Annotated in this window: 41 protein-coding genes and 1 tRNA gene (2 of these 42 only partly in view); 18 read left to right on the top strand and 24 right to left on the bottom strand. The window is 68.5% G+C overall.

Annotated elements, in window-relative coordinates; genetic code table 11:
- The 9 genes from M0G41_RS11070 to M0G41_RS11030 form a co-directional block, all read right to left on the bottom strand.
- Window positions 1–669, bottom strand: the beginning of a protein-coding gene (locus M0G41_RS11070; protein ID WP_248209256.1) for a DUF4175 domain-containing protein. Its footprint begins 1,458 nt before the window's first position; only the first 669 of its 2,127 coding nucleotides appear in the window; the start codon lies at window positions 667–669; the stop codon falls past the left edge of the window.
- The gene (locus M0G41_RS11065) at window positions 666–1,778 is read right to left on the bottom strand and encodes a BatA domain-containing protein (RefSeq protein ID WP_248209255.1); all 1,113 of its coding nucleotides are present in this window, start codon (window positions 1,776–1,778) and stop codon (window positions 666–668) included. The genes M0G41_RS11070 and M0G41_RS11065 overlap by 4 nt, the downstream gene beginning before the upstream one ends.
- A complete protein-coding gene (locus tag M0G41_RS11060) occupies window positions 1,775–2,659 on the bottom strand; it encodes a DUF58 domain-containing protein (RefSeq protein WP_248209254.1) in 885 nt (294 codons plus the stop codon). Before M0G41_RS11060 ends, M0G41_RS11065 begins: the two co-directional genes overlap by 4 nt.
- 6 nt (window positions 2,660–2,665) lie before the next feature.
- A complete protein-coding gene (locus M0G41_RS11055; RefSeq protein ID WP_248209253.1) occupies window positions 2,666–3,667 on the bottom strand; it encodes an AAA family ATPase in 1,002 nt (333 codons plus the stop codon).
- Between the two features lie 25 nt (window positions 3,668–3,692).
- The gene (locus tag M0G41_RS11050) at window positions 3,693–4,436 is read right to left on the bottom strand and encodes a DUF4159 domain-containing protein (RefSeq protein WP_425511248.1); all 744 of its coding nucleotides are present in this window, start codon (window positions 4,434–4,436) and stop codon (window positions 3,693–3,695) included.
- 20 nt (window positions 4,437–4,456) lie between these two features.
- On the bottom strand, window positions 4,457–5,791 hold the full coding sequence (locus tag M0G41_RS11045) for a TldD/PmbA family protein (RefSeq protein WP_248209252.1): 1,335 nt from the start codon (window positions 5,789–5,791) through the stop codon (window positions 4,457–4,459).
- A gap of 13 nt (window positions 5,792–5,804) precedes the next feature.
- The gene (locus M0G41_RS11040) at window positions 5,805–7,439 is read right to left on the bottom strand and encodes a TldD/PmbA family protein (RefSeq protein WP_248209251.1); all 1,635 of its coding nucleotides are present in this window, start codon (window positions 7,437–7,439) and stop codon (window positions 5,805–5,807) included.
- 216 nt (window positions 7,440–7,655) lie between these two features.
- Complete coding sequence (dinB, locus tag M0G41_RS11035; protein ID WP_248209279.1) at window positions 7,656–8,723, bottom strand: DNA polymerase IV; 1,068 nt, start codon at window positions 8,721–8,723, stop codon at window positions 7,656–7,658.
- Window positions 8,724–9,162: 439 nt separating this feature from the next.
- The gene (locus M0G41_RS11030; protein WP_248209250.1) at window positions 9,163–9,924 is read right to left on the bottom strand and encodes a DUF2884 family protein; all 762 of its coding nucleotides are present in this window, start codon (window positions 9,922–9,924) and stop codon (window positions 9,163–9,165) included.
- A 231-nt stretch (window positions 9,925–10,155) separates the two neighbouring features.
- Here M0G41_RS11030 and M0G41_RS11025 point away from each other — a divergent pair, with 231 nt between their 5' ends.
- From M0G41_RS11025 to M0G41_RS11005, 5 genes are all read left to right on the top strand, one after another.
- Window positions 10,156–10,812, top strand: a complete 657-nt coding sequence (locus M0G41_RS11025) for a protein-L-isoaspartate O-methyltransferase family protein (RefSeq protein WP_248209249.1) — start codon at window positions 10,156–10,158, stop codon at window positions 10,810–10,812.
- Between the two features lie 120 nt (window positions 10,813–10,932).
- Window positions 10,933–12,369: a TolC family outer membrane protein gene (locus tag M0G41_RS11020; protein ID WP_248209248.1), complete on the top strand. Its 1,437-nt coding sequence runs from the start codon at window positions 10,933–10,935 to the stop codon at window positions 12,367–12,369.
- A gap of 151 nt (window positions 12,370–12,520) precedes the next feature.
- Window positions 12,521–13,021 carry a hypothetical protein gene (locus M0G41_RS11015; RefSeq protein WP_248209247.1) on the top strand — a complete coding sequence of 167 codons (501 nt, stop codon included), beginning with the start codon at window positions 12,521–12,523 and terminating at the stop codon, window positions 13,019–13,021.
- A 20-nt stretch (window positions 13,022–13,041) separates the two neighbouring features.
- A complete protein-coding gene (locus tag M0G41_RS11010; RefSeq protein WP_248209246.1) occupies window positions 13,042–14,049 on the top strand; it encodes an amidoligase family protein in 1,008 nt (335 codons plus the stop codon).
- Window positions 14,042–14,863 carry a gamma-glutamyl-gamma-aminobutyrate hydrolase family protein gene (locus M0G41_RS11005; RefSeq protein ID WP_248209245.1) on the top strand — a complete coding sequence of 274 codons (822 nt, stop codon included), beginning with the start codon at window positions 14,042–14,044 and terminating at the stop codon, window positions 14,861–14,863. Before M0G41_RS11010 ends, M0G41_RS11005 begins: the two co-directional genes overlap by 8 nt.
- Here M0G41_RS11005 and M0G41_RS11000 read toward each other — a convergent pair.
- Window positions 14,851–15,612 carry a glucose 1-dehydrogenase gene (locus M0G41_RS11000; protein ID WP_248209244.1) on the bottom strand — a complete coding sequence of 254 codons (762 nt, stop codon included), beginning with the start codon at window positions 15,610–15,612 and terminating at the stop codon, window positions 14,851–14,853. The genes M0G41_RS11005 and M0G41_RS11000 overlap by 13 nt on opposite strands.
- 61 nt (window positions 15,613–15,673) lie before the next feature.
- On the opposite strand from M0G41_RS11000, the gene M0G41_RS10995 reads away from it, so the two are divergent.
- The 3 genes from M0G41_RS10995 (at window position 15,674) to M0G41_RS10985 (ending at window position 19,923) form a co-directional block, all read left to right on the top strand.
- Complete coding sequence (locus tag M0G41_RS10995) at window positions 15,674–16,474, top strand: SDR family NAD(P)-dependent oxidoreductase (protein ID WP_248209243.1); 801 nt, start codon at window positions 15,674–15,676, stop codon at window positions 16,472–16,474.
- 68 nt (window positions 16,475–16,542) lie between these two features.
- Window positions 16,543–18,741 carry a S9 family peptidase gene (locus tag M0G41_RS10990; RefSeq protein WP_248209278.1) on the top strand — a complete coding sequence of 733 codons (2,199 nt, stop codon included), beginning with the start codon at window positions 16,543–16,545 and terminating at the stop codon, window positions 18,739–18,741.
- A gap of 18 nt (window positions 18,742–18,759) precedes the next feature.
- The gene (locus tag M0G41_RS10985; protein WP_248209242.1) at window positions 18,760–19,923 is read left to right on the top strand and encodes a GGDEF domain-containing protein; all 1,164 of its coding nucleotides are present in this window, start codon (window positions 18,760–18,762) and stop codon (window positions 19,921–19,923) included.
- A 502-nt stretch (window positions 19,924–20,425) separates the two neighbouring features.
- Here the strand turns inward: M0G41_RS10985 and M0G41_RS10980 are convergent.
- Together M0G41_RS10980 and M0G41_RS10975 are read right to left on the bottom strand one after the other, a co-directional pair.
- Window positions 20,426–20,839, bottom strand: coding sequence for an NUDIX hydrolase (locus tag M0G41_RS10980; RefSeq protein WP_282452866.1), 414 nt, complete (start codon window positions 20,837–20,839; stop codon window positions 20,426–20,428).
- Between the two features lie 6 nt (window positions 20,840–20,845).
- Window positions 20,846–22,603 (bottom strand): acyl-CoA dehydrogenase family protein, encoded by a 1,758-nt coding sequence (locus M0G41_RS10975; protein ID WP_248209240.1) that lies wholly within the window; start codon window positions 22,601–22,603, stop codon window positions 20,846–20,848.
- A 154-nt stretch (window positions 22,604–22,757) separates the two neighbouring features.
- Here M0G41_RS10975 and M0G41_RS10970 point away from each other — a divergent pair.
- Window positions 22,758–22,833, top strand: a tRNA-Phe gene (locus tag M0G41_RS10970).
- A gap of 604 nt (window positions 22,834–23,437) precedes the next feature.
- Here the strand turns inward: M0G41_RS10970 and M0G41_RS10965 are convergent.
- Window positions 23,438–24,481 carry an ornithine cyclodeaminase gene (locus M0G41_RS10965; protein WP_248209239.1) on the bottom strand — a complete coding sequence of 348 codons (1,044 nt, stop codon included), beginning with the start codon at window positions 24,479–24,481 and terminating at the stop codon, window positions 23,438–23,440.
- Between the two features lie 141 nt (window positions 24,482–24,622).
- On the opposite strand from M0G41_RS10965, the gene M0G41_RS10960 reads away from it, so the two are divergent.
- Window positions 24,623–25,042 (top strand): Lrp/AsnC family transcriptional regulator, encoded by a 420-nt coding sequence (locus M0G41_RS10960; protein WP_248209238.1) that lies wholly within the window; start codon window positions 24,623–24,625, stop codon window positions 25,040–25,042.
- Between the two features lie 614 nt (window positions 25,043–25,656).
- On the opposite strand, the gene pbpC is transcribed toward M0G41_RS10960, so the two are convergent.
- The gene (gene pbpC, locus M0G41_RS10955) at window positions 25,657–27,996 is read right to left on the bottom strand and encodes a penicillin-binding protein 1C (RefSeq protein ID WP_248209237.1); all 2,340 of its coding nucleotides are present in this window, start codon (window positions 27,994–27,996) and stop codon (window positions 25,657–25,659) included.
- Window positions 27,997–28,106: 110 nt separating this feature from the next.
- Window positions 28,107–28,916, bottom strand: coding sequence for a 3-hydroxybutyrate dehydrogenase (locus M0G41_RS10950; RefSeq protein ID WP_248209236.1), 810 nt, complete (start codon window positions 28,914–28,916; stop codon window positions 28,107–28,109).
- A 100-nt stretch (window positions 28,917–29,016) separates the two neighbouring features.
- Between M0G41_RS10950 and M0G41_RS10945 the strand changes: the two genes are divergently transcribed.
- Both M0G41_RS10945 and M0G41_RS10940 read left to right on the top strand, forming a co-directional pair.
- Window positions 29,017–30,639: a 3-hydroxybutyrate oligomer hydrolase family protein gene (locus tag M0G41_RS10945; protein WP_248209235.1), complete on the top strand. Its 1,623-nt coding sequence runs from the start codon at window positions 29,017–29,019 to the stop codon at window positions 30,637–30,639.
- A gap of 135 nt (window positions 30,640–30,774) precedes the next feature.
- On the top strand, window positions 30,775–34,296 hold the full coding sequence (locus tag M0G41_RS10940) for a methylmalonyl-CoA mutase family protein (protein ID WP_248209234.1): 3,522 nt from the start codon (window positions 30,775–30,777) through the stop codon (window positions 34,294–34,296).
- Window positions 34,297–34,432: 136 nt separating this feature from the next.
- Here the strand turns inward: M0G41_RS10940 and M0G41_RS10935 are convergent, their stop codons facing one another.
- Entirely contained in the window at window positions 34,433–35,635 is a 1,203-nt protein-coding gene (locus tag M0G41_RS10935) for a hypothetical protein (protein WP_248209233.1), read from the bottom strand.
- Between the two features lie 215 nt (window positions 35,636–35,850).
- Here M0G41_RS10935 and M0G41_RS10930 point away from each other — a divergent pair, with 215 nt between their 5' ends.
- Window positions 35,851–36,576: an RNA pseudouridine synthase gene (locus M0G41_RS10930; RefSeq protein ID WP_248209232.1), complete on the top strand. Its 726-nt coding sequence runs from the start codon at window positions 35,851–35,853 to the stop codon at window positions 36,574–36,576.
- Between the two features lie 249 nt (window positions 36,577–36,825).
- Here M0G41_RS10930 and M0G41_RS10925 read toward each other — a convergent pair whose 3' ends face one another.
- The 5 genes from M0G41_RS10925 to M0G41_RS18900 form a co-directional block, all read right to left on the bottom strand.
- A complete protein-coding gene (locus tag M0G41_RS10925) occupies window positions 36,826–36,978 on the bottom strand; it encodes a hypothetical protein (protein WP_248209231.1) in 153 nt (50 codons plus the stop codon).
- Between the two features lie 105 nt (window positions 36,979–37,083).
- A complete protein-coding gene (locus M0G41_RS10920; RefSeq protein ID WP_248209230.1) occupies window positions 37,084–37,668 on the bottom strand; it encodes an NnrU family protein in 585 nt (194 codons plus the stop codon).
- 443 nt (window positions 37,669–38,111) lie between these two features.
- Window positions 38,112–41,096: a hypothetical protein gene (locus M0G41_RS10915; RefSeq protein ID WP_248209229.1), complete on the bottom strand. Its 2,985-nt coding sequence runs from the start codon at window positions 41,094–41,096 to the stop codon at window positions 38,112–38,114.
- 1,071 nt (window positions 41,097–42,167) lie between these two features.
- On the bottom strand, window positions 42,168–42,764 hold the full coding sequence (trmY, locus tag M0G41_RS10910) for a tRNA (pseudouridine(54)-N(1))-methyltransferase TrmY (protein WP_248209228.1): 597 nt from the start codon (window positions 42,762–42,764) through the stop codon (window positions 42,168–42,170).
- 101 nt (window positions 42,765–42,865) lie between these two features.
- A complete protein-coding gene (locus tag M0G41_RS18900; RefSeq protein ID WP_248209227.1) occupies window positions 42,866–46,897 on the bottom strand; it encodes a LamG-like jellyroll fold domain-containing protein in 4,032 nt (1,343 codons plus the stop codon).
- Between the two features lie 360 nt (window positions 46,898–47,257).
- Between M0G41_RS18900 and M0G41_RS10900 the strand changes: the two genes are divergently transcribed.
- From M0G41_RS10900 to M0G41_RS10880, 5 genes are all read left to right on the top strand, one after another.
- Window positions 47,258–48,901, top strand: a complete 1,644-nt coding sequence (locus M0G41_RS10900) for a sensor histidine kinase (protein WP_248209226.1) — start codon at window positions 47,258–47,260, stop codon at window positions 48,899–48,901.
- Between the two features lie 234 nt (window positions 48,902–49,135).
- Window positions 49,136–49,705: a hypothetical protein gene (locus tag M0G41_RS10895; RefSeq protein WP_248209225.1), complete on the top strand. Its 570-nt coding sequence runs from the start codon at window positions 49,136–49,138 to the stop codon at window positions 49,703–49,705.
- 424 nt (window positions 49,706–50,129) lie between these two features.
- Window positions 50,130–50,678, top strand: coding sequence for a DUF2058 domain-containing protein (locus M0G41_RS10890; protein WP_248209224.1), 549 nt, complete (start codon window positions 50,130–50,132; stop codon window positions 50,676–50,678).
- An 82-nt stretch (window positions 50,679–50,760) separates the two neighbouring features.
- Window positions 50,761–51,213 carry a C40 family peptidase gene (locus tag M0G41_RS10885; protein ID WP_248209223.1) on the top strand — a complete coding sequence of 151 codons (453 nt, stop codon included), beginning with the start codon at window positions 50,761–50,763 and terminating at the stop codon, window positions 51,211–51,213.
- Between the two features lie 573 nt (window positions 51,214–51,786).
- Window positions 51,787–52,863, top strand: a complete 1,077-nt coding sequence (locus M0G41_RS10880; protein WP_248209222.1) for a 3-deoxy-7-phosphoheptulonate synthase — start codon at window positions 51,787–51,789, stop codon at window positions 52,861–52,863.
- A 421-nt stretch (window positions 52,864–53,284) separates the two neighbouring features.
- On the opposite strand, the gene M0G41_RS10875 is transcribed toward M0G41_RS10880, so the two are convergent.
- The 3 genes in view from M0G41_RS10875 to M0G41_RS10865 are tightly spaced (each overlapping or abutting the next) and all read right to left on the bottom strand, a layout consistent with a single transcriptional unit that may run on beyond the window.
- The gene (locus M0G41_RS10875) at window positions 53,285–55,393 is read right to left on the bottom strand and encodes an alpha/beta hydrolase family protein (protein WP_248209221.1); all 2,109 of its coding nucleotides are present in this window, start codon (window positions 55,391–55,393) and stop codon (window positions 53,285–53,287) included.
- Window positions 55,390–57,222, bottom strand: a complete 1,833-nt coding sequence (locus tag M0G41_RS10870; protein WP_248209220.1) for a hypothetical protein — start codon at window positions 57,220–57,222, stop codon at window positions 55,390–55,392. Before M0G41_RS10870 ends, M0G41_RS10875 begins: the two co-directional genes overlap by 4 nt.
- Window positions 57,219–57,671, bottom strand: the end of a protein-coding gene (locus M0G41_RS10865; RefSeq protein WP_248209219.1) for an ABC transporter ATP-binding protein. 516 nt of this gene lie beyond the right edge of the window; 453 of the gene's 969 nt are visible here — the last part of the coding sequence; its start codon lies beyond the right edge, outside the window; it ends in the stop codon at window positions 57,219–57,221. The genes M0G41_RS10870 and M0G41_RS10865 overlap by 4 nt, the downstream gene beginning before the upstream one ends.

Here is a 57,671-nt window from a genome sequence, read left to right as displayed (position 1 = left end):
ATCGACGAAGCGCAGCCGGACCTGCCCGGGCGGCGGGGCAATGCCCAGCGACCAGCGCACCTCGGCGTCCTGCTCCACCTGCAGGTCGAGGCGCTCGCCCTCGCGATCGGGCAGGCCGGTGTAGGCGGGGGGGCGCACGGTCACGCGCACCGTCATCGCCTGGGCAACGACGGGGGTGGCTGGGTCGGCCACCACGGCGGGCGGCCGCTCCGGCGGAGCGGAGGAGATCGGCCGCGGGGCGTATCCGGCGAGCAGCGCCAGCGCGGCCGAGACGAGCAGTGCGCGCCATGGCCAGCGCTGGCCAATGCCCGGGGCAGCCAGGGTCTCGACGCGCTGTTGCACGCGGCGCCGCTGCAGACGCTGCAGCGGCGACAGGTCGGACTCGTTGGCCGCCAGCAGGGCGGCACTGTCTTCGAGCTCCGGACGCAGATCGTCGAGGCGGGCCAACAGCCAGGCGGGGCGCAGGCGGCGCAGCTGCCTGTTCAGACGAAGCGCACAGAGCGCCGCGAGCAGCAGGAACCCGATCCAGAACGCAGGATGCGGCTCGCCGATCGCAGGCGCGGCCGCTGCAATCATGGCCACCATCAGCCAGGGCGCAAGCGGCAGCAGCCCGGCGATGAGCGCGCGCCGGCGCAGGCCGGCCAGCCAGCGCTGGGGTGCCGGCGTCATCCGGTGCTCCGCGCAAGACGCCGGCCACTGGACAGCCAGCGCTCGGCAATGAAGAGCAGCCCGGCAAGCAGGGCCAGCAGCTCCTGCAGGTCGAGTGGCGCGGGGTCACGGCGCGCGGGGTCGGCCTGCGGCGCAGCGGCGGAGGCCGGGGCGCGTCCGGGCCCGGTTTCGCGCTGGAAGATCAGGCCGTGCAGGCGCCGCGGAAAGTCGGCATCGAGCACCGCCGGCGTCGCCTGCGGCGACAGCGGCGATGCCAGCCGTGCGCCGCGCTGGGCAAGCGGGTACCAGTGCAGACCAAACAGCTCGCTTGGCTGGCCGGTGGGCGCCGCGTCCGGACCGTGCGGTATCTGCAGCCAGGGTCCAGGCGCTCCCGCCCATCGTGGCGCCGCCGCGTCACCGATCCACAGCAGCGACTCGGCCTCCGCTGGAACAGGCTGTTCGGGGCCGCCGCGGTCGAGCCGGACGGCGAGCCGGGCATCGGCCTGCCAGGCGTCCAGCGCCGCCGCCAGCCAGGGGCCCGGGGCCGCTCCCCGGATGGCCAGCAGCGGCATCTGCCGCTGCGCGTTCGGGACCTCCGCAGCCACCACGACCCAGTCCACCTCGCGGGCCAGGCGGAGCACTTCGTCATCAAGACCCTCGAGCACCTCGGGCACGACCACGCTGATCCGGTCGGCGGGCGGCAGGCGGGTGGCCAGTTCGCGCAGCAGGCTGGCCGACTGCCTGGCGTCGGTGATCGCAGCGGCACGGGGCTCGGCGGGCAGGCCCGGGACCAGCCACAGGCTGCGGTCGGCGCTGGGTAGCGTGGCAAGGCTCGATGTCGACACGCCGGGCCAGATCAGCCGCCAGTGCAGACCGAGCCCCGGCCAGTCGAGCCAGCGCGGTGCCGCCAGCCAGAGGGTCAGGACCGCAAGCAGCAGCAGGCGCAGACAGAGTAGCGGCCACTCGGCAAGACGTGGGCGCTGACGTGGCGCGGCATGCTGGCCGATGTAGCGCAGGGCGGCAAAGCGGCGCAGCGTGCTCTGCCGGCGCGGCAGGCGGTGGAGGAGGATCGGCAGCAGCAGGGCGAGACTGGCCAGCAGCCCTGCCGGCCAGAGCAGGGAAAGGCTCACCGGCTGCCTCCGCCGAGCAGGGCGCGCAAGGCGACGATGGCTGGCTGGTCGATGCGGTGCTCGACGTGCATGGCGCCCGCGGCCGCCAGCCTGGCCGCCTGGGCCTGCCGTGCCTCGCGGAAACGTCGGGTGAAGTCGGCGCGGGCGCTGTCGGCATCGAGAGCGATCTCGGCGCCGGTCTCGGGATCCTGCAGGCGCAGGCTGCCGCGCAGGCCGAAGCCGCATTCGATGCCGGTACTGAGCGCAACATGGCGCAGGTCGCGGTCGGCGGCGGACAGGCGGCAGGCGAGGCGCTCGGCGATCGGCTCGAAGCCATCGCCGATCTGTACCACCACCGACTCCCTCGGGATCAGTCCGAACAGCGATTCGAGCGCGCCCTCGTCGGGCCAGAGTCCCGCGGGCTGCGCCTCGAGCAGGCGGCCAAGGCAGCGGTCGCGGTGGCGCGGGCCGCTGCCCAGCGGGCCCGGCTGGAGCCGGCCGTCGCCGGCCAGGACCAGGCCGAAACGGTCGTTCTGGCGGGTGGCCAGCTCGATGATCGCCGCCGCCAGCTCGCGGGCGCGTTGCCACTTGCTGCCGCCGTCGGCGTCCTCCTCGCCCAGCGAGGCGCTGGCGTCGAGCAGCACGAACACGGCGAGTGCCGCCTCGGATTCGGATTCGCGGACGAAGTAGCGGTCGCTGCGCGCGAACAGCTTCCAGTCGATCCGGCGTGGCTCGTCACCCGGCTCGTAGCCGCGGTGCTGCGAGAACTCGAGGCCCGCACCGCGTCGCCGGGAGGCATTGAGCCCCAGCGGTCCGGCGCTGGGCGGCCGCCGCCCGCGCAAGGCGAGACCGCGCAACTGGGCCCGCAGCTCGGCGGGCAGCAAGGCCGGATCCGTGGCCAAGCAGGGTCACTCCGCTTCGCAGGGCACGGCCTGCAGCAGGGCGGCCACCACGTCGGCCACCCGCTTGCCTTCGGCTTCGGCGTGATAGTTGAGCAGCAGGCGGTGGCGCAGAACGGGCAGGGCCAGCGCCTGCACGTCTTCGCGGGTGGCGGCAAGGCGCCCGTGGAGGAGGGCGCGGGCCTTGGCGCAGAGCACCAGGGCCTGGCCGGCGCGCGGACCTGCGCCCCATTGGACGAACTCACGCACGGCGTCGGGTGAATCGGGGCCCGGTCGGGTGGCGCGCACCAGGCGTGTGATCCAGCGCAGCAGGTGCTCGCCGATGTGCAGCTCGCGCACCCGCAGCTGCAGGGACAGCACGCCGTCCGCATCGAGCACCCGGGGTACCGTGGCGCGCGCCGCGCCGGTGGTCTCGGCGATGATCCGCTGTTCCTCGTCCGCGCTTGGATAGTCGACCAGGATGTTCAGCAGGAAGCGGTCGAGCTGGGCCTCGGGTAGCGGATAGGTGCCGGCCTGCTCGATCGGATTCTGCGTCGCCAGCACGAAGAACGGCCGCGGCAGCTCGTAGGTCGTCCCGGCATAGCTCACGGTGCCTTCCTGCATGGCCTCGAGCAGCGCGCTCTGGGTCTTGGGCGGCGTGCGATTGAGTTCGTCGGCCAGCAGCAGGTGGGTGAACACCGGGCCTTTCTGGAACTGGAACACGCGCTTGCCGGTGCCGTGGTCCTCCTCGAGGATCTCGGTGCCGATGAGGTCGGAGGGCATCAGGTCCGGGGTGAACTGCACACGGCGGAAGGTCAGGTGCAGGGCCTGGCCCAGGGCGCGCACCAGCAGGGTCTTGCCGAGGCCCGGCACGCCCTCCAGCAGGCAGTGGCCGCCGGCCAGCAGGCCCACCAGCAGCTGATCGACCACGCCGGCCTGTCCGACCACCGCATGGCCGATGGCATCGCGCAGGGCGGCGATCTGCGATTGCTCGCGGTCGAGTTCGGCGTGGAGGGCAGCGTCGGCGTTCATGGCATTCCCTTGCGGATCGTCGGAATCATGCGTTCAGTGCGTACATCACGATATTGACGGCGAACTTGGTGTTGTCCTCGGCCAGCCAACGCTTGTTGCGCCAGTCGTAGTCCCACTCGCAGCCGTAGTCCTTGTTGCTGTAGAGCAGGCCCAGCCGGCCGTCGAACTCGATCCCCTTGAGATAGTCGTGGACCAGGTCGTCGCCCCAGCCGTTGAGCTCGAAGCTGGTGGTCGGCGGATCCTCGAAGCGGAAGAAGCTGGAGTAGATCGGGTGCCGCCCGGGAAGCTTGCGCAGCGCGCCGTCGCCGAATATCCGCGCCATCTCCGACTCGAAGCTGCGCGCGAACAGGCCGTCGATGTCATGGTTGCAGTCGTCCACGAACAGGAAACCGCCGCCGCGCAGGTAGGTTTCGAGGTTGCGCCGCTCATCCGGATTGAACTCGACCAGCTTGTGCCCGGACAGGTAGCAGAAGGGCGCGCTTAGCATGCGCGGATCTGACAGGGCCAGCACATGCTCCTCGGGGTCGACGCGCAGGTGGGTGTACTGCACCAGGGCATCGAGCAGGTTGCTGGGCATGCGCTGGTCGACGTCCCAGTTGCCGGATTCATACATCAGCCGGGTGAACCAGAAGTCGTAGCGGGTGGGTGTGGCCAGTGCGCGCCTTGAGGGCACCGCTGCGCATGCCAGCGCGGAAAGAGCGGCCGCCATCAGTCGGCGGCGCGGCGCGGAGACGGACTCCGCGCCGGCCGTTGGGGTGTTCCTTGCCATCTCAGAACACCCCGCCTGCCCTAGACCGCGTCGCTGAGCGAGGTGAAGGTGAAGTCGCGCAGCTTCATCGGCGGAATCTTCATGATGAAGGGCGACTCGTCCGGCGACAGCCGCTGCGCGGCACCCAGCTCCTCGATGTTGTTGAGCATGATCACCGGCGACTCGTTGAAGCGGAAGTTCTTGATCGGGTACTTGATCTCGCCGTCCTCGATGTAGAACGTGCCATCGCGGGTCAGGCCGGTCAGCAGCATGGTCTGCGGATCGACCAGGCGGATGTACCAGGTGCGGGTCACCAGGATGCCGCGCTTGGTCGACTTCACCATCTCATCGGTGCTGGCAGTACCGCCGGCCATGATCAGGTTGCCAGGCTGGCCGACGGCGCGCTTCTCCTTCTCCTTGGCCCAGAAGCGCGAATACTGCATGTACTCGACCACGCCGTCCTTGATCACCTGGGTGCGCTCGCGGGCCAGGCCCTCATCGTCCCAGGGCAGCACTTCCATGCCCGGCTCCCAGGGGTCCGAGTACAGGTTGACCCGGCTGTCGTAGACCTTCTCGCCGATCTTGTTGCCGCCGCCCTTCTTGGACAGGAAGCTGCGGCCTTCGTCGGCCTGGCGGGCGTCGAAGCCGAACATCATGAAGCCGATCAGGCCGGCGGCGGCGGCCGGTTCCAGGATCACGGTGTACTTGCCCGGCTCCAGTGCCTTGGCGTCCCTCGAGCCCTTGGCCTTGGACATCGCGGTCTGGATCGACTTCTTGGCGTCGAACTTGCCGATGTCGGCGACATTGCTGGCCACCCAGCCGGAACCCTGCTCATCGTCGGTGCGGACGGTGCAGGTGAGGTCCGCCGAGGCGGCCTTCTGGTAACCGAAATTGCCGCGGCTGTTGGCGGTGGCGACGAACCCGGCGTTGTCGACGAAGAAGCCGGCGGCGACCAGCTGGTTCTCCCGGCAGGGTTCGATGCAGTCGGCCGCGACCTGGGCGCGGAACTCCGGGCTCAGCTTGGCCGTGCCCTCGTCGAAGGTATTGCTGGGCTTGTAGGTCTGCTTGTCGATCGTCGGCATGAACTCCGGGTTCTCCGGGGCCAGCCGCGCCAGTTCCTCGGCACGCCGCACCACGCGTTCCAGCGATGCGTCGTCGAAGGTGCCGATGGTCGCCGTACCGACTTTCTTGCCGAAGGCGACGTTCACCACCAGGGTGGTGTCCTCGACGAGGCCCGAGGTCGAGACCTCGTTGCGGGCGAAGCGGATGTTGCCGGTGACGCCGCCCTGCAGGGTGGCGCTGCACTCGTCGGCCTTGGACAGCTTGATGACCTTGTCCAGCAGGGTCCGGGCGTCGGTTTCACTCATCATGGTCATGGCGGTTCCCTCCTCAGCCCAGGTTGCGAGCGGTGTTGATCACGTTGATCCCGTTGAAGCGCGCGGTCGAGGAACCGTGCGAGACCGCGGAGATCTGGGACGGCTGTCCCTTGCCATCGAAGAACGAGCCGCCGAGGCGGTAGTCGCGCTCGTCGCAGATGGCCGCGCACGAGGCCCAGAACTCCGGGGTTCGGATCTGGTAGGCGACGTCCTCCAGCATCTCGGTGATCTTGCCGTCCTTGATCTCGTAGAACAGCTGGCCGCCGAACTGCGCGTTGTAGCGCTGCTGGTCGATCGAGAAGGACCCGGCTCCGATGATGTAGATGCCGTCCTCGACGCCGGCGATCATCTCGTCCGGAGTCAGCTTCTCCTTGCCCGGCGCCAGCGAGATGTTGGCCATGCGCTGGAACTGCACGCTGTTCCAGGAGTCGGCGTAGCAGCAGCCGTGCGATTCCTTCTCGCCGAGGATGTGGGCCTGGTCGCGGATCGCCTGGTAGTTGACCAGGATGCCGTCCTTGACGATGTCCCAGCGCTTGGTCTTGACGCCCTCGTCGTCGTAGCCCACCGCGCCCAGCGAGCCGGGCTGGGTCTTGTCGGCGAACAGGTTGACGATGTCGGCGCCGTACTTGAAGTTCTTCGACTTCCACTTGTCCAGCGTGGCGAAGCTGGTCCCGGCGTAATTGGCCTCGTAGCCCAGCACGCGGTCGAGCTCGGTCGGATGGCCGACGTTCTCGTGGATGGTCAGGAACAGGTGATGCGGGTCGAGGACCAGGTCGTACTTGCCGGGCTTGACCGACTTGGCCTTGAGCTTCTCCTGGGCCTGCTTCGCGCCCAGGCGCGCGTCCTCGATCATGTCGTAGGAGGTGGAGTAGCCGACCAGGCCGCCGGGCATGGCGATGCGGCCCTCGGGCTTGGCGTCGAGGTACTCGAAGCCCATGCCCATCGGCGCCGACAGGCCCGAGCGGTTGCGGAACTTGCCGCTGGCCTTGTCCACGGCGGTGATGTTCAGCGGTGCCCAGATGCGGTGCACGTCCTGATCGATATAACTGCCGTCGGTCGAGGCGAAGTACTTCTGCTCGTTGACCAGGAACAGGATCGAGTTGACGAAGCTGGCGCCGGCGTTCATGGCCTCGGCGTTGACGCTGAGCAGCAGGTCGACCTTCTCCTTGATCGGCACCTCCATCGCGTTCTTCTTGATCGGCGTGGCCCAGCTGACCTCGCCGACGCCCTTGACCGGGGCCAGCTGCACCGGGGTGCGGGTGAGGCGGGAGTTGGCCTTGGCAATCGCCACCGCCTGCTGGGCGGCGCGTGCCACGCTGGTCGAGCTGAGGTCATTCGAGGCGGCAAAGCCCCAGGTGCCGTTGGCGATCACCCGGATGCCGACGCCCGTCGACTCGGTATTGACCACGTTCTGCACCTTGTCCTCGCGGGTGACCACGAACTGGTTCAGATAGCGTCCGATGCGCACGTCGCAGTACGTGGCACCGGCGGTCTTGGCCGCGGCCAGCGCGGCGTCGGCCAGGGAGCGCTTGAGCGCGATATCCAGTTTCTCGGTGAGCGCCTCGGCGGCGATCAGCCGGCCCGAGACCGGCAGCATGAGGGCCCCCATGCCAAGGCCTGTGACCTTGACGAACGAACGACGATCCATCCCTATCTCCCGCGGATTCTGGGCAGATGCCAGCGGCCCTGCCGACGAAGGACGCCCCGCGGTCGATTGCGGGCCGGTCGGTACAACACCGCGGGGAGTCTGCGGGTAGGGCGGCCGAAGGTCATGTGACGATTGGCACGGGGCGGGCACGCCACGGCGAAACGAACCCATGGTGGGACGAGGCGAGCCCGCCCCGGCGAGGCGTGCTGGGTGGATTCAGCCAGGAAAGAGCTCGGCCTGCAGGGCCTGGCTGCTGGCGATCTCGTCGAAATTGGTCAGGCCCACGCCGACCAGCCGATACCGGGTGGTGTTCGGTAGGTCCACCCGCTGGCGCAGGCCGAGTGCGATGCGGACCAGCTCACCAAGATCGTGCGGCGGCTGCGCCGGGGTCAGGGTCCGCGTCAGCAGGCGGAACTCGCGGGTCTTGAGCTTGAGGACCACCGATCGGCCGATTCGTCGTTCGCGCTGCTGGGCCTGCCAGACCCGCTCTGACAGGCGCTCGATGGTCTCGCCGGTGGCGGCCAGCGGCAGGTCCTCGGCGAAGGTGTCCTCGGCCGAGATGGACTGGGTGGGCCGCTCGTTGCAGACCGGATGGTCGTCGATGCCGCGTGACAGTTCGAACAGCCGCTCGCCGTAGCGCCCGAAGGCGGCCTGCAGCGCAGGCAGGGGCAGGGCGCGCAGATCCCCCACCGTTTTCACGCCCAGTTCCGCCATGCGCGTCTCGGTGACCCGGCCCACGCCCGGCAGCTTGCCGACCGGCAGCGGGGTCAGGAAGTCCTCGGCCTGCTCCGGGCGGATGACGAATTGTCCGTTCGGCTTGTTCCAGTCCGAGGCGATCTTCGCAAGGTACTTGTTGGGCGCGATGCCGGCGGAGGCGGTGAGGCCGGTCTCGGCCAGGATCTCGGCGCGGATCGCACGGGCGATCGCCGTGGCCGACCCCAGGTCGATCAGGGGCCGGCTGACATCCAGATAGGCCTCGTCCAGCGACAGCGGTTCGATCATTGCGGCGTAGCGGGCGAAGATCCCGCGGATCTGTCGCGAGGCCTCCTTGTAGCGCGGGAAGTCCGGCGGCACGAAGACGGCATCCGGGCAAAGACGCTCCGCCCGCAGGGCCGGCATCGCCGAGCGCACGCCGAACTCGCGCGCTTCATAGGACGCCGCGCAGACCACCGACCGCGCTCCGCGCCAGGCCACCACCACCGGGCGACCGCGCAGCGACGGGTCGTCACGCTGCTCGACCGAGGCATAGAAGGCGTCGAGGTCGACGTGGATGATCTTGCGCATTACCGGAATGTCGAAAAAACGCCCCAGCATGGCACAGCCCGCCGGTGATTCCGGCGACCGGCCCCAAGCCGCCGGCCAGGACGGGGTACAGGCTGCGCCCCGGCCGCGCCGGCGCGCCGTCGTGGCGCCGGGGGGCGCGCGCAAACACGATGGTAGGGCGCGAAGCGGACGCTCGCCACCGCCCACGATCGGGCAGGCTCTTCGTAGGAGCGGACATGGCCGCGACCGCGGAGATTCGCCCTTGCCTCGGTCTGTGGAGAACACGCCGCGCCGCGGTCGCGCCCATGTGCGCTCCCACAGTCGGGCTTCGTTGGGCGTCAGCGAAGCCCCATAGGGTGTGCCTTGGCGCACCTATAGGGCGTTCGGACGGTACGCCCGGTGCGGCCAGCCGCACCCTATGTATGTCTTCGTTGCGCCCGAACCGGACGCCCGGCTGGCGCTACATCCGCACCAGGTTCAGCGGCTTGCCATCCGCCAAGCGGAACTCGAGCGCGTTCTCGATGGCGTCGATGTCGGCGATTCGGCCGCAGAGCTGTTCGGCGCGGGCCTCGAGCGCCTTGCCGCGGGCTTCCATGACCTGCTCCAGTTCCTTGCCCATGGCTTCGGCGCGGCGCTCGAAGTCCTTGGCTGTGGCCTCATCTCCGCTGAGCGCGGCAGTGATGGCAAGGCTGGCGACCTTGCCGGCGATCTGTGGGGTGAGTCGTTCAACCAGGGCTTCGATGTCGCGCTCAAGCAGACCGTCGTCGAGCACGCCGTCGCGCATCCGGATGTCGATGGCCTCGCCGAAGTCCTTGCGTGCACGGTTGATCTCCTTCATCAGCGCCGGGTCGCCGTCGCCGAGGCTCCTGGCGACATGGGCGAGGGCGTCGAGCGCCATGTCGAGGCCCTCCTCGGCGATGGCCTGCACCTCGGGCATCATCGCCCCGACCTCGCGCTCGATCTCCCGCACGCGCTTCTCGTCGGCGGCGCTGAGCGTCTGTTCGACGCCGTCCAGCCAGAGGCGACCGTCGGCCAGGCGCACGACCTTCGGCTCGCCGCTCTTGCGCTGCAGCTCCACCGAGCCCTGCTTCAGGCGCAGGCCGTAGTCGGAGTGGACCTCGCACTCGTCGAGATCGAGATGCGTGCCGGCCTGGGCGGCGCTGCCAAGGCCCAGGGCGAGACCGAGGGCGAGAAAGAGCGGGGTGAGGACCGGCTGGTGCATGGCGGACTCCTGGCGGGGAAGGGCGCGGCGATTGTCCGGGCAGACTGTCGGCGGGCCATGTGCCGGTGGCAAGGGTGCCGATCGTCACCCCTGAACCGGGTGACGGGCCCGATGACTTCCGGCACTGCGGCGCAGCCCTCGGAAACGGCGATCCTGCGTCGCCGCTGGAGGGCGGGCGCCTTATACTGTGCGCTTTGCCCGCGTGTCGCGGCAGCAGGAGCCGAACCGTCCATGAGCATCGATTTCGACAGCGCACGCCACACGATGGTGGAACAGCAGATTCGCCCCTGGGAGGTCATCGATCCCCTGGTGCTGGACGCATTCTCCACCCTGCGTCGCGAGGATTTCGTTCCGCCGCGGCAGCGCAAGCTGGCCTTCACCGACGTGCCCCTGCCGCTTGAGCACGGCGAGTTCATGTTCAAGCCGGTGGTCGAGGGGCGCCTGCTGCAGGCGCTGGCTCTGGCCCCTGAGCACGAGGTGCTGGAGATCGGCACCGGCAGCGGTTTCCTCACCGCCTGCCTTGCGCATATCGCCCGTGCGGTCACCAGCATCGAGCTGCATGAGGACTTCGTCGCCCGCGCCCGCGGCCGGATGGAGAACCTCGGCTTCTCCTGCGCCCGCATCGAGCGCGCCGACGCCTTCGCCTACGAGCCCGGCCGCCAGTTCGATGCGGTGCTGGTAGGCGGCGCGGTGGCCGAAGTGCCGGCGCGGTTCCGCCAGTGGGTGCGCGTGGGCGGCCGCATGGTCATCGTGCGTGGTCACAGTCCGGTACAGGAAGCCGTCGTCCTGACTCGCTTCTCGGATGAAGGCTGGCGCGAGGAAAGCCTGTTCGAAACCGATATCCCCTACCTGCACGGTGGCGAGCCCCGCGCCCGCTTCGTGCTCTGACGGCTTCCGCTGCCCCGGGCAGCGCGACGCCACCTTCGCCGGGACGCGGGCATGCTGCCGCCGCGCCCCGGATGAGCCCGACGCCATGCCCCTGACAACCCGAATCACAAGGAAGCCGCAATGACTGCGACCCCCCGCCTCCGTCCCCTTGCCTTCGCCGTGCTGCTGTGTGCCGCCGGCTCCGCGGCCTCGGCCGACCTCATGCAGGCGTACGAGCTGGCGCGGGCCAGCGATCCGCAGCTGGCCGCGGCCGAGGCCAGCAGCCTGGCCACGGGCGAGGGCGTGAACCAGACGCGTGCGGCCCTGCTGCCGCAGATCGGCGGCTCGGTCAGCCTGACCGACTCCGACGGCACCAGCACCCGCATCGGCGAGCGGCCGAATCCGGACGGCTCGGTCAGCTTCGGCCCGACCAGCGGCTTCAGCGACACCCGCACCCGCCAGTACAGCATCCGCCTCGACCAGTCGATCTACGACCACGGCGACTACATGCGCCTGCGCGCCAGCCGCGCCCGCGCTAACCGCGCAGAGGCCGACTACCAGGCCGCCAGCCAGGCGCTGGCCCTGCGCGTGAGCGAGAACTACTTCGACGTGCTGACCGCGATCGATGGCCTGGTCTTCGCCCGTGCCGAGCGGCGTGCGGTCAAGCGGCAGCTGGACCAGGCCGAGCAGCGCTTCGAGGTCGGCCTGACAGCGATCACCGATGTGCACGAGGCGCGTGCCCGCTACGACAGCTCGCGCGCCGCCGCCATCGCCGCCGAGAACCGGCTCGACGACGCCCGCGAGCTGCTCGCCGAGATCACCGGCCAGTACCTGCGGAGCCTGAAGGGGCTCGGCGATACCTTCCGGCCGGCGATGCCGGAGCCGGTCGACGCCGGCGAGTGGGTGGCCAGCGCGCTGGCCAACAGTCCGACCCTGCTCTCCCGCGAGCTGGCGCTGCAGGCGGCCAACCATGACATCAGCAGCGCGCGCTCGGGCCATCTGCCGACCCTCAGCGGCTTCATCAGCCGCGGCGACACCACCACCTGGGGCGACAGCGGCTCAAATTCGGTGAGCTTTCCCGCCAACAGCGGCCAGCTCGGCACGACGGTCGGCGTCACCCTGACCGTGCCGATCTTTTCCGGCGGTCTCACCCAGTCCCAGGTACGCCAGGCCATCCACAACCGCGACGCGGTCGAGGACCAGTACGAGCAGGAGCGGCGCGCGGTCACCCGCACCGCCCGCAACGCCTTTCGCGCGCTGCAGGCCGGCATGAGCGAGATCGGCGCCCGCGAGCAGGCCCTGGTGTCGGCGCGATCAGCGCTTGAAGCCACCGAGGCGGGCTTCGAGGTCGGCACCCGCACCATTGTCGACGTCCTGCTCAGCCAGCAGCAGCTGTTCCAGGCCCAGCGCGACTATTCGCAGTCGCGGCACAACTTCCTGGTCAACACGCTGCGCCTGAAGCAGGCTGCCGGCGTGGTCGGCGTGGACGACATCAAGTCGGTGAACGCGCTGCTGGTGACCGATGCCGAGGCACCGCTGGCCGATTCGTCGGCCGACGCCGAGGCCGGCGCCGAATAGGCCCCTGCCGAAAGGGTACGGAACGGGGCCCGCTGGGCCCCTTTTCGTGTCCGCCGGGCGCTTGCGGGTTGCCGCAGCGTTCACCGCCGCTAAAGTAATGTCGAGACGTGAAGGGACGCTCCAATCCAGCCCTATCCCCAAGGAGAAGCTGATGAAAATCCGACACGTGTTCTCGCTCAAACAGATCGATCAGGCGGTCCGGACCGTCGACCTCGCTCGCGGGGCGGGCCTCGACGACGAATCGATCTCACTGGTGGCGCGCCGCGACATCAGTCTCAACGCTATCCCGGACTCGCTCAAGGATTCCGCGACCAGCGACTTCGTCCCCGCCGCCCTGCGCGGCGCGACGGGTGGGGGCAGCATCGGGCTGCTCGCCGGCCTCATGGCTGCGGCCATCCCGGGCGTCGGTGTCACCCTTGCCGGCGCGGCCTTGCTCGGCGTGGCAGGCGCTGCCGTCGGCAGCTGGAGCGCGGCCCTGGTGGGCGCCGGCGTTCCCAATGAGGTACAGCGGCTGTTCGAGGAGCGAATTGAGCGGGGCGAGGTGCTTCTGGTCCTGGATGCCGAGGAAGGCACCCTCAAGCAGCTTGAGCCGGCCCTGATCGCCGCCGGTGCCGAGCGGATCGACTACGAGACGCCCACGGCGCTCGCCTGAGCGATCGCGGAACGCGCTGTATGACGGCCTTCCACGAACCGCCCGAGTCCAGGACGCCGTCCGGCGAGCAGAGGCGCGTTGGCATCGAGCTGGAGTACGCCGGGCTCGATATCGACCGCGCGGCAGAGGCGCTTGCCGAGGAGCTCGGTGCGGACATCGACGCCTCCAACCCGTTCTGCATCAAGCTGACCGGTCACGAGCTGGGCGACTTCCGGCTCGAGGTGGATGCGCGGATCCTCAAGGAGCGCAAGCATCTGGAGTGGTTGGGTCACCTGGGCCTCGACCCCTCGACGCTCGACGTCCGCGCGGCCCTGGAGTCGGCGCTGCGTTCGACCGTGTCCGTGGTCGTGCCCCATGAGCTGGTGACGCCGCCCATTCCGCTGGATCAGCTTGATCTGGCCGAATCCCTGCGCGAGGCGCTGCGTCGTCTGAAGGCGCGCGGGACCGGCGATTCGCTCTTCTACGGCTTCGGCCTGCACATGAATCCGGAGCTGTCCGATCACACCGCGCGCTCGCTGCGCAATCACCTGCGCGCCTTTGTCCTGCTGCGCGACTGGATCGTCGACCAGTCCGACATCGACTGGTCGCGCAGGATCGGCCCGCACATCCGGGCATGGCCCGAGCCCTGGATCGAGCTGTTGATGCACCCGGACTACCAGCCCAACCGGCCGCAGCTCGCCGACGACTACGCCCGCCTGGTCGGCTCGCGCAACCACGAGCTGGACCTGCTGCCTGCGCTGGTCGAGCTTGAGGGCCGCGGTCTGCTGGAGCACGTGGAAGAGCCCGAGCTGGTCCAGCCGCGCCCGGCCTTCCACTACCGCCTGCCCAACTGCCACATCGACGAGCCCGACTGGCGCCTGGCCGGTGCCTGGAATCATTGGGTCCAGGTCGAACGGCTGGCGGCCGATACAGACCAGCTAGAACAGCTCTGCGAAGCCTGGCAGGACTCGAAGCGACGCTGGCTGTCCGGCCTGACCGGCGAGTGGCGGCGACGCATGCACGAACATCTGGCGGCGCGGAATGGCTGAGCGCGCGGGGCGCCCCATCGTGCTGGTCAGCGGGCCCGATGCCGGCGGCACGCTTGCCTGGTGGGCCGCTGCGCTGGCCATCCGTCGGGTCGGCGGGCGACCGGTGCGCTATCGGCCCCGCGATGCCGGGGAGCTGCCCGACTTCGACGCCCTGCTTCTCGGCGGCGGAGCGGACATCGATCCCAGCCACTACGGCGAGGGTCTTTGGGATGGCGCGCCCGATCGACCCGCCAAGGGTGGCTTGCTCGGCCAGCTGTTCGCGCCGGTGCTGTTTGTCCTGCGCTGGATCCTGAGCAGCGCCCAGTACCGACGCGGTGATGTCGCCCGCGACGTGCTCGAGCTGCAGCTGATCCGTGCGGCAGAGCAGCGCCGGCTGCCGGTGCTGGGCATCTGTCGAGGTGCCCAGCTGCTGAACATCGCCGCCGGCGGCAGCCTGCACCAGGACCTTTCCGGTTTCTACGGCGAATCGCCCCAGCTGTGGACCCTGCGCCCGCTGCGCGAAGTCGTGGTCGAGCCCGACTCACGTCTCGCCGAGGCGCTGGGCTGCACCCGCCTGGCGGTCAACGCCCTGCACCGTCAGGCCGTCGACCGCCTTGGCGCGGGCGTGCGCGTGGTCGCCCGTGAGGGCAATGGCGTGGTCCAGGCGATCGAGGGCACGGGACCGCGCTGGTGGATCGGGGTGCAGTGGCACCCCGAGTACCTGCCCTGGCGCAGCGACCAGCTCGCCCTCTTTGCGCGTCTGCTGCAGGCCGCACGGGTGCGCCGACGGGCCGATGCCGCGCGGGCCGCCGGCGGCGCGATTCAGGCCAGGTAGCCGCCGTCCGCGGTCAGCGTGGTGCCGGTCACGTAGCTGGCCGCGGGGGACAGCAGGAACAGCACCAGCGGCGCGATCTCCTCGGGCTGGGCGACCCGGCCGAGCGGGATCAGCTTGAGCATCATGTCGAGGATTTTCGGGTTGCCGGTCAGCGCCGAGGCGAACTTGGTGTCGGTCAGGCCCGGCAGCACCGCATTGACCCGGATGCCGTGTGGCGCCAGCTCCTTGGCGAATCCCTCCGACATGTTGACGATGCCGGCCTTGGTCATCGAGTAGACCAGCTGGCCCGGCGCTGCGCGTCGTGCATTGACCGAGGCCACGTTGACGATCGATCCGCCCGTCGCCTTCATCCGCCGGGCCGCCTGGACGATGGTCCAGAAATAGCCGCGCAGGTTGACCTCCACGGTCTTCTCGTAGGCGCCGAGGTCCATGTCGATGGCCGGGCCGAAATAGGGATTGGCCGCTGCGTTGTTGACCAGCAGGCCGGGACTCAAGTCGCGGGCCTCGAGGTTGGCGAACACGCTCTCGATCGACTCCGGTTCGCCAACGTGCATGGCCATTGCCTCGGCCTGGCCGCCGGCCTCGCGGATCGATGCCGCGACTGCCTCGCAGCCTTCCTTGCGCCGGCTGGTGCAGATCACGCGCGCGCCATGCGCGGCCAGCAGACGGGCGATGGACTCGCCAATGCCTCGCGAGGCGCCGCTGACAAGAGCGACGCGGCCGGAGAGATCGAACGGGGACTCGGACATGCGGGAAGGGCTCCTTGGGGCTGATATCCTCGCGAGCCTAACCGAAAGCGAAGGGCAGGGGATGGCGCAGCGACGCGTACTGATTACCGGGGCAGGCTCCGGCCTGGGGCAGGCCATGGCGATTCGCCATGCGCGCGCAGGAGACCAGGTGGCCTGCGTCGATCGCGACGCCGCGCGGGCCAGCGCCACTGCGGCCTCCCTGCCCGGAACCGGGCATGCCGATTTCGTCGCCGATGTCGGCGACGACGCGTCGATGGAGGCCCTGCGCGACGCCGTCCTCGCCCGCTGGGGCGGCGTCGACGTGCTCTACAACAACGCCGGCATCGCCAGCGGCGGCTGCATGGCCGCCACGACCATGGACGAATGGCGCCGTCTTCTCGACATCAACTTGCTCGGCGTCGTCCGCGGCTGCCTGGCCTTCCTGCCCGGCATGCTGGCGCAGAAGGGCGGCCACATCCTCAACACCGCGAGTTTCGCCGGGCTCGCCGGAGCACCGAACATGATGACCTACGGCGTCTCCAAGGCCGCCGTGGTAGCCCTGTCCGAGCAGCTGCGGGCCGAGCTGATCGACGAGGGCGTCAAGGTCTCGGTGATCTGCCCGGCCTTTTTCCAGACCAATCTGCTGGAAAGCTGGCAGGGCGATCCGCGGATGAAGAAGTTCGGCGAGAAGATGATGACCCACGCCGTGGACACCCTCGACAGCGTGGCGGACGCGGTCTTCGCCTCGGCCCAGCGCGGGGAGTTCCTGATCCTGCCCACCCGCCAGGAACCGATGCGCTGGCGGCTCAAGCGCTGGCTGCCCGGCCTCTACTTCCGCAAGCTGAGGGCGATGGCTGCCGGGATACGGGGAAAGCAGGCATGAGCGCCGCGCTCCGCGTCCGGCGCGCCGTCCTGCTCGCCGCCTTCCTCGTTTCCCCTGCTGCCATCGCCATGACCGAGTCCGATTCCACTCCGCTGACCCTCGAGGCGATCACCGGCGACCGGCCGCTGTCCGGACCGACCCTGCTGCAGCCGGCCATCTCGCCGGACGGCAGGCGGGTCAGTTTCCTGCGCGGCCGCGACGACGACCGCAACCGGCTCGACCTCTGGGCACACGACATCCGCAGCGGAAAGAGCGCGCGGCTGGTCGACTCCGATTTGCTGTCGTCGGGCAGCGAGGAGTTGTCCGACGAGGAGAAAGCGCGCCGCGAGCGCCAGCGCATCGCCGCCCTGTCAGGCATCGTCTCCTACCAGTGGGGGCCGGACTCGAAGCGCCTGCTGTTCCCGCTCGGCGGTGAGCTGTACCTCTATGACCTTTCCGCCCGGGGCGACAGGGCGGTGCGCCGCCTGACCAGTGGCGAGGGCTTCGCCACCGATCCCAAGTTCTCGCCCAAGGGCGGCTACGCCAGCTTCATCCGCGGCCGCAACCTGTGGGTGGTGGACATTGCCAGCGGCAAGGAGCGCCAGCTGACCTTCGACGGCTCCGCCACCATCGGCAACGGCGTCGCCGAGTTCGTCGCCGACGAGGAGATGGGCCGCCACACCGGCTACTGGTGGGCCCCGGACGACTCCGCCATCGCCTATGCGCGGATCGACGAGAGCCCGGTGCCGGTGCAGAAGCGCTACGAGGTCTATGCTGACCGCACCGAGGTCATCGAGCAGCGCTATCCCGCCGCCGGTGAGCCCAATGTCACGGTGAAGCTGGGTGTGGTGGGGCCCGATGGTGGCGCCGAGCCGCCCGAGACGCGCTGGATCGACCTTGGCCCCGAGCAGGACATCTACCTGACCCGGGTCGACTGGAAGAATCCCGGCACCTTGACCTTCCAGCGCCAGAGCCGCGACCAGCGGCGCCTCGACCTGGTCGCGGTGGACCTTGCCAGCGGCAGGCAGGAGACCCTGCTCACCGAGACCAGCGACAGCTGGATCGAGCTGCATGACGGTCTGCGTTTCCTGAAGGACGACAGCCTGCTCTGGCTGAGCGAGCGCTCGGGCTTCCAGCACATCTATCGCATCGATGCCTCGGGCGCCAAGGCGCTGACCGATGGCGACTGGATGGTCGAGGACGTGCTCGGCGTCGACGAGAAGGCCGGCGTTGTCTACTTCAGCGCGACCCGCGAGTCGGCGATCGAGCGCCACGTCTACTCGGTGCCGCTGGAAGGCGGCGGGATCCGTCGCCTGAGCACGCGGCCGGGCTGGCATGACGCGCGCTTCTCGCGCGACGCGAAGGTCTATGTCGACACCTTCTCCAGCCCCGAGCAGCCGCCCGAGGTCAGCCTGCACGATGCCTCCGGCAAGCGCATCGCCATGCTGCTGGAGAACGACCTCGCGGCGCCGGATCACCCCTATGCGCCGTACCGGGATGCGCATCGGCCCATCGAATTCGGCACGCTTGAGGCGGCCGATGGCAGCACCCTGCACTACAGCCTGATCAAGCCGGCGGGGTTCGATCCGGCGCGCCGTTATCCCGTGGTGGTCTGGGTCTACGGCGGACCGGCCACGCAGACCGTCACCCGCAGCTGGTCGACCCGCGGCGACGCCTGGTTCAACCAGTATCTTGCCCAGCAGGGCTACCTGGTGTTTTCGGTCGACAACCGCGGCACGCCCCGCCGCGGGGTCGATTTTGGTCGGGCGCTGTTCCGCGAGCAGGGCAGGGTGGAGGTGGAAGACCAGCAGCGCGCCGTCGCCTTCCTCCGCGAGCAGCCTTTCGTCGATGGCGAGCGGATCGGCGTGTACGGCTGGTCGAACGGCGGCTACATGACCCTGATGCTGCTGTCCAAGGCGGCCGATGACTATCGCTGCGGCATCGCCGGGGCGCCGGTGGCCGACTGGGGGCTGTATGACACCCACTACACCGAGCGCTACATGGACCACCCCGAGCGCAACCCGGAAGGCTACCGGCTGAGCCGGGTCGCCACCCATATCGAAGGCCTGCGCGACGATGCCCTGCTGCTGATCCACGGCATGGCCGACGACAATGTGCTGTTCAGCAACGCCACCGCGGTCATGGCCGACCTGCAGCAGCGCGGAACCCGCTTCGAGCTGATGACCTATCCCGGTGCCAAGCACGGCCTGCGCGGCAAGGATCTCCTGCACCGCTACCGGGTCAGCGAGCGCTTCTTCGATCGCTGCCTGCGACCGGCCGATGGCTGACCAGAGGGGGCGCGGAGCATGATCGAACTCCTGCTCTGGCAGTGGAGCACCGCGGTCCAGATCTCCTCGACCCTGCTGATCGCGCTGTTCTTCATTGTCTACGCCCGCTCCGCCGAGCGTCCCGAGTTGCGTTGGTGGGTGAACGCCTGGACGGCGAATGCCCTGGCCATGACCGTGACCTGGGCGTTCTGGATGATTCAGCCCGGTGACGTCGCCAAGCCGTTCCTGCTGGCGCTCTACTTCACTGCCAAGACCGGATTCCTCGTGCTGATCCTGCTCGGCGTCATCGGTCTGGACCGCGTCGAACGGGCGGCCAGGCTGCTGCTTCCTCTGGGTGCGGGGGTGTTGGTGTTCGGGCTGGCTGGCGGCGCCCTGATCACCCAGCTGGAGACGATCGGCGTGTTCCAGGCGTCGCTTATCGCGGTCATCCTCGGGGTTGCCTGCTGGCAGTGTCTGCGCCGGCCGCAACAGGGCCTGGGCTGGCTGGCGCTCGGCTGCGGCATGCGCGCGGCGCTCGGCGCCGCCGAAGCGATCGGCTACGGCTGGCGGCGGTTCGGCGCCGAGGGTAGCGTTCCCGACCAGGTGGGCGTGTTCCTCGCCGCGCACTCATCGTTCGACACCGGCGCGGAATGGGTCATCGCACTCGGCTGTGTGCTGGCCATCACCCACCGGGTCCATGCCGAGATGCTCGACAGCCATGCCGAGCTCGGGCGCGCGCACGAGGCGCTGAGGGTCGTCGCCGAGCGCGATCCGCTGACAGGCCTGTACAACCGGCGCATGCTCAAGCCGCTGCTCGAGGCCCATCGCGACCGCGATCTGGAGGTCCTGTTCCTCGACCTGGACGAGTTCAAGCGGATCAACGACACCCAGGGCCATGACATTGGCGATGCCTGCCTGAAGCGGTTCGCCGACGCCCTGCGCAAGCACCTGAGCGGCGCGCTGGCCACGATTCGCTTTGCCGGCGACGAGTTTGTCGTGATCGGGCCTCCCGGGATGAGCGCGGATGTCCTGCCGGCCCTTCGCGAGGAACTCGCCCGCTCCGCCCCCGGCCTGCCCGCGCTCGGTGTGAGTATCGGACGCACCGTGCTTCCCCGCGGCGGCGCCGCGGACAAGGCCCTGCGCGAGGCCGATGCCGCGATGTACCGGGAAAAGGCCTCCCGCCCGGACCGCCGGCAAGGGTGATCAGAGCACCCGATGGCGCGGCACGGGCGCGAACCGGACATTCATAGGGTGCGGCTTGCCGCACCGGGCGTACCGTCCGAACGCCCATATCGGTGCGCCAAGGCACACCCTATGAGGCTCACTGACGCCCAACGAAGCCCGATTGTAGGAGCGCACATGGGCGCGACCGCGGCGTGACGTGTTTTCCACAGACCGCGGCCAGAGCGAACCTCCGCGGTCGCGGCCATGTCCGCTCCTACGAAAGGCCCGCCGATCCGAAGCCGCGGCGAACGTCCGCTTCGCGCCCTTCTGGCGCGTCTAGATCCCGCCAGCTTCGACCGCATCCCCGAAATCCAACGAGATCCGACTGTGGGAGCGCCCTTGGGCGCGACGGCAGCGCTACGGATTCACCACAGACCGCGGCCAGAGCGCGACTCCGCGGTCGCGCCCAAGGGCACTCCCACAGAAAGCCGCTCCATGTTTGATCGGCCGCGGCGAACGGCCGCATTGCGGCCCGAATCGGTCAGTCAGCGGGCGGCGCCCCAACAAGGCTTGGCAATCGGTCGCGGAAGAAATCGTGGTGTTGCCGGAAAGTCGGGGTCAGGTCGAAGAATGCCCCGGCATCCACCCACCGGTATGCAGCGACCTCGGCGGGATCGGGTCGGAGTTCGCCGGCGAGACGGGTAACCTGCCACCAGTCGATCCGCAGCCGGCCGTCGTCGCTGTGGCAATGCCAGACCTCGCGCTCGGCGCTGACCTCGAGGCCCAGCTCCTCCTTCGCCTCGCGCACTGCGGCTTCAGCGGGACTCTCTCCGGGCTCGACCCAGCCCGTGGGCGGAGACCAGAAGCCGGGGCGGGGTACGCCCTCGGCGCGGCGGATCAGCAGCATTCGTCCCTGCTCGACCAACACGATGGCTACCGCCTGCCGGCCCCGCATCGGGGCTCAGAGCACGTCGAAAGGATAGGCGCCGCGGCCGAGCAGGTCGCCGGCCAGGCGATCCACGGAATCATCCTCGTTGCGCTCCATGCCCTTCACGCAGCGGAACATCCGCCGCCTCGCCTGGGCGGTGAAGATCTCGACGATGCGGATCGCCTGGTCCGCGCCCTCGGCGTTCGACTTGGCCAGGGTGTCGGCCCGGGACAGCGCGCACAGTCCGACGAACAGGTCCATGGCCAGCTCGCCGAGCCGCTTCAGCACGAACTGCTGCTCGGTGATCCCGCGGCGGTGTTCGCGCAGCGCCTCGTCGGACACCCGCGACAGCTCGTTGGCGTATTTCTCGTAGACCTTGGCGCAGGTGGCCAGCCGCGGCGGCAGCTGGCGCAGGATGCGGTCGGCTCCGAATCCCGTGCTATGGCTGATCCGCCGCTGTGCGTAACCCGACAGTACGCCGAAGCCCTTGATCGGGTCGTTGAAGATCGAGCCTACTGCCGCCTTCAGCTCGCCGAGCTGGGCGCCGACATCCTTCAAGCCGGATAGCGCGACGTAGAGGCGCAGGATCTCGTTGGTACCCTCGAAGATCGACAGGATGCGCGAATCGCGAACGATCTTCTCGTACGGGTACTCCTTCATGTAGCCGTTACCCGCGGCGATCTGCAGGGCCTCGTGTGCGCAGCGCTGGATCGCCTCCGAGGCGAATACCTTGCTGATCGCCGCCTCCAGCGAATAGTCCTCGACGCCCGAGTCGATGTAGTGGGCGACCATGAACACCGTGCTCTCGGCGCAGAAGCAGTCCACCGCCATCTGCGCCAGCTTCTCGCGGACCAGGCCGAACTCGGCGATCGGCTTGCCGAACTGCTTGCGGTCCTGGGCCTGGGCGGTGGCCAGCCGGATCAGGTTCTTCATTGCGCCCACGGCGCCGCCGCCAAGGCCGGTGCGGCCGTTGTTGAGGATCGACATGGCGACCTTGAAGCCCTTGCCCTCCTCGCCGAGCAGATTTTCCGCCGGCACCCGCACGTCGGTGAAACTGACCGTGGTGGTGCTGTTCGAGCGGATGCCCATCTTGTGTTCGTGTGGGCCGTGGGCGACCCCGGGCCAGTCCGCCTCCACCATGAAGGCGCTCATCTTCCCGCCCTCGCCGTCGGTGCGCGCAAACACCGTGTAGAAGCCGGCGATGCCGCCATTGGTGATCCAGATCTTTTCGCCGTTGAGCAACCAGCTGCCGTCGTCCTGCTTCTCCGCCCTGGTCCGGATCGAGGCGGCATCCGAGCCGGCACCCGACTCGGTCAGGCAGAACGCCGCGATCAGCTCGCCGCTGGCCAGCCGCGGCAGGTAGCGGGCCTTCTGCTCGTCTGTGCCCCAGAGCAGAAGCCCCTTCATGCCGATCGAGGAGTGCGCGCCGATGGTCAGTGACACCGAGCTGTCGTGTCGCGAGGTCTGCCCGAGCACGCGCGCGTAGGCTGCATTGCTCAGTTCAAGGCCACCATGCTCCTCGGGGATGATCAGCCCGAACAGGCCCATGTCGCGCAGGCCCTGGATGAAGGACTCCGGCTGCTCGCCGTGTTCGTCCCATTCCTTGAGCTGTTTGGCGTGGGCGTCGAGGAAGTCGTCGATGGCGTCGACCATGGCCCCGAGCATTTCCCGGTCGCGCTCGCGCATCGAGGGGTAGGGGAACAGGTTCTCCTCGAAGATATCGCCGAAGAACAGCTGTTTCGCCGCGCTGCGGTCGCGGCGCAGGGTCGGGGCGGCAGTCGGCTCGGCCATTGGGGAGCTCCTCGCTGTCGAATTGTTGGCGGCCAGTGTGGCAGCCACAGACCGAGCCCGCCATCGCCTGCCATCGCGTGTTGCCCCCTTGACGAGAAGGAGCCTTGCCGCTTTAATGCGCGTCTTCACCGCGGCCGTTCGGCCCGCGGTTCCTGGCCAGGTAGCTCAGTTGGTAGAGCAGGGGATTGAAAATCCCCGTGTCGGGGGTTCGATTCCCTCCCTGGCCACCATCCCCTTCAGCAGACCTGAGCACTCCGGCGATCTCCGCCGTCGAGGCTCCGTTCCCATCTCACCCCCTTCGGGTGCTGCGCGACGCATCCCTGCGCCGCGTCCTTCGGACTCGCTGCGCTCGCGACGTTTGCTCCTGCAAACGTATCGATTCCCTCCCTGGCCACCATCTCCGGAATCCTTGCGCTTTCGCCGCCTCCTCGATTGAGGAAGCCTGGGCGATCTCACCCCCGAGTCGGGTGCTGCGCGACGCATCCCTGCGCCGCGTTCTTCGGACTCGCTGCGCTCGCGACGTTTGCTCCTGCAAACGTATCGATTCCCTCTCTGGCCGACACTACGCCGCCGTTCCGAAGCGCCCGGGCAGGCTGTGGTAGGAGCCAGCTTGCTGGCGAACAGCGCCCGCCGTAGGCCGATCGCCAGCAAGCTGGCTCCTGCATGCGGTGCGAACAGAACGTCGGAAGGGTGGCTGCGCGCGGCAGGGTTTGCCGCGTACGGCGGACCGGCTGCGCCTGCAGCCCCCCTGCGCGCCCGCAGGGCGGGCAGGGGGAGGCTGGGAGGGGTTTACGCAGGCGCCAAGAGCGTCAGGCTCTTCGCAGCGCCCCGCAATCAGGCCGCGCGCACCTTCGCCGGCGCCAGGCGCAGCAGTTCGCCGTAGAGGTCCTTCGGATTGGTCGGTGCGGCGATCAGCGGGATCTGCTCGCCGATGCCGTACTGCCTTGCGAAGTCGCGCAGCAGGCGCAGGGCGGAGTAGTCCTCCAGCGCGAAACCGACCGAGTCGAAAACGGTGACATCGTCCGGGCTGCGCTGGAAGCTCGCCGGGTCGACCAGCAGGGTCCACAGCTCGGTGACCGGAAAATCCGCCGGCATCTGCTGCAGGTCGCCCTCGATGCGCGTCTGCGGTTCGAACTCCACGAATACGCGGCTTCGACGCAGCACCTCGGCGTGCAGCTCGGTCTTGCCGGGACAGTCGCCACCCACGCCGTTGACGTGCATGCCCGGCTCGATCATCGCCGGAGTCAGGATCGTGGCGTTGGTCTTGTCCGCGGTGACGGTGGTGACGATGTCGGCGCCGCGCACGGCCTCGGCGGTGCTGCCGCAGACCTTCAGGCGCAGGCCGGGGACCCGGGTCAGGTGGCCAAGCAGCTTGCTGGTCGCCGCCTGGTCGACATCGAACAGGCGGATCTCATCGATGCCCAGCAGATAGTGGAAGGCCAGCGTCTGGAACTCGGCCTGCGCGCCGTTGCCGATCAGCGCCATGCTGCGCGCATCGGGACGGGCCAGCACGGAGGCGGCCATCACCGAGGTGGCAGCGGTGCGCAGCGCGGTGGTCAGGGTCAGCTCGCTGAGCAGGGTCGGTGCGCCGGTGGCCACATCGGCCAGCACGCCGAAGGCCATTACCGTCGGCAGGCCCTCGCGGGTGTTCTTGGGATGCCCGTTGACGTACTTGAAGCTGTACTCATTGGCATCGGCCACCGGCATCAGTTCGATCACCCCGACCTCGGAATGCGAGGCCAGCCGCGCCGACTTCTCGAACTCGGGCCAGCGACGGAAGTCGGCCTCCAGATAGCGAACCATCTGGCGGAGCATTTCGGGCAGTCCGGTGCGGGCGGCGATGGCGGCGACATCGTGGGTGGTGAGCAAGGTGGTCATGGCATCTCCCGGTGTTGGAGCGGCAGGACGCGCCGCTTGCGTTCCATTGTCAGGATCGAGCCGTCAGTGCAAAAGAGAAGTAATGCCAGCTATACGGCAGTATCCTTGCGAATCGTCAGAGGTGATTGACATAATGTACAGATGGATGATCTCGATCACCGTCTGATCGGCCTGCTTCGGCAGAACGCCCGCTCCAGCGTGGCCGAGCTGGCTCAGAAGCTGGGCGTCTCCCGCGGCACGGTGACCAACCGCCTCGGCCGGCTCGAGCGCGAGGGCGTGATCGTTGGCTACACCCTGCGCCTGCGCCCGGAATCCGTCTCCGACGAGATCCGCGCCTGGACCAGCATCGCGGTCGAGGGCAAACAGCACGGCGTGGTCCGCGCCCTGCTCGGCGAGCCCGGCGTGTCCGCCCTGCACGATACGAATGGCCGCTGGGACCTTCTGGCGGAACTCCGCGTCGGGAATCTTGCCGAGCTGTCGACCGTGCTCGAGCGCATCCGCAAGGTCCCGGGCATCAGCGCCACAGAAAGCAGCATCCATCTGCAGAGCTATCGGGCGTAGGGGAAAAATGGGCGCAGAGCGGACCATCCGCAGAACCCGAATGTAGGAGCCAGCTTGCTGGCGATAGGCGCCCCCGACGGGATGATCGCCAGCAAGCTGGCTCCTACACGCAGCGGTGCTGCAAGGTCCGTTTTGCGCCGTAAAGCAGACCTTGCCGCAGTCAAACTGTGGGAGTGCCCAGGGGCGCGACCGCAGCGCTACGCATTCACCACAGACCGCGGCCAGAGTGGATTTCCGCGGTCGCGCCCAAGGGCGCTCCCACACTCGGGCTTCGTTGGGCGTGAGCGAAGCCCCATAGGGTGCGTCTTGGACGCACCGACACGGGCGTTCGGACGGTACGCCCGGTGCGGCCAGCCGCACCCTATGAATGCCTGCTTCGCGCCGTCCTGGCGCGTCTGAATCCCGCCCTCTTTCGACCGCAATCTCGCAATTCAACGAGGCTCGACTGTGGGAGCGCCCTTGGGCGCGACCGCAGCGCATCGGATTCACCACAGACCGGGGCCAGAGCGGTACTCCGCGGTCGCGCCCATGGGCACTCCCACAGAAAGTCGGCCCACCAGATGGACCGGGGCGCAGGCGCACTTCGCGCCCCCCTGCGGCCCTACCCGGGCCGGTCACTCCACCACGAACTCCACCTGCCCATAACGCTGGGTGGCATCCAGGGCGGTGAGGATCTGCGGGCCTGGGTGGTCGAGGCTGAGGGTGAGCGGTTCGCTGGAGGCGGATTCGCCGGCAAGGCGGCCGTTGAGCAGCCAGCGCACGTTGCCGGTGGCGCCGCTGGCGCGGACGCTGGCCTTCGGCGCGTTGGGGTTGCCCGGCGGGCTGCGCAGCCGGCTGCCGGCGTCGATGCCAAGGATGACCAGGGCCTCGAGGGGAGGGCTGTCCTCGAGGCAGTCGGGCGACAAGGGCGGCGGCAGGCTGCGGCGGCGGGTCTCGGCGTCGAGCCAGGGCAGGGCGAGCGCCGGCCATCGGGCCACCGGGTGCAGCGCCGATTGATGGACGCCCCGGCAGAGCGCCGACAGCCTGCGGCCACTGACGCTGTCGATTCGCACCGATTCGATGCGCGGGGGCTGCGCTTCACCCTTCGGTGCGAAGCTCGGTGGAACGGTCTGTTCGAGGATGAGGGCCTCCAACCGGCGATGGCAGTGCGCGGGATCGGTGTCGCGAACCCGACGGCCGAGCGGCCAGCAGATCACGTCGTCCTCGACGCTGTCCGGTCGTGGCAGGGCGGCGCGGCGCCAGTCACGTGGCAGGCCGTCAACCAGACGATGCAGCAGCGGCAGGGCGGAGACGGCACCGAACTGGCCGGGCAGCGGGGTGCCATCCGGTCGGCCGACCCAGACTCCGATGGTGACCGCAGGCGTGGCCCCGATCGCCCAGGCGTCGCGGAAGCCGTAGCTGGTGCCGGTCTTGGCGGCCAGGTCTGGCCGGCCGCCGCGGTCGAACCAGGCATCGTCCTCGCTGCGCTCCAGCATTCGCCGGACGATCCAGGCCGCGCCTGGCGAAAGCAGTCGCCGCCCCGGCTCAGGGGCCTGCGCGCCGGACAGGCGCAGCCGCCGGGCGATGCCGTCCGCGTGCAGGGCGGCATACAGGCCGACCAGTTGGTCGAGCCGCACCTCGCTGGCACCCAGCGCCATGCCCAGATGCGGGGCGGTGCCGCGGGGCAGGCGCAGCCGGACTCCGGCGTGGCCAAGGCGTGCGGCCCAGGGCGCCGGGCCGAGCCGGTCGAGCAGGGCTACGGCCGGGATGTTGAGCGACAGGCGCAGTGCCTGCGCGGCGTCCACGGGCCCCCTGAACCGCTGGTCGAAGTTGCCCGGCCGGTAGCCATCGAAATCCTGCGGCGCATCGACCAGCAGCGATGCGGAGTGGATCAGGCCCTCGTCCAGGGCGAGGCCGTAGATGAAGGGCTTGAGGGTGGATCCCGGCGAGCGCCAGGCGCGCAGCATGTCGACGTGGCCGGCGCGGGTGGCGTCGCCGAACGCGGCGGTGCCGACGTAGGCGAGCGCCTCGAGCGTATCGCTGCGGACCACCAGCGCCGCCGCCGAAGTGCCCTCGGGATAGCGCCGGATCCAGGCCGCCAGCTGGGCCTCGACGCGGCGCTGCAGTTCGGCGTCCAGGGTGGCGTCGATGCGTGCGGATCGCGGGAACTGCCGGCGAAGGCGCTCCGCGGCCAGGGGCGCGAGCATCGGCGGCACCAGGCGGCGCGCGACCACCGCCTCCTGACGGGCAGCGGCGACCCGCTGGGCCGGCCAGTCGCCGAGATCCTGCAGGCGCTGCAGCAGCTTGTCCCGGGCCTGCTGTGCACGCCGCGGATGACGATCCGGGCGCAGCCGGCTCGGCGCCTGCGGCAGCACGGCGAGCAGGGCTGCCTCGGCGTCCGACAGTCGCGAGGAAGGCTTGCCGAGGTAGCCGAAGCTGGCCGCCTCGACCCCCTCCAGGGTGCCGCCGAAGGGCGCATAGTTGAGATAGAGCGCGAGGATCCCCTCCTTGCCGAGATGCCATTCGAGCTGCACCGCGCGGGCCATCTGGCGCAGCTTGCCGGTCAGGCTGCGCGGATGCGGGTCGATGATCCGCGCGACCTGCATGCTCAGGGTCGATCCGCCCGAGACGACCTTGCCGTGCCACAGCCACTGCCCCGCGGCACGCAGCAGGGCCAGCGGATCGACGCCGCCGTGATAGTGGAAGCGGCGATCCTCGTAGCCGATCAATGCCTCGATATAGGCTGGCGAGACCTCGGCCGGGCTGACCGGATAGCGCCAGACGCCGCGCTCGTCGGGAAACGCGCGCAGCGGTTCGCCGTGGCGATCGACGACCACGGTGGCGCGGTCGCTGGCAAGGTCGGGCAGGGGCAGGGGGAACAGCCGGTCCAGCGCCCAGAGCCCCGCGAACCAGCCAAGCAGGGCCAGCAGAACGAGGCGCAGCGGGGTCAGGCGGGGGCGCGGCAGGACGGGCATGGCGAGAGCTTACCGAGCCGATGCGCGGGCGGTGGCGCTGCCCCCGCCAGTTCCCGAACAGCGGAGCTCGCTGCGCTGAACCCTTGTATTGCCGCGAAGCAGGCCCGCCGTTACTGCGCGGTCCAGCCGCCGTCGACCGGCATGGCCGCGCCGGTGATGTTGTGCGCCTCGCGGCGGCAGAGGAACAGGCATAGCGCGGCGATATCCTCGGGCAGGGACATGCGCTGGCTGGGCTGCTTTTCACTGAGCAGGTCGCGCACGCCGGCGGTGCGGTCGCCGCCGGCGGCCTCGGCGCGGGCCTGGATCTGCGGCTCGATCAGCGGCGTCTCCACCCAGCCCGGACACACACAGTTGACGGTGACGCCTCCGCTTGCGCGATCGCCGGCGCGTGCGTACTCCAGCGCGGCCACCTTGGACAGTCCGACCAGGCCGAACTTGCTGGCGACGTAGGGCGACTTGTTTACCGAGGCCACCAGGCCGTGCACGGAGGCGACGTTGAGGACCCGGCCGTAGCCGCGTGCGGCCATGCCGGGCAGGGCGAGGCGCATGGTGTGGAAGGCGGCGCTGAGGTTGATCGCGATCAGCATGTCCCAGCGCTGCGCCGGCATCTCTGCGATGCCCGCGGTGTGCTGCACGCCGGCACAGTTGACCAGAATGTCCGGGGCACGCCAAGCGGCGACCTCGGCCATCATGGTTTCGATTGCCGAGGCATCGCGCAGGTCGGCCGCGGCGAAGCGGACTTCAGCGGCGCCGGCCTTGCTGACCTGCTGCTTGGCTGCCTCGATCTGCGCCGGTTCGCCCAGCCCGTTCAGCGCCACGTGCGCGCCAGCCGCGCCCAGCGCCTCGGCGATGCCAAGGCCAATGCCGGAGGTGCTGCCGGTCACCAGGGCGGTCCGCCCCTCGAGGAAACGCTCACTCATGCTCTGCTCGTCATCGGATCGGATACAGCGGCGGACGATAGCAGCGCCCGCTCCGCCGCCGCCATGTACGTTCGGCCAGCGGCTCCGGCAAGATGCCGGCATGGAGTGGATCGATTTCGAGGGCCAGCGCGTTGCGGTCGCGCTGCATGAACAACCTGCGGCTGACGACCTGCTGAGCGGCGGTCTCGGCCTGGCCGGGCTGCAGGTGCCCATCGAGCCGCCTGCCGGCCCGCTGGACCGCGCCGCGCGCCGGCGCCGGGCGCTGCACGCCAACTGGCAGGGCATCGCCTTCCTCGCCGCTCCCGATCCGGGCCTGGTCGAGGCACTGTCGCAGCCGATTCCGGGTCAAGAGCTGCACGCCTACCTGCGTCCGCCCGATGCGCCCGGCCACCGGGTGATGCTGCAGGTTCCCGAACACTTCGATCCCGCGAATCCGCGCTTGCTGGTCACCGCGTCCTCCGGATCGCGGGGCGTCTATGGCGCGGTGGCCCTGGCCAGCGCCTGGGCGCTGCCGCGCGGTTGGGCCGTGGTGCACACCGACAAGGGCTGCGGCACCGACTGGTTCGACGCCGCCAGCGGCTGCGGTCCGGACCTGCTCGGGGAAATGACCGACGACCCATCGCGCCAGCTGTTCCGCCCGTCACTGGATGACGTCGCCCCCGACAGCGTACTGATTGCCCATGCCCACTCCGGCGGCAATCCGGAGGCGCACTGGGGCGAGTACGTGCGCCAGGCCATGCGTTTTGGCTGGGCGGCCCTGGATGCGCTGCATCCTGGAAATACGCCCTCGCGCTCGCAGCGGCGGCGCTGCGTGGCGCTGGGCCTGTCGAATGGCGGCGCCGCCGTGCTGCGCGCCATCGAGCAGCCGGAAGGCTTCGACGGCGCGGTGGTGCTGGCGCCCAACGTTCTGGCCCGGCACGGGGGGCGCGGCTTTCTCGACTACGCGGCGGAGGCCGCACTGTGGCTGCCGCTGGCCCTGCAGGTGCGCGAGCTGGAGGAGCGGGTGGCCGAAGTCCGGCCTTTCGCGCCGGTGCCGCTCGAGCAGTACGCCGAGGCCAGCCGCGCCGCCCTGCATGCGCTGGGCTGGACCGGTGTCACGCCCCACGGCGCCTGGCGTCACCTGCGCCGGCGTGGCTGGCCTGAGGCGGCCCTGGGCTCGGCCCTGCTCAGCACGATGTTCGATTTCTGGTACGCGGCCGGCCACACCTACACCGCAGCGCTGGCCTCGGCCGCGCCCTCGGATACGCCGATGCGCAGCCACTACGCCGCCCTCGATGCGGCCGGGCAGCCGCGACCGAGCAGCGAGGCCGAACGCGAACTGTGGTGGAGCGATGGCTCGGGAATCGTGCCCGGCGCCGGGGTCGGCATCGTCGACCCCGCCCCGCGTGCGGAGCAGCTGGTTCGCCTGCACCGGATGCTCCACGGCAGCGGGCGCGATCAGCGGATCATGCGCGGCATGGCTGCGACGCGCTGTGCGGCGCCCGGCGGGCCGCTGCCGGTGCAGCTGATCCATGGCCAACGCGATGGCCTGATCCCGCCGGCGTTCTCGAGTCTTCCCTATGCGCGCATGGCGCGACGTGCCGGGGCGAGGCTTGCCGCGAGCTACCCGGCAAACGCTCCGCACTTCGATGCCTACCTCGCCTTGCCGGGCTACAACCGCGGCCTCTCACCCCTGCTGCCGCATGCCGGGGAAGCACTCGACGCGCTGCTCAGCCAGCTCTGAGTCGACGCGATCGGGCTGCTGCGCGCCGCCAGGCCCTACGCCCGCGTACGGTGCTCCGAGCGCTCACCACCGGGCCTTAACCGTTGCGCAGGTTACAATTCGCGGTCTTTTCGCCCGCCTTCGACGGAGCCCTCCATGAGCACGCCCGCCACCCGCATCGAACAGCCCGCCCCGGAAGCCACGCCGCTGCGCTTTGTCACCGCGGCCAGCCTGTTCGACGGCCACGACGCCGCTATCAACATCATGCGCCGGCTGATCCAGGCGCAGGGCGCGGAAGTGGTGCATCTGGGCCACAACCGCAGCGTCGAGGACGTGGTCCGCGCCGCGCTGCAGGAGGATGCCGACGCCATCGCCCTGTCCAGCTACCAGGGCGGCCATGTCGAGTACTTCAAGTACATGGTCGACATGCTGAAGGAGCGCGGCGCCGGCCACATCCGCGTGTTCGGCGGCGGTGGCGGCACGATCACGCCGGAGGAGATCCGCGAGCTGCAGGCCTACGGCGTCGAGCGCATCTACCACCCCAATGACGGCATGAAGATGGGCCTGGTCGAGATGATCGAGGACGTGGTCAAGCGCGCCGCCGACGCCCGCGAGACGGGCGGATCGGCCGCGCGCGAGGCCAGCGTGCCGCCGATCGGCGATGAGATCGCCATCGGTCGTGTGCTCAGCGCCATCGAGGATGGCGTGCTCGGCGAGGCCGAACTCGCCAAGCTGCGCAAGGAATGGTTGCTGGCCGGCGGCAAGGTGCCGGTGGTCGGCATCACCGGCACCGGCGGCGCCGGCAAGTCCAGTGTCACCGACGAACTGATCAACCGCTTCCTGCAGCACTTCCCCGAGATGCGCATCGGCGTGGTCGCGGTCGACCCGACCCGTCGGCGCACCGGCGGCGCGCTGCTCGGTGACCGCATCCGCATGAACTCGCTGCGCAGCCATCGGGTGTACATGCGCTCGATGGCCACGCGCCGTCAGCACGTCGCCACCAATGTCGTGCTGAAGGACTGCATCGCCTTCATGAAGGCGGTGGGCTACGACCTGATCATCGTCGAGACCGCCGGCATCGGGCAGAGCGACTCGGAGATCGTCGACCTGGTCGACTTCCCGATGTACGTGATGACCTCGGACTACGGCGCCGCCTCGCAGCTCGAGAAGATCGACATGCTCGACTTCGCCGAACTGGTCGTGCTGAACAAGTTCGACAAGCGCGGCGCCGAGGACGCCCTGCGCGACGTGCGCAAGCAGTGGAAGCGCAACCGCACCGCCTTCACCATGAAGGACGAGGACGTCCCGGTCTACCCGACCATCGCCAGCCAGTTCAACGATCCGGGCGTCAGCTGGATGTTCAGCAACCTGTGCCGCCTGCTGCGCGAGAAACTCTCGGCGCGCACGCCGCACTGCGACTTCAGTCCGAACATCGACACGGCACTGAAGGAGCCACGCGCCACGGTGCTGATCCCCGGCGCGCGGGTGCGCTACCTCGCCGAGATCGCCGAACAGGGCAGGGCGATCAACCGCACCATCGAGAGCCAGGCCGAGATTGCCGATCGCGCGCAGTCGCTGTGGCAGGCGCTGAAGGAGCTCGAGGATGATGCGCTGCCGAAGGCGCTCGATCTGTTCGCCGCCGACGCCCTGCAGGGTGGTGATCGCACCCTGACCACCCTCCGCCAGCGCTACAACGACGCCGTGCAGTCGCTCAGCGCCGAGAACCTCAAGCTGCTGCGCGAGTGGCCGGCGCGGCTGAAGTCGATCACCGATGAGGTGGGCGAGTACCAGGTCCGCGACAAGACCATTCGCGTGGAGAACTACCGCGAGTCGCTGTCGCACCAGAAGGTGCCGAAGATCGCCGCACCGACCTACAAGAGCTGGGGCGAGCTGCTGGTCTTCCTCGGCAAAGAGAACCTGCCCGGCCACTACCCCTACACCGGCGGCGTCTATCCCTACCGGCGCACCGGCGAGGACCCGATCCGCATGTTCGCCGGCGAGGGCACGCCCGAGCGCACCAACCGTCGCTTCCATTACCTGAGCGTGGGCCAGCCGGCGGCGCGCCTGTCGACCGCCTTCGACAGCGTGACCCTGTACGGCGAGGACCCGGCGCCGCGCCCGGACATCTACGGCAAGATCGGCAATTCGGGCGTCAACGTCCCGACGCTCGACGACATGAAGAAGCTGTACTCCGGCTTCGACCTCAGCGCGCCGACCACCAGCGTGTCGATGACCATCAACGGGCCCGCGCCGATCATCCTCGCCCTGTTCATGAACACCGCGATCGACCAGCAGGTGGAGAAATACCTGCGCGCCGATCCGGCGCGCTGGGCCGAGGCGGAGAAGAAGATCGCCGCTTTCTTCGAGGGACGCACCCGCCCGCGCTACCACGGCGAGCTGCCGCCGACCAATGACGGGCTGGGTCTCGCCCTGCTCGGCATGACCGGCGACCAGCTGGTCGAGCCCGAGATCTACCAGAAGATCAAGGCGCAGACCCTGGCCACCGTGCGCGGCACCGTGCAGGCCGACATCCTCAAGGAGGACCAGGCGCAGAACACCTGCATCTTCAGCACCGAGTTTGCGCTGCGCATGATGGGCGACATCCAGCAGTACTTCGTCGACCACAAGGTGCGCAACTTCTACTCGGTGAGCATCTCGGGCTACCACATCGCCGAGGCTGGGGCGAACCCGATCAGCCAGCTTGCCTTCACCCTGTCGAACGGCTTCACCATCGTCGAGTACTACCTCGCCCGCGGGATGAAGATCGACGACTTCGCGCCGAACCTCAGCTTCTTCTTCAGCAACGGCATGGACCCGGAGTACACGGTCATCGGCCGCGTCGCCCGGCGCATCTGGGCGCGCGCCATGCGCGAGCGCTACGGCGCCAACGAGCGCAGCCAGATGATGAAGTACCACATCCAGACCTCGGGCCGTTCCCTGCACGCGCAGGAGATCCAGTTCAACGACATCCGCACCACGCTGCAGGCGCTCTACGCCCTGTTCGACAACTGCAACAGCCTGCACACCAACGCCTACGACGAGGCCATCACCACGCCGACCGAGGAAAGCGTGCGCCGCGCTGTGGCCATCCAGATGATCATCAACAAGGAGCTGGGGCTAAACTTCTGCGAGAACCCCTGGCAGGGCAGCTTCATCGTCGACAAGCTGACCGATATCGTCGAAGAGGCGGTGTACAAGGAGTTCGAGGCGATCAGCGAGCGCGGCGGCGTGCTCGGCGCCATGGACACCATGTACCAGCGCGGCAAGATCCAGGAAGAGTCGCTCTACTACGAGCACAAGAAGCACGATGGCTCGCTGCCCCTGGTCGGCGTCAACATGTTCCTGCCCAAGGAGCACGCCGGCGAGGTCGCCACCGAGATCGAGCTGATCCGCAGCACCGAGGAAGAGAAGGCGCAGCAGATCGAGAACGTGCGCGGCTGGCAGACCAATCGCAACCGCCTCGCCCCGGAAGGCGAGACCGATCACGCCCACGTGGTCGAGGACGCCACCGCGGAGGACGAGGTGCACGACGGCCATGGCCTGGCCTTCCTGCAGCGCACCGCCCGTGAGCGCCGCAACGTGTTCGAGGCGCTGATGGAGGCGGTGAAGACGCACAGCCTGGGCCAGATCAGCCACGCCCTCTACGACGTCGGCGGCGAGTACCGGCGGAACATGTAATTCGACGCTGCGCCGTCGCCCGCCCCAAGCTCCTCCCCTTGCCGAGCCTCGCGCGATAGGGGGAGGCTGGGAGGGGGGGGCACGCCCCTTCGGCACCGCGCAACGAAGCCCCCGTAGAGTCGAGCGCTGAAGCGGCTCAGGACGCTGAGGGCACGCGCCGCAGAACAAACTCCTGCCTGCCGCGAGCCAGGTTCGAGCGGCTACGCTGTTCCACGCTGATCTCGCCCAGAACGGGGTCGTGGCGCAGCGGCCGTGGGCCGTCGCGCAGCGCGGCCGGCAGGGCTTCAAAACGCGCCGTGGGGTCAAGGCCGCGGTCCATCGCCTCCATCTGCAGGAAGGCAGCCAGCACCCGGCGTTGGGCGACATAGTCCAGCTGCAACTCGAAGTAGCTGGAGTAGGGCGCCACCGCGATGTCGACGAGCAGGCTAGAGACCGAGTACGCGACGCGGTCGACCCAGCGGATGGGCGGCGGTGAGAGCAGGAAAGCCCGATCCTCGACCGCCGCCTGGCGGGCTGCCCCGCTGCACGCAGGGGCGAGGTGCTGGGCCAAATTGGCCCGCATCCAGTCCACATCGACCACGGGAGCGCTCATCCATCGCCCCGGGAGGGATTTCGCTTCGAGCTCCTCGCGAAGCACTCCCAGCATCGTGCGCTGCTGGTAGTGCCATTCTCCGCGCAGGGCATTGCAAAGCGTCCCCTCGACGGCGGGGTCCGGTGTCTCCGCCAGGGCCATGCACTGCGCGGGGAGCGGATCCTGCGGCGCGCGCCGGCGCATGTCGGCAATCAGACGGGCGTGCTGATGGAAGATTTCCATACCCATTCTCGCCGTAATGAGGGTGTCTTCCGCGGTAGCCCAGCGAATGGCGGCACGCGCATCGAGGCAGGACTCGGCGAGTGCCTTCTGGCTACCCGCCTCGAGAAACTCCAGCGCGCGCAGGCTGTCGAGGGTGGTCACCGGCGTGAAGTTCGGAAAGGGGCTGGAAAAGTCGATCTCTTCGCGGTGGTCGCGGAACACCGGCGCGCGCAGTGCCCGCTGCGCCTGCAGCAGCAGCGGACGCCAGGTGTTGTCAAATTCCGCGTGCAGGTCCGGCGCCGCTTCGATGACCGCGATGCAGTCATCCACCTCGCCGCAGCGCAGCGCATCAGGCGGTCCGCCCCGGGGCCAGCCCGAGAATCCGAGCAACATCGGAAACCCGTTCTCGCCAGAAGGGAGCCTGGCCGCCGCCTGCATCACGGCCAGGGCTGCCTCCTGGGCCGGCGTCGGTGAACTCAGCCGGCCATAGGTCCATATCGCCGCCACGGCGAGGATGCCGAAGGCCAAGCCGATCAGCAGCCGCAAGATCCAGCGCCGGACTCTTGTCATGGGTTTTCTTTGCTCGGGCTAGCTTTGTGGAAGTTCGCGCCTCGGAGCACGATTGTCACGCGCTGCGAGTGCGCGGGGCTCACACTCCGTGACCGCGGCGACCAGGAATTGTGACCCGAGTTGCCCATCAATCAAGGTGCGAGAGTGCCAGGGATACGCGATGATGAGGCGCCACGATGGACCCCAGCCCGATGAGCGAACCGGTACGACTCTCCAAGCGCGTGGCCGCGCTGGCGGGTTGCTCGCGCGCCAAGGCGGAGCAGTACATTCAGGGCGGCTGGGTTCGGGTCGATGGCGAGGTCATCAAGCATCCCCATTTCAAGGTCGGCGAACAGACCGTCGAGATCGATCCGCAAGCCAAGCTCAAGGTAGAGGAATCGATCACGATCCTGTTCCACAAGCCGGCCGGCGCCACGCTTGCGGTCAGCGAAGATGGCCATCGGCGTGCGCCCTTCGAGCTGGCCAGCCGCTGGAGCGAGGACAGCTCCGATGTGCGGCCCCTGCCAAGGCATCTTCAGGGACTGACCTTGCTGATGCCGCTCGATCGCGAGGTCAGCGGACTTGTCGCGCTGACTCAGGATGCCCGCGTCTGGCGCCGGCTGAGCGAGGATGCCGAACGCGTTGAGCAGGAATACGCGGTCGATTTCAGCGGCGCGCTGCCGGACGATGCGCTGCGCCGGCTCAACGCCGGTGTCGAGTTGTGGGGCGGGCGCAGCGTGGCCTGCAAGGCCAGCCGGCAAAGCGACACGCGACTACGCCTGGTCCTCAGCGCTGCCCGCCCCGGGCAGCTCGGCGAGATCTGCCGCGCAGTCGGCCTCAGCTTCACTGGCATTCGCCGACTGCGCATCGGAAGCGTTTCGCTGGGCAAGATGCCGGCGGGGAACTGGCGCTACCACGATACCGCCAAGCGCTTCTGAGCGCCCCTCTAAAGCGACCACTCCAACGCTGCGCCGAGGGACTGCGTCGGGAGCCGGTGAGCAGCTTGTGGGCCATTCGGTCGCAGCAGACAAGGCTTGCGCGGGAATCGGTGCGTCCCCCCGTCAACGGTGCGATCGGCATCGGGCATGCACTCTCTTGCCTGATCGCCGCCGTGATGGAGGAGCTGCGCACCTCTCGTCGCAACGCGCACAGCCTGGCCTGAGCCGGCTCTAGCCAGTCGTCGCCGCCTACTTGTTCGCCTTCTTTTCCTTCTTCTCGGCCTTCTTTTCTTTCATTGTCTTGGCCGGCTTCTTCTTCTGTTCCTTTTTCTGATCCATGCCCTTGCTCAATGCCTGATCCTCGCTGTCGTAGGCGTCGCGCTGCGCGTGCAGCGACGGCATTATGCGCCGCTGCACGCCGGCTGTTGCAGGGTGTTCGCAGGTAGGTGTCCTGGACGATGAAAGCGCTGACTGCGGCGCGCGGCGCGCGGTCAGCGCGAGGCCGGATCAGCCGGGAAAGATCGCCACACCGATCCACATCGGGTGCAGCCACTTGGCGAAGGCGAACCACGCCACGCCACCGGCCAAGATGGTCACCAGCGTGGAACCCCAGTTCGGCGTCACCGGGGCCCGGCCCAGTGCCCGGTCGCGGCGGCGCAGCAGGATGAAGCTGAGCACGCCCCAGGCGAGGAATCCGCCGAACAGGAGCAGGTCGTGGAGGAATCCATTGGCCAGCAGGTGGGCCAGCGCCCAGCTCTTGGCGCCGAGCACCATCGGATGGCCGAAGCGCGCGCGGAAATGATTGCGGCCGGTGTAGGGCGCCAGCAGCAGGATGAAGGCGACAAGGGTCAGCAGATAGGCCAGATGCCGGGTCCAGACCGGCGGGGCATAGAGCAGCGTGACCGCGCCCTGCCGGGCCTCGCCATAACCCACTACCAGCAGGGCGAATCCGACCAGTGAGAGCAGGGCGAACGCGCCCTTCCAGGGCCCCTCGCCCAACCGCGCCGCGGCCGAGGCCCGCAGTCCCGGAGCCAGCAAGGGGAGAAGATGGAGGCCGAGGAAGATGACCAGTCCGGCTACCAGCAATGCCATGCGATGCCTCCGTCACGCGCCACCTGGCGCCGACGCAGTCTAGCCCGGGCATTCCCCGAGGCACCACGGGCAGCAACGCGCGCTGGACGGGCAGGGGTGATCAGGGGGGCTGCGGTCTTCGCACGTCGCGTGGATTCTGAATAATGACGAGGTCCGCCCTGCGCATTCCGGTTGCCGTGGACACCGAGTACGGAGGCGTGGTCACCAGGAACGGTGGCCGTGGGCTCCGGTGCATCGCGGCGTGCTCAGAACGCGACAGGCATGAGTCGACCCGTTGTTAGCTGTCGCGGATACCGGAAAGCGGACGTTCGAGAATCAGACTGCGATGCGAATGCAGCCGACCCGAAAGACAAGGCGACCGGTGTAGGCAAAGAGCGGCGAGCGGCGAGCGGCGAGCGGAGGAGCTCAGCTGAACACGCGGAGATTCTTCAGGTTCTGGGCCCCTACTCGAAGCCGTCATCAAATGTCAGCCATGGATTCTTGCTTGTGCAGCTGCCGCCATACCAACCCGGCTTGCAGACGCATTGGTAGGATCGCAGAACGGGGAGGATGGACCCAAGATACTTCGCCGAGCACGCGCCGTTTTCGCCGCAGTTGACGCTGTCGCAGGCTCTATCCAGGCGAACGTGCCAGTCTGCATAGGCGGGGTCCTGATTCAGCGTGAGATCACGCGGAGCACTGCAGTCCGAGGCCGGCATGCTGGCAAAGCCGGTGCAGGCGCCGCTGCCCCACATGCTCTCGGTAAAGTCACCTGCGGCATAGAAGCGCCGATCGTGATTCGAATAGATGGTGCCGTTGCAGGATCGTCCCTGCACAGAGAGGTGGAGGCGTTCAACCCCCCATCGATTGCTGACGGTCAAGTCGCCGAAATCGATCACCCAGTCGGGATCGATGTTCGCACCCGACGCCAAGGACACCTCATAGCGATACCGGTCTCCAGCGATGACCGGCACGGCATAACCCTGCTTTCTATTGGTGATATGGATGTGGGGCAGACGTTGCTGGGCCAATCGCCCGCCCGACTGTCGGTCGAATACAGTCAGCAGCAGGTCGCCGCCAGCGTGGTCTCTGGTAAAGATCTTCAGCGGAGTCAACGACGATGCGCACAGGATGCCGTTGTTGTAGCGCCCACCGAGTCCGATGGCGCTGGAAGACACGCAATTCTCCTGAGGAAGATCGAGCAGATAGTCGAAGTTCCCCCCCACTGCAGAGTTGTACTGAGGCGGGAAAATGTCGAAGACGGCGCCATTGGCCTTGGCTTCGATGTTCTCGGGCGACAGGGTGAAGATGCCGCCATTATTGGTGGCGCCGTTGTTGATGTCGAAATTCATCCAGGTATTGCGCCCGTTCTCCCACTTCACGTTGTGCAGCACATACTGCGGCATGCATAGGAATCCGGTGACGCCGACATCGCAGTGGTGGTTGGCGCGCAGGCCATAATTCTTGAAGGTGGTGTTCTCGATGATGAAAGCGCCCATCGCATCCGGCAGATCCGCGCTTCCGTCTTCGTAATATGAGTCACTGATGTGGGCCGAACAGCCATCCTCGAAGGTTTTGGTCTCCTTCCAGTAGATGGAGTTCAAATTACCGATGGTGACGTGGTTCTTGTACTGGATATCACCCGCCCCGTACTGGCCCACGAAGGCGTTGCCGTAATCGAAATGGCCTGTGATCACTGACGCCAGGCCAACGTCCCTGCCCTGTGCATCGTAAGCAGGGCAATCGTCATTGCGATTGGTGGTCCCGTTGTTGGCGATGGACTGGCCTGTGTTTCGTCGGGGGAAGTTACCGTTCAGCAAGTAGGTGCCAAAGCGCCCGCTGGAATGAAAGGTATTGCCCTCCCAGAAGCCAAGCGGTGCATTGCTCCCGCAGACCTGGCCCTCCGAGTCGCCTCGACCATTGCCGGCGTTGTTGAACATGCCATTGAAAAAGTTCGCCATCCGGTTGCCCACCAGCAGGTTGTTCGGGCTTTCCATGTAAAGGCCGGTCTGGTTCAAGGAGGTGTCCGCCTGACCGTTGGACGTGCCGGGGAGCGTGCAGCCGTTGTCTCCCCGTGGGCAGATGCCGACGTTGTAAGCGACGGTATTCAGCATTTCATTGCCGTCCTCGATATAGAGGTTGGCGCCGCGGATGTCATAGAAGACGTTAGCCTCCACTTGCGCATTGTGCGTGGAGTGGAGGATCAGGCCGCGCTGCTGGGAAAACTCCATGGCGTTATTGCGGTAAATGCACCTTGAGCCCGTTTTCGTGGCGTCGTCGGAGCAATCGGCCATGTGGTGAAAGTGCAGGCAGTACTTGCCCTCAACGCCGCGCTGGCCACACTTTTCTATGCGGGTATTGGCCACCACGGAATATCCCGCGTGGGCAGAGGCGGTATGCAGGCCCATCGTGCAGGAATTGCGGTTATTGGTGCACCTGCAGCCTTGCGTCGATGTGCCAAAGCCTGGCCCTGCTTCTGGCAGGCTCGCATCACAGGCGATTTCTTCAAAGTCGTCGCCCGTCACGATGATGTTGCGGCTCAGGTTGATGACTTCGGCGGCACGTAGCGACGCCTCCGTCCCAGTCGGCCAGCTGCGCTCCGCGCGGTGGGTCGAGTTTCCATTGCTTGGCGCACTCAGTTGGACGCTCCCAGTGGCCGATAGGCCGGCAATGAAGAATGCCTGCGCGTTAGCTTTCATGCCGGCTTCGGTGGGTGCCACAGCGATACGGTCGCCAACTTTCCAGCCCATGGCGATCGGGTCGTGCATGAGTCGGAGGGTGCCGGAATTGGGAGTCAGGGGCTCAGCCAGCAAAGACCAGGTTCGGCTCAGCTCACGGCCCACGACGCTGAAGTGAGGAGCGGCGCCCGGATGCATTGCGTGGTGGCGCTCAGCGAAGCTACCGAAGGCGCGCGTGCGCAGGCCGCTGTGGGTGGCGCCATTGTTCTTGATGTAGATCCAGGCGCGCTTGAGCGCGTCCTGAATATTCATATCCCACATACCGCCGGCCTCAACAACCACGTAGCCGGCGCAAAGCCAAGCGTCACTGGCCACTTGAGTTTGGTCGGTCCATCGCACTACGCCACCGTCCCGAACGATCAGGGAGCGCAGGTTCAACACCCCATTCATATTCAGCGTGACGTTGCGGCCGATGACACAATCGTTGCTGTCGCCACAGCGTTGCTGGATATCGGCAGCCCCCACCTGCGTTGGAGTCGCCTCTGAGACGATGACCGTTCCGGTCGCATCCCGGCGCCCCCTGTTCTTGCAGGCAGACAACAGGTTCCCAGGCCCCAGACTCGGGTCGTCGATCGCCGCATAGGAATTGGCGATCAGACCGGGGAACTGCCTGACGTATTCGTTGGTGTCACCCTGTCCGAAGCCGTAGACCAAGGACGGCAAGTAACAGGTTATGACCAGCAGCCACTGGGCAATCCGTCCAGTCTTCATGTGGCAGTTTCCTCACCCGCTTTAGCGATGGTTGATCTTGTCGTGACGGGCCAATGAAGCGCATTCAGACCAGCCCAGAAGCTGAGTCACGCATGGCATGACAGCGCTGTCAATACGATCTCTGATTCCCCGAGGCCTCCCGAGAACCGGGCTCGCCCACGCAATCGTATACAGCGAGGCGTCGAAAACGGATCCCGCCCAAGCCCTTTATCGCGCCGCCCGTCAGGACTCGAAGCTGTGCGTCGCCCACCGGCGCTGCCGAAAGTAGGCCGCGCGGCGCAGACCGCTATCCTCGAACCGCGCCAATTGATCCCGCCAGAAGACCTTCGAACGGCACTTGCCCATTGCCATGCCCCCTCATGCAACGCGCGCGTGAGTGAGGCATTCGCGACAATTCCAGAAGGTGCCCTTGGGCAATGCCTGCGACCTAGTCGATGTTCGAATCGCGTAGGGCCGTGTAGACACCCATCGCGGCAATACTGAGTTGGGCGCGGTATGCCCGGCATCTGAAACCTCACTCTTGAGCGCTCTCAGCCGGTTCGACCTGGCTCCTGTCGCAGCGCCGGGCCGACCGGCGCATCTCGACCCAGAACGTGCGTTCGGTGATGTGTACCTTGGGCGCAAGGCAGACGTACCGCAGAACCCCGATGTAGGAGCCAGCTTGCTGGCGATAGGCGCGCCCAACGGGATGATCGCCAGCAAGCTGGCTCCTACACGCAGCGGTGCTGCAAGGTCCGTTTTGCGCCGTAAAGCAGACCTTGCCGCAGTCGCATTGTGGGAGTGCCCTTGGGCGCGACCGCGGCGCTACGGATTCCCCTCAGACCGCGGCCAGAGCGGAACTCCGCGGTCGCGCCCAAGGGCGCTCCCACAGTCGGGCTTCGTTGGGCGTCAGCGAGCCCCATAGGGTGTGCATGGGCGCACCGATACGGGCGTTCGGACGGTACGCCCGGTGCGGCCAGCCGCACCCTGTAAATGTCTTCTTCGCGGCCGACTGTTGCGCAAGCGCCGACGCCTTCTGGCGCAGAGGGAGCCGACCGCCCGGGCGCCTCGTCTCGTTCGGAGCCTTGCCCGCTAGCCCTGCTGGTCCAGCGCGTGATGGATCAGCACCACGCATTGCGAGGCGAACAGCATGGTCCGGCCGAGGGTGAGCTTTCTTGCTCCGAGACGTTCCAGGCTGTGGAAGGTCTTCTTCGGCATCGGGATGTGATCGGTGAGCAGGAAGCAGGGGCGCGGGCCGAAAGGCTCGGCGACGATCGGTTCGCCCTTGCGATCCATGACGTAGAGCTGGTGATCGTCGGCTAGCTGCTGCACCAGTCGTTCGAAGCTGATCGTGCGGACCTCGACGCCGGATTCCACGGCGCGGCATTCCTCCTTGCCCATGCCGCGCGAGGCGTCCAGTGCGCGGGCCACCTTGGCCAGCAGGGCCGCCTCGTTGAACCCACCTATGTCGTGCATCCGGTCAGACTCGAAGCGGATCGTGCGCGAGTAGTCCTGGGTGCTTTCGAGCACCAGGTACACGGTGACGTCCGGCCGGTGTGACTGGGCGACGAAGATCGCATTCATCAGGGTGTGGGCGAGGATCTCGGCATGCGCCTCGCCGCCGACCGACTCCAGAAGCTTCCGCGAGTCGGTCGGCGCCGCCCGGGCTCTCAGCACAAAGGTGCGCATCACACTCCTATCGCGGACCCGTCCGCGTGACACGCAGCCTGCCCGCGGCGCGCAACCGGCGCAAGCCGGACCGGGGCAGGCTCCATTCCCGGCGAGCGAGCCTACTCGAAGCCGTTGGCGAACAGCCGGATCTCTCCTGCCACCTCCACGGTCAGCGTTGCCGGTGCGCCCTCGGCACCGTTGAGATTCACCGCGCGGACGCTATACGTGTAGGTGTCCGGGCTCAGCTGCCCATCCTCGAACCGGCCGTCGGTGCTGCTCGGGTAGCCGGCGCCGAGATAGCGGGGTGTGGGCTGCGCGAGACTCTTCCGATACAGCGCATACCCGCGCCGCGGAATCCCATCCGCATCCCAGCTCAGGCTCACGCGACGGTCGCCATCGACCACCGCCTGCACGTTCAAAACCGCCGGATGCTGGCACACATCGCCCAGCCCGTCGCCGTCGAGGTCGGCCTGATCGGCATTGGCGATGCCCGGACAGTTGTCGGCCAGATCAGGCAGGCCATCGCCGTCGCTGTCCGCGCAGCCCTCGTCCACCTCGCCATCGCCATCGTTGTCGCGCAGGTCGCACAGCTCGAACCCGGGCGGCGGCGGCGGCAGGTCGGATTCCTCGCTTGAGCGCGTGTCGGGGTCGCCAGGAAGGGCGTCGCCTTTGGGCGCAAGCTTGGCCACCAGTGCAGCCAGGCCCGGCGCCATAGGATTGCGCGGCACATCGCGGTCCAGAACCTCGCAGCTGTCGCTGCCCAGGCGGCTGTGCGGGACGCCGGGGCAGCCTCCGCTTGCGATGAAGTTGGTCCGGCAGTCGAGCGGCGCAAGCCCGGTCGCCAGCGTCGGGAGGCGCGCCCGGTAGTCCGGACTGAAGGCATAGCAGCTGGCCTCCGGGTTGGCGCAGTCGGGAAGGTAGAGGTCGAGGCAGCCCTGCGGGTTGGGGATGGCATCCCATTCGCTGCGTCCAAGCAGCTGGGTGCTCAACACTCCGTCGTTGTTGATGTCCACCGCCACCGGCGCGCTGTCGATGATGTTGTTGCAGTTCCAGTCGATGCCGCTGCCGCTCTGCGTGGGCGGGCTGAAGTCCCAGGCGCCGTCTTCCTCACGCCGGGTGATGGTGCGCAGTCCGTCGCTGTAGGCGTAGTTGAGTCTGTCCCCGCGTCGGCAGTGGAAGCGCAGTACCGGAAAGGACCCGGGCTCGGCATGGCTGCAGTCGACGCCGCGCAGGGCGCTGGCGACCGCCGAGCTGGCGCGCTCGTCCAGCCCAGTCTCGTCGAGATCGCCAAGGCCGGCCAGCGCATAGCTCTGCCGACCGATCACATCGGGCCCGAAGCCGCGCGGAACCGGGCTGGGCAGCGGCTTCATGCAGACTGTCCCGGCGCCAAACTGGTAGTTCATGATGCTCTGGTAGTTCGGCTTCCGGTTGAGGTCGTCGCCACGGTTGTCGAGGAAGACGAAGCCGCCGGAGACGCGACGATTCCGCGTGCCGCTGCGTCCCCCGTGCCCGAGGCCCAGAGCGTGGCCGAGCTCATGCATGACCCGGTAAGGCAGGTCGACGATGCGCCGGCATTCCGGTCGCCCCGTGGCGTCGAGAAATTCGCAGGGCTGGGTGCAGCGGGCGAGGCTGCCGTCCTCGTTCGGGCAGTCGGCGTCGACGGAACATGCGGAGCCTGCGTTGATGCCGGCGCTGCATCCGGCGCGGCACAGTCCTCCGCCCGGACAGTCGAAGTCCTCACGGCAGCCCGCGCCCTCGAGGTCGCCGCCGCGGCAGTAGCCGTTGTCACCGGCGAGGCCGTCAAGATCCAGGAACCGGTTGGTGGCGAACGAGCGGCCGGTGAGATGGCGGACGTAGCCGTAGCGGAATGCCCAGTTCCGCTCCGGCGCGAAATAGTAGGCGCCGTCCTGCTGCTGGTAGGCGGCGTGCCAGGAGCCGAAGTGCGTCACCGGATGTGCGGTCGGCCGGTCGCGTACGCGGGTTTCGGCGTAGAGGTGGATGCCCTTGTCGCGATACTCGGCGCGCATGGCGTCGACTGCATCGATGACCTCCTCGAAACCGGCCTCATAATCGAGCTGCAGGAGCACGTCCCGGGCGCAGGGATTCACCCCGAAATCCGACAGGACCAGCCGACTGCCGTCGGCGAATCGGATGCCCAGGACTTCCCAGCTGTCGGACAGGCCGTCGCCGTCGGTGTCGGGGTTGGCGGGATCGGTACACAGCAGGCGCTCGATCTGGTCCGCCAATCCGTCTGCGTCGCTGTCGAGTCCGCCGGCTTCCACCAGGACCACCACGTCGCTCGCCGTATCGCTGGTCAGACTCTCGAAATCCACGGCGCGCGCCGAGAAGCGCAGGAACTGGTCCAACGGCCCCGGGGTGAGCGTGACCTGGCAGGTGCGTTCGCTGCGAATCTCGGTGAACGTGCAACGCTGGTAGATGCCGGTGATATCGGCCAGTCCGTCCCGGATCAGGATCTCGCGGATGCCAGAGGGGTCGCTGGCCCGCGCCGTCAGCGTGACCGACTGCCCCGGGGCGAGTTCCTGCCGGTCCGCCTCAAGAGTCAGGGCCGGCTTCTCTCCATCAACGGTGACCACGAAGTCGCGCGGCGAACTCAGGGCCATCTGGCCGACGTGGTCGAAGACCCGCGCAATGGCGCGGTGGGGGCCGACCGGGAAATCTCCAGTGTGGCTGCAGTAACCGTCCTCATCCGAGGTGCCGAAGAACTCGCAGCTCTCGACCACCGCGTTGTCGACCAACAGCTCGACCAGCTCCACATCGACATCATCATTACCCGAGGCTTCGATGCGCCAGGTGGATGGGCGCATTCCCCCGGGATTGGCAACCATCGCAATCGAAGGTCGGCGCCCGTCGCCGCTCGGGGGCGGGGTGAGGTTGATGCGCACCGGTTGCCAGCTGGACGGTTGATCCGAATTCGAGAGGGGTGGCCAGCCGACCTCCCGGATGGAGCCGTTGCGGAAGCGATGTGCAACGCGCACGCCGAAGGGGCGGGCGTTGCCCAACGCGCTGCGTGGGATGCGGAACTCGACGCTCTCGGCGAACTCCGTGCCGTCGATCCGCGCGGACACGCCCGACGGCACCGCGGTGTCCTGCCAGGCTCCTGAGGACGATCCCCTCTGCGCGCGCAGCCCGGCTACCCGCGCCACCATGAGCCGAAGGTCGTCGGTGGCGGGCGCCGACGCGGCGTCCCCATCGGTGTCGATGATTACCTCGTACACCGGGTCGTCGGCGAATCGTCGGCGGTTTTCGATGCAGACGTGGAGTGCGCCGGCGTCTCCACCGATCCGCGTGTAGAGTGGATTCGATGCGTTAGCCGGCAGGTCCGAACCGGTGGCGTACCAACTGGGCAGGCCCGGGGCGCTCGCCCATCCGTTTTCGGTGCAAAGACCGTCGGTACTGACCACGCCCAGCGGTCGCGCCAGCAGGGGATCATGGGGCACCGGTGGCGAGGGCAGGCTGGCGAACGTGGCGATGCTTGCGGGCCGGCTCTCGAAGTTGCCGAAGCGTTCCTCCACCGTGCCATCCAGCGACCAGGCGGCGATCAGCCCGGGGGCCGGCAGCCTCTGGCTCTTGAGCATGCCATCGCGTACCTCGCCGAGCGTAAGGCCGACACGCCAGATCCGCAGCTCGGAGATGAGGCCGTCGAAAGGATTGAACGCGGGGAGCGGGCGCGTGCTGGCGCCATCGGCGCCGATACCGAGCGGCCGCGGATTGCCGGGCAGGGGCAGGGGGGGCGCGAACCGCGTGAGATCGACGTTCCCGTTTACGTAGTGATACCGGAAGGTGCCGTTGTAGGTCACCGCCACGTGAACCCAGGTGTTCAGGGGCACCTGGGCGCTGCTCGTCGCCTCGCTTGCCGTGCCTGCAAGATAGGAGCGCAGAAAGCCATTGCACACGCCGAACCAGTACCCGGTTTCGAAATCCTTCCCTGCGATGGTCTGGCAGCCGCTGCTGCTGTTCAGTCGCACCCAGGCCTCGATGCTGATCTCGTCCGGCGGCTGCAGGTCTGGCGCATGCTCGACCTGGATACGGTCCACGATGGACGACACGGCAAGGCTCGAGGAGTTTGCCCGGAGGGGGTTCGAGGCCGAAACGACCAGCAGGGCAAGCAGGCACAGCAGGGACCGGCACATGGGCGGGCTCCGTGGCAGGGGGCTTGTCCCGGCATACGGAAAAACCCTGCCCTGGCTGCCACAGATGCTTCGCGACGCCGCGTGCCGACCGCGTCGCGCCTGCGCAAGTAGCCGCCCTGCCGACGCTTTTTTCGGCAGCGGCCGGATTCGCGGTCCGTGTTCGCATGTGCCCGGCGGTGCGACTGTGGGCCGCAGCTTGCTACACCCCCCACGGCGGGTTTAGTACAGTCCTGCCGTGCAGACCCGGTCGCTTCCAATATTGCGCGGGCATGGCCCGCAGCGCGCGCGGGACCCGTTCCGTACCCCGGCACCGCGCCCGCCGCGTCGGCTGCCAGCCCGGCCCGCCGTCGAGCCTTCGTCATGGGCCGCCTGATCGAGCGGTTCTGGTCCGCGCCCGAGGGGTCGGGTGACCTCGCCACCCTGCGCAGCCGCCTGCTCGACAACCTGCTCCTGCTCATGGCGCTCGCCGCTACGCCGGGTATCGCCATATCGGTGCTGCGCGCCGGTGATATCGGCTGGCAGGCGTTCATGACCGCGCAGCTGGTCATTCTTGCCGTGCTGTGGAGTCTTTTCCTGTTCCGGCGCCACCTGGGCTACCCAGCCCGGCTGGGCGGCTTCGTCACGTTGTGCACGCTGGCCGCCTTCGCCGCGACGGTGCAGATCGGACCGGCCGCGGACGCACGCTTCTTCCTGGTGCTTTCGACCCTGCTGCTTGGACTCTTCCTCAGCGCGCGCGCCGCCTGGGGCTACGCCGCCTTTGCCGTGATCGCGGTGGCGAGCCTCGGGGCCTACGCGGTGCTGTTCGGGCTGCCATTGACCATCGACTACGTCGAGTATGTCCGCACTCCCAGCAGCTGGTTCTCGATCACCTACACGCTCGCGGTGTACGCCGGCGTGTTCGCCTACCTCGCTGCAAGCCTGATCCACCACCTGCAGCACAACGCCGATGTTCTCGCCCGAACCAGCGAGGTGGCGCGGATCGGGACCTGGGAGCTTCGGTCCCATGGCTCGCTGCGCTGGAGCCCCGTGGTGTGCGCGATGCATGGCAGCATGCATGCGCCGCGATCGGTGGAGGAATGGCTGGGCTTCTACGAGCACACCGAGGCATGTGAGCGTCTGCGCGATGCGCTGCAGACCGCGCGCGAGAAGGGCGAGGCCTTCAGTGTGGAGGTGCCTGCCCGCAGCGCACAAGGCGACCCGCTCTGGCTTCGCATCACCGGCCTTGCGGTCAAGGACCGGTGGGCGCGGCGCAGGCTGCAGGGCCTGGTGCAGGACATCACGGAGCGCCGCGAGGCCGAGCGCATCAAGCACGAGTTCGTTTCCGTGGTCAGCCATGAGCTCCGCACCCCGCTTGCGGCGATCTCGGGGTCGCTCGACCTGATTGGTTCGGGTTCCCTGGGCGAGCTGCCCGAACAGGTCGCTCCGCTGGTCGAGGTCGCCCGCCGCAACGGCGACCGGCTGCGCGCACTGATCGACGACCTGCTTGATGTCGAGCGTCTGGCCAGCGGCAAGCTCGCGCTCCGGACCTCCGTCCACTCGCTCTGCGAGCTGGTGGAGCAGGCGGTGGAGAGCAACCGGGGCTACGGCAGCCCGCGTGGGGTACGACTCGACTGTGAGAGAGGCGACGAGGATCCGCAGGTGGAAGTGGATCCGGCCCGTCTGCAGCAGGTGCTGGCCAACCTGATTTCCAACGCGGTGAAGTACTCACCCGACGGGGGCGAGGTGCACATCCGCATCCGGCGCCACGAGGGCAGGGTACGCACCGAAGTCTGCGACAGCGGCCCGGGGATTCCCGAGGACTTCCAGCAGCGCCTGTTCGAACCCTTCACCCAGGCCGACGCCTCCGACACACGCCAGCGCGGTGGCACCGGCCTTGGCCTGGCCATCACCCGTGCCCTTGTCGAGCGCATGGGGGGCGAGATCGGCTTCCACTCCGTGCCCGGGCAGGGCGCCACCTTCTGGTTCGAGTTCCCGCTGGTCGAGACCCGGTCCACCGCCTCCTGACAAGATCACCGATGGAACCGGGCCTGGCGGGGCTCAACCTGATGGCGTGTGGCCAGGAGGCCGTCGCGCGGGGCCACGTGCTGTGCGCCTTCCCGTGCTGCGCGGAGGTGTGGAGGAGGCGGGTGGCTGAATCGGCGCTCCCGGCGCCACGCTTACCGCCTCGTGGTACGGCGGCGCTTGCGTCCGTCGATGGATCGCGCGAAGGTCCGGTTACCCCACCTTCGGAGCACCGCCATGGGCGTCACCCTGATCGACCTCTGGATGCCGATCCTGCTCGGCAGTGCGCTCGCCTGGATCGCCAGCGCCCTGATCCACATGCTGCTGAAGTACCACAACAGCGACTATCGCCAACTCAGCAACGAGGCCGAGGTCGCCGCTGCCCTCAAGCAGGGCGCACCGCAGCCCGGTGTGCACTCGATTCCCTACTGCGTCGACATGAGCCAGATGGGCGATCCGGCCATGCAGCAGAGGTTCAAGGACGGCCCGGTCGCCTTCGTTGCCGTGTTTCCGAACGGCATGCCCAACATGGGGAAGCTGGTTGGTCAGCAGTTTCTGCACTTCCTGTTCGGCTGCGCGCTGATCGCCTGGATCGCCAGCCTGGCGATTGCCCCCGGCACCGCCTACCTCGGCGTCTTCCAGTTCATCGCCCCGATTGCCTTCCTGACCTTTGGCTGGGCCTCGATTCCGTACTCCATCTGGTACGGGCACACCTGGTCCACCACCGCCAAGTACCTGTTCGACGCCCTGATCTACGCCCTGGTCATCGCCGGCAGCTTTGCCTGGCTGTGGCCGGCGGCCGGCTGAGCGGCCCTTGGGCGCCGCAGGCGCAATATGAGCTTGAGGCGCGAAGTTCGCATTCGCCCCGGTGCATCAATCGGGCCGATGTTCTATGGGAGTGCCCTTGGGCGCGACCGCGGAGACCCGCTCTGGCCGCGGTCTGAGGTGAATCCGTAGCGCTGCGGTCGCGCCCAAGGGTGCTCCCACAGTCGGGCTTCGTTGGGCGTTGGCGATGCCCCATAGGGCGTGCCTTGGCGCATCGATACGGGCGTTGGGACGGTATCCCCGGTGCGGCCAGCCGCACCCTATGCATGTCTGCTTCGCGCCCGAACCAGGCCTTGCGGCGCGGGTTCGCCTGACCTCCAGGCTTCACCGGCCGTGCCCTGGGGTTCATCCCGGCCGTGGTCGAAATGGGCTAGGCTCGTCGGCACTCTCCAATGCACGCCCCACCATGCGCAACGCCCTCCAGGACCAGCTGCTCAAGGCCGGTCTGGCCAAGAAATCCAAGGTTGACCAGATTGCCCGCGAGCAGGCCAAGCAACGCCACGCCAAGGGGGCGCCGGCTGCGCAGGCCGCCGCGGATGCAGAGATCGACGCCGATCGATTGCGCCGCGAGAAGGCCGAACGCGATCGGGCCCTGCAGGCCGAGCGCAATGCCCAGGCAAAGCAGGCCGAGCAGCGCGCCCAGGCGCGGCAGATCATCGAGCAGAACAGGCTTCCGACCGAGGGTGACAGCGAATACCGCTTCACCGATGGCCAGGTGATCCGCAGCCTCCTGATCACTGCGGCTCTGCGCAAGCAGCTGGCCCGGGGCGGGCTGGTGATTGCTCGCTTCGACGACAGCTATGCATTGATCCCCCGCGCCGCAGCGGAGAAGGTCGAGGCGCGCGACCCGTCGCTGATCGTGGTGGATCACGCTCGAGATGCGGGGCAGGCCGAGGCCGGCGAGGACGATGAGTTCTATCGGCAGTTCGTGGTGCCGGATGATCTGGTCTGGTAGAAGTGAACTCGTTTCACGGGGCCGTCCTCCCCGGTGCGTCATTCCTTGCATTATCCGGCTGCTCTGGCTCTGTGGGCTGGCGATGCTGTTGGCCGGCTGTGGAGGCACGCCGGAGCGCTCTGATCGCTCCTGGTCGTCCGCCTCGCGCAGCGAAGGCGCCCGGGCCAATGCCGTCCTGTTCCGTGCGATCGGCCTGGTCGGCACGCCCTATCGCTACGGCGGCAACACCCCCGAGGGCGGCTTTGACTGCTCGGGGCTGGTCGGCTACGTCTATCGTGACGCGGCCGAGCTGGCCCTGCCGCGGAGTACCCGGGAGATTGCCGGGCTGAAGGCGCCGAAGGTGGAACGCGATGAGCTGGCGCCGGGGGATCTGGTGTTCTTCGGCCCGAAAGGCCGGGTGAACCACGTCGGGATCTATGTCGGCGAGGGCCGCTTCGTGCACGCACCCAACCGCGGCGGTACCGTGCGCCTGGATGCGCTGGACGGTCACTACTGGCGGGATACGTGGATGTTCGGCAAGCGGGTGCTGCGCTGATTGCGCAAGGCGATGTGCGGGCGCAAAGCAGACATTCATAAAGAAGACATTCATAGGGTGCGGCTGGCCGCACCGGGCGTACCGCCCGAACGCCCGTATCGGTGCGTCCAAGACGCACCCTATGGGGCTTCGCTGACGCCCAACGAAGCCCGACTGTGGGAGCGCACATGGGCGCGACCGCGGCGCGGCGTATTCACCACAGACCGCGGCCAGAGCGAACCTCCGCGGTCGCGGCCATGTCCGCTCCTACGAAAAGCCCGCCGATCCGAAGCCGCGGCGAACGTCCGCTCTGCGCCCATCCTCCACCTTCAGATGCCCTGTGAAGTGCGTCCGGCATCCAGTTTCCGGGCCAACCGTTGCTGCGCCGCGCAAGGGCGTGCTATCACTGTGTCCCATGAGCGCAGCGCACGTCCCGTTTTGTTTTTGGTACGCCTTTCCAACGCCCCCGGCGGAGGAAGGAATGCGCGCGACCTGATCAAGGCCCCCACGCAAACCCGAAAGCCGCCAGCGAACCTGGCGGCTTTTTTCTTGCCGCCAGCCAGCCGGTGATCCGAACGACAAGGAGATCCGACCATGCATGCCCCGACCGACGACCTGCGCATCAGCCGCATCGATCCGCTGATCTCACCGGCCCAGCTGATCACCGACCTTCCCTGCGATGATGAGGCAGCCACCACGGTGGAGGCCTCGCGGCGCGCCCTGCATCGCATCCTGCACGGCCAGGATGATCGTCTCGCTGTGGTCATCGGTCCCTGCTCGATCCACGACCCGACGGCGGCGATGGAGTACGCCCATCGCTTGCGTCCGCTGCGCGATGCCCTGGGCGATGCGCTGGAGATCGTCATGCGGGTGTACTTCGAGAAGCCGCGCACCACGGTGGGCTGGAAGGGCCTGATCAACGACCCCGACCTCGACGGCAGCTTCAACATCAGCAAGGGCCTGCGCCTCGCCCGTGGACTGCTGCGCGACATCAATGCCCTCGGCCTGCCGGCGGGCGTCGAGTTCCTCGACGTGATCTCGCCGCAGTACATCGCCGACCTGGTCGCCTGGGGCGCGATCGGCGCGCGGACCACCGAGAGCCAGGTCCACCGCGAGCTGGCCTCGGGCCTGTCCTGCCCGGTCGGCTTCAAGAACGGCACCGGCGGCGACATCAAGATCGCCGCCGACGCGGTGGGCGCGGCCTCGCATCCGCATCATTTCCTGTCGGTGACCAAGGGCGGCGGCACGGCCATCGTCGCCACCCGCGGCAATCCCGACTGCCACGTCATCCTGCGCGGCGGCAAGGCGCCCAACTACGACACCGCCAGCATCGACGCCACCGCCGAAGTGCTGCACAAGGCGGGCCTGGCCACGCGCCTGATGATCGATGCCAGCCACGCCAACAGCGGCAAGAACCCCGAACGCCAGCCCGCCGTGGTCGAGGCCATCGCCGCGCAGGTCGAAGCCGGCGACCGGCGGATCAGCGGGGTGATGGTCGAGAGCCACCTGGTCGGCGGACGCCAGGACCTGGTCGACGGCCGCGCCGCGGTCTACGGCCAGAGCATCACCGACGGCTGCCTCGGCTGGGAGCCCTCGGTGACGGTGCTGGAACGTCTGGCGGAGGCGGTGCGCGTGCGCCGACGGCGGGGCGGGGAGAGTCTGGCGGCTTAGCGGTTGGAGTCGGGCGAGGTGGGGCGTGGCAGGTGGCGTGCCGTTCGCGGTTCGATACCTCACCGCGAACGGGGGCGCGGTGGCCACGAGCCTCGCTAAGGTCTGTGCCTGCCGCTTCTGGCTCCTCCCGTTGCGGCGCGGAGCGACGTAGGGGGGTGAGGAGGTGCGCTTGCGAGCCGCAGGGTCGCGCGCCGACGAACGCCCGGAGGCTGCGCCGGAGGGCCGGGCGGTTGGGAGGGGGTGGCGCGTCAGCGCCGTGCGCAGCATTGGCGCGGCGAATTTGACCCGCGCGTGGCGATGGCGCAGCACGCTGCGCTGTACGGGCGGTTCGAGAGGGAAGTCTGCGTAGCTGGCGGCGTGCCGTTCGCGGTTCGATACCTCACCGCGAACGAAGGGCGGAGCGTGCGGTGAAACGCCGCGTTCAGGGCGACGTGGACGGAGGCGCGTCGGTCATGCCCTTCGGCCTGGCCGCCGTGGCCGTGGGGCCGAGGCGCTGGTGGCGATCGATAAAGGCGCGCAGCGCAGGCGAGGCGGCTTCCAGGTGGGTGCCGAGGTGGCGGGCGGCGGCGGATTCGTAGAGGTGCAGCACGGCCTCGTAGCCGATCGGGCTGTCGGGCGAGTGGCCCGCCTCGGGGTCGACGAGCAGGGTCGGCGCGTGGCCGGCGCGGGCCAGGTCCGCGGCGTAGCGGCTGATGCTGTTGAGCGGTACGCGATCGTCGCGGGCGCCGGCCCATAGGACGACAGGTGTACGGGTCACGGCGGCGTGGGCCAGCGGAGACTCGCGCTGCATGCGTGCCCGCCAGTCGGCCTCGGCCTGGGGCATGCCGTACTGGGCGAAGACCCGTTCGGCGGGCGGCCCGTCTTCGGGCAGGGCGCTGCCCTCGTTACGCGAGATCCAGCGCATGCCCCAGCCGAGGTCGACCGGCGCCGCGCCGGCGACGGCGACGCGGAAGCGTTCCGTGTGATGGCTGACCGCCAGCAGGCTGGCATAGCCGCCGAAGGAGTGGCCCATGACCGCCTGCCGCGTGGCATCGCCGATGCCCGCGGCAAGCAGATGATCGAGGCCCTCGATGATGTCGGCGAGCACGCGGCCATCTCCCAGCTCCCCGCCGGCGGCCAGCGTGTAGGCGATGCCGTGGCCGGTCGAGCCGCGGAAGTTCGGCTGGAAGACGATGCTGCCGCGGTTGACCAGCAGCTGGACCAGCGCGTCGAAGCCGCCGCGGTCATGGTTGTAGGGGCCGCCGTGGATCAGCGCCACCAAAGGCCCACGGGCGGGGTCGGCCCCGCGGGGCAGGCTGACATAGCCATGCAGCAGCATGCCGTCGCTGGCCCGCCAGCTGATCGGGTGGGCGCGCACGGCCAGTCCTGCATGCGGATCATCGGCCTCGAAGAGAGGGCGGGGTTCGGATCCCTCTTCGTCGAGGAACCAGCGCGAATGGCGGCGATCCGAGCGCTGCGCCTGCACCAGCCAGCGGCGGCCGTCGGCGCTGGCCTGAAGGGCGAGCCGTTCGCCGGGGAGTTGCCGCTGCAGCCGATCGAGGCGGCCCTTGGTGGCGGCATCGACGCCGTGCCAGACGCGCGTCGCGCCGTCGTAGGCCACGGCCAGCCAGCGCGCCTCGGCCTGTGACCAGAGTACGGCGCTGGCATCGGCGCGTCCTGCGGGATCGATATGTTCAAGTCGCGGGCCGCGCTCGGCGGACTCCCAGCGCAGCACCCCGAGCAGGTCCTGCGACTGCTGGGAAAGCAGGCCCAGTGACGAGCCGTCCGCTGCCGCGCCCAACAGCAGGCACTGGCGGATGCCGCGGCAGCGCAGCAGCTCGGTCGCTTCATCGCCCCGATGGTGGCGGACCACGCTGTCATAGTCCTCACCTTCGTAGGCGACGCTGAAGCGGAGCGCCCCGCGGGCATCCAGCAGCAGGTCGCGAACCGGCTGCCGCGCCTCGATCAGGAGTCGGGTCCTGCCGCTCGGGTCGATGCTCAGATAGCGGAACAGCCAGCGGCCCGCGTCATCCACCCGCTCGCTGATCACGGCGTGTCCGGTCGCCTGCGGATCGACGGTGAAGAAGCGCTGGCGCCGCGGCTCGTCCCAGCGATGGATGCGCCGCGGCGGACCGGCCGGCATCGGATACAGCGCAAGGCCCTGGTCGTCGGCCAGCCAGATCCTCCGGCCGTCGCCCGACCAGAGCGCCTCGACCTCGCCGCCCTCGGCCAGCAGTGTCCACTCGCGTCCGCTGTCGAGGTGACGCAGACGCCAGCTGCTGCGCTGCTCGCCGCGCTGGCGGAACAGCAGGTGTTGGCCGTCGGGTGAGAGCTTGGTCTCGCTGACGGCGGGGCGCTCGAGCAGGGCGGCCCGCGGCAGCAGGTCCACCGGTACGGCTGCGGACGCCTCCGCAGCCAGCGCGCGCAGCGCTTCGAGCGTGGTGTCGCCGCTCGCCCCTGCCGGCCCGACCGGCACGGAAAACAGGGCGAGAAGGGCAAGGGCGGCTCGGTGGAGTGAAGGTCGGCGCGGGCGGGATGCGTTCGCATTCATGGACGGCTCGGCGCGCCGCGGCGGGGCTCAAGGCAGATCAGACTGACCAGGGCGGGCAGGCCGATCAGACCGCAGCAGGCGAGCCAGAAGCGCCTGCGGCCAGGCGGCACCGGTTCGCCGCGCAGCCAGAGCCAGGCGCCCAGCGCCGAGGCCGCGAGCAGCAGCAGGGCGATCAGCTGGATCCCGCGGTCGTTCGGCCAGAGCTCCACTTCGAGCGGCGTGGTCAGGCCCTTGTCCAGGGCGCGGTCGGGCCATTCGGACAGGGCGTGCAGGGCGGGCGAGATCCACCAGGCGAGTTGGGAGGCCAGCGGATAGTCGCGCGAGACGGCGCGCTCGTGCAGCGGGGTGGCGACGCCGGTCTCGTCGATGAACACCGTGCACTGCAGCGGGTCGGCCACCTGTGCGAACTGGCTGAAGCCGATCTGGCGCATGCCATCGCCATGGACGAAGGACACCAGCCAGCCCTCCATCAGCTGGGTCAGCAGCACGCTGTCCAGGCGCCCGATGCCGCGCGGCAGCTCAAGCTGCCAGTCGAGCACAGGTGGCGCATGGGCCTGGGTGGCCGCACGATCAGGGCGGTAGGCCATCAGGCGCTGGTTGGTCATCACCAGCAGTCGTCCGAAGGCATGCTGGGGAATCTCGGTGAACCACTCGCCGGCTGGCAGGCGCAGCAGCGGCTGCAGGCGCTGCGCCTCGTCATCGATGGCAAACAGTGCGTCCCGCGTCATCAGATGTCCCTCCGGGGCGGCGATCGGCACCTCGGCGAAGGGCTGGGCGTCGCCGGCGCCAGCGAGGCCCCACTCCCCGCGGGCGGCGCCGGTGCGCGGATCGCGACCGTGGAAGCGCATGCTGTCGTGGCTGAAGGTCCAGACGATGCTGCGCTCCTCGTCGATGAAGGCCGCCGGCAGCGGCAGGTTGAGCAGCTGGTGGCGCTGCGGATAGCGCTGCAGGTAGGGGCCGAAGGCTTCGACTTCGAGCAGGGGCAGCTGCTCGCGCCAAGCGTCGGCGCGCGGGTCGGCGCTGCCGGCCAGGCCCAGGCCCAGTGCTTCGTGCGGGGGCAGGCGCGACAGCTCGATCAGCCCGCCCTGTGGCGGATACTCGGTGTTAAGGGGGTCGGTGCCGAGCAGGATGCCGGTGGTGACGAATCCCGCCTGGCCCAGCTTGAACAGCAGCACGAACACGCCGAGCTGGAGGGGCAGGGCGGTCAGCAGCAGGGGCAGGGGGCGCTTGAGCGGCTCGTTGCGGTTGGCCCGGACGCTGTGCAGGGCGACCACGGCCAGCCAGGCCAGCATCAGCGAGACCGGAACCAGCAGCCACCAGACCGAGACCAGATGCATGGCCAGCAGCAGGGGCGTGGCGAGCACCGCGATGGCCGCGCGATGCCGGCTGAGGACGGCGTGGCAGCCGATCAGCCATGCCATCATCGCGTAGGCGAGGCTGTGCACGGCCGCCAGCACGTGTCGCAGGTCGACCACCCGTGCGGTGAAGGCCTCGGCGCCGAACAGCAGCAGCCACTGCGGCAGCAGGATGACCAGGGCCAGCAGGCAGAGTGCGGACACCGAGAGCGCGGCGAAGATGCGCGAAGGCGCCAGCGGGCGGTGCATCAGCCACATCCACTGGCTCGGCTTGCGGTAGCTGCCGACCTGGTAGAGGGCGAGGGCCAGACCCAACAGCAGGTAGAGCGCGAACAGCGGCAGCGCCTCGAACCAGGTCTGCTGCAGCAGGTTGTGCATGCGCTGGACGAAGAGCAGGCCCAGCAGGTGCAGGCCGGCTAGCAGCAGGGCCACGCCGCGGAAGCGGCGCAGCTCGGATCGGAACAGGTCATTCATCGGCTTGCCTCCGTCGGGGCTGCGTGGCCGCGGGTCAGGAAGGCATTGACCGCGCGCTCGAGCCCGACCGCGCCGCGCAACACGCGCCGCGCGCCGGCCGCCTCCAGGCGCTGGGCGAAGTCCTCGCCGTGGTCAAGCACCAGGTAGTGGAACAGCCCATCGATGCGCTGCACCTGCAGCACACCGGGCAGGTCCGCCGTCTTGCCCGGCGTGAAGGGCATCTCGGCCACCCACAGGCTGACCCGGCGGCAGAAGTCATCAGGTGCCGACATGTGCATCAGCCGGCCGCGCTCCAGGATGATCAGGTTGTCGGCGAGCCGCTCGATCTCCTCCATCTGGTGCGAGCAGTAGATGATCGTGCAGTCGGACTCGTCGACCGATTCGAGTACGGTTTCGAGCAGGGCCCGGCGGGCGACCACGTCGAGGCCGAGTGTGGGCTCGTCGAGGAT

Origin of the sequence: Pseudomarimonas salicorniae, from assembly GCF_023156535.1 — a bacterium.
In the GTDB taxonomy this organism is placed as follows: Bacteria; Pseudomonadota; Gammaproteobacteria; order Xanthomonadales; family Xanthomonadaceae; genus Pseudomarimonas; species Pseudomarimonas salicorniae.
This window is presented reverse-complemented; position numbering and strand designations above follow the sequence as displayed.

Coding starts and splice junctions, on each gene's coding strand:
- M0G41_RS10965 (WP_248209239.1), bottom strand. CDS start 24,481: ATGACCACCTTGCTCACCACCCACGATGTCGCCGCCATCGCCGCCCGC.
- M0G41_RS11010 (WP_248209246.1), top strand. CDS start 13,042: ATGACGGCCTTCCACGAACCGCCCGAGTCCAGGACGCCGTCCGGCGAG.
- M0G41_RS11015 (WP_248209247.1), top strand. CDS start 12,521: ATGAAAATCCGACACGTGTTCTCGCTCAAACAGATCGATCAGGCGGTC.
- M0G41_RS11045 (WP_248209252.1), bottom strand. CDS start 5,791: ATGACCATGATGAGTGAAACCGACGCCCGGACCCTGCTGGACAAGGTC.
- M0G41_RS10925 (WP_248209231.1), bottom strand. CDS start 36,978: ATGCCGTCGCTGCACGCGCAGCGCGACGCCTACGACAGCGAGGATCAG.
- M0G41_RS10870 (WP_248209220.1), bottom strand. CDS start 57,222: ATGAATGACCTGTTCCGATCCGAGCTGCGCCGCTTCCGCGGCGTGGCC.
- M0G41_RS10920 (WP_248209230.1), bottom strand. CDS start 37,668: ATGGCATTGCTGGTAGCCGGACTGGTCATCTTCCTCGGCCTCCATCTT.
- M0G41_RS10915 (WP_248209229.1), bottom strand. CDS start 41,096: ATGAAGACTGGACGGATTGCCCAGTGGCTGCTGGTCATAACCTGTTAC.
- M0G41_RS10875 (WP_248209221.1), bottom strand. CDS start 55,393: ATGAATGCGAACGCATCCCGCCCGCGCCGACCTTCACTCCACCGAGCC.
- M0G41_RS11040 (WP_248209251.1), bottom strand. CDS start 7,439: ATGGATCGTCGTTCGTTCGTCAAGGTCACAGGCCTTGGCATGGGGGCC.
- M0G41_RS10950 (WP_248209236.1), bottom strand. CDS start 28,916: ATGAGTGAGCGTTTCCTCGAGGGGCGGACCGCCCTGGTGACCGGCAGC.
- M0G41_RS11000 (WP_248209244.1), bottom strand. CDS start 15,612: ATGTCCGAGTCCCCGTTCGATCTCTCCGGCCGCGTCGCTCTTGTCAGC.
- M0G41_RS11030 (WP_248209250.1), bottom strand. CDS start 9,924: ATGCACCAGCCGGTCCTCACCCCGCTCTTTCTCGCCCTCGGTCTCGCC.
- M0G41_RS10940 (WP_248209234.1), top strand. CDS start 30,775: ATGAGCACGCCCGCCACCCGCATCGAACAGCCCGCCCCGGAAGCCACG.
- M0G41_RS10990 (WP_248209278.1), top strand. CDS start 16,543: ATGACCGAGTCCGATTCCACTCCGCTGACCCTCGAGGCGATCACCGGC.
- M0G41_RS10900 (WP_248209226.1), top strand. CDS start 47,258: ATGGGCCGCCTGATCGAGCGGTTCTGGTCCGCGCCCGAGGGGTCGGGT.
- M0G41_RS10980 (WP_282452866.1), bottom strand. CDS start 20,839: ATGCGGGGCCGGCAGGCGGTAGCCATCGTGTTGGTCGAGCAGGGACGA.
- M0G41_RS11005 (WP_248209245.1), top strand. CDS start 14,042: ATGGCTGAGCGCGCGGGGCGCCCCATCGTGCTGGTCAGCGGGCCCGAT.
- M0G41_RS18900 (WP_248209227.1), bottom strand. CDS start 46,897: ATGTGCCGGTCCCTGCTGTGCCTGCTTGCCCTGCTGGTCGTTTCGGCC.
- M0G41_RS11025 (WP_248209249.1), top strand. CDS start 10,156: ATGAGCATCGATTTCGACAGCGCACGCCACACGATGGTGGAACAGCAG.
- trmY (WP_248209228.1), bottom strand. CDS start 42,764: ATGCGCACCTTTGTGCTGAGAGCCCGGGCGGCGCCGACCGACTCGCGG.
- M0G41_RS10885 (WP_248209223.1), top strand. CDS start 50,761: ATGCTGTTGGCCGGCTGTGGAGGCACGCCGGAGCGCTCTGATCGCTCC.
- dinB (WP_248209279.1), bottom strand. CDS start 8,723: ATGCGCAAGATCATCCACGTCGACCTCGACGCCTTCTATGCCTCGGTC.
- M0G41_RS10930 (WP_248209232.1), top strand. CDS start 35,851: ATGAGCGAACCGGTACGACTCTCCAAGCGCGTGGCCGCGCTGGCGGGT.
- M0G41_RS10890 (WP_248209224.1), top strand. CDS start 50,130: ATGCGCAACGCCCTCCAGGACCAGCTGCTCAAGGCCGGTCTGGCCAAG.
- M0G41_RS10945 (WP_248209235.1), top strand. CDS start 29,017: ATGGAGTGGATCGATTTCGAGGGCCAGCGCGTTGCGGTCGCGCTGCAT.
- M0G41_RS10880 (WP_248209222.1), top strand. CDS start 51,787: ATGCATGCCCCGACCGACGACCTGCGCATCAGCCGCATCGATCCGCTG.
- M0G41_RS11020 (WP_248209248.1), top strand. CDS start 10,933: ATGACTGCGACCCCCCGCCTCCGTCCCCTTGCCTTCGCCGTGCTGCTG.
- M0G41_RS10960 (WP_248209238.1), top strand. CDS start 24,623: ATGGATGATCTCGATCACCGTCTGATCGGCCTGCTTCGGCAGAACGCC.
- M0G41_RS11055 (WP_248209253.1), bottom strand. CDS start 3,667: ATGAACGCCGACGCTGCCCTCCACGCCGAACTCGACCGCGAGCAATCG.
- M0G41_RS10995 (WP_248209243.1), top strand. CDS start 15,674: ATGGCGCAGCGACGCGTACTGATTACCGGGGCAGGCTCCGGCCTGGGG.
- M0G41_RS10895 (WP_248209225.1), top strand. CDS start 49,136: ATGGGCGTCACCCTGATCGACCTCTGGATGCCGATCCTGCTCGGCAGT.
- M0G41_RS10975 (WP_248209240.1), bottom strand. CDS start 22,603: ATGGCCGAGCCGACTGCCGCCCCGACCCTGCGCCGCGACCGCAGCGCG.
- M0G41_RS10985 (WP_248209242.1), top strand. CDS start 18,760: ATGATCGAACTCCTGCTCTGGCAGTGGAGCACCGCGGTCCAGATCTCC.
- pbpC (WP_248209237.1), bottom strand. CDS start 27,996: ATGCCCGTCCTGCCGCGCCCCCGCCTGACCCCGCTGCGCCTCGTTCTG.
- M0G41_RS11050 (WP_425511248.1), bottom strand. CDS start 4,436: ATGGCAAGGAACACCCCAACGGCCGGCGCGGAGTCCGTCTCCGCGCCG.